This window comes from Lysinibacillus sp. NPDC095746, from assembly GCF_044763535.1.
Classification (GTDB): Bacteria; Bacillota; Bacilli; order Bacillales_A; family Planococcaceae; genus Lysinibacillus.
The window spans coordinates 19,949-77,619 of sequence record NZ_JBIWGL010000022.1 but is presented as its reverse complement, the minus strand read 5'-3'; the positions used below and the strand labels follow the sequence as shown (position 1 = coordinate 77,619).

At 37.1% G+C, this 57,671-nt stretch carries 48 protein-coding genes (1 of these 48 cut by a window edge); 41 read left to right on the top strand and 7 right to left on the bottom strand.

The annotated features are described in order from the left end of the window. From ACIQ7N_RS16640 to ACIQ7N_RS16610, 7 genes are all read left to right on the top strand, one after another. On the top strand, nucleotides 1-654 hold the 3' portion of the coding sequence (locus ACIQ7N_RS16640; RefSeq protein ID WP_402934046.1) for an aldehyde dehydrogenase. The gene continues 735 nt to the left of window position 1, outside the view; only the last 654 of its 1,389 coding nucleotides appear in the window; its start codon lies off the left edge, out of view; the stop codon is at nucleotides 652-654. 439 nt (nucleotides 655-1,093) lie between these two features. Then, complete coding sequence (locus ACIQ7N_RS16635) at nucleotides 1,094-2,560, top strand: UDP-N-acetylmuramoyl-L-alanyl-D-glutamate--2,6-diaminopimelate ligase (RefSeq protein ID WP_132357831.1); 1,467 nt, start codon at nucleotides 1,094-1,096, stop codon at nucleotides 2,558-2,560. 325 nt (nucleotides 2,561-2,885) lie between these two features. Continuing rightward, on the top strand, nucleotides 2,886-4,463 hold the full coding sequence (locus ACIQ7N_RS16630) for a peptide chain release factor 3 (protein WP_132357829.1): 1,578 nt from the start codon (nucleotides 2,886-2,888) through the stop codon (nucleotides 4,461-4,463). A gap of 332 nt (nucleotides 4,464-4,795) precedes the next feature. Next, nucleotides 4,796-7,849: an efflux RND transporter permease subunit gene (locus tag ACIQ7N_RS16625; protein ID WP_402934042.1), complete on the top strand. Its 3,054-nt coding sequence runs from the start codon at nucleotides 4,796-4,798 to the stop codon at nucleotides 7,847-7,849. Between the two features lie 17 nt (nucleotides 7,850-7,866). Then, on the top strand, nucleotides 7,867-8,952 hold the full coding sequence (locus ACIQ7N_RS16620) for an SDR family oxidoreductase (RefSeq protein WP_248718006.1): 1,086 nt from the start codon (nucleotides 7,867-7,869) through the stop codon (nucleotides 8,950-8,952). A 624-nt stretch (nucleotides 8,953-9,576) separates the two neighbouring features. After that, the gene (locus tag ACIQ7N_RS16615) at nucleotides 9,577-10,338 is read left to right on the top strand and encodes a TerC family protein (protein ID WP_248718007.1); all 762 of its coding nucleotides are present in this window, start codon (nucleotides 9,577-9,579) and stop codon (nucleotides 10,336-10,338) included. Between the two features lie 107 nt (nucleotides 10,339-10,445). Beyond that, nucleotides 10,446-11,801 carry a TrkH family potassium uptake protein gene (locus ACIQ7N_RS16610; RefSeq protein WP_248718008.1) on the top strand — a complete coding sequence of 452 codons (1,356 nt, stop codon included), beginning with the start codon at nucleotides 10,446-10,448 and terminating at the stop codon, nucleotides 11,799-11,801. A 452-nt stretch (nucleotides 11,802-12,253) separates the two neighbouring features. Here the strand turns inward: ACIQ7N_RS16610 and ACIQ7N_RS16605 are convergent, their stop codons facing one another. After that, the gene (locus ACIQ7N_RS16605) at nucleotides 12,254-13,993 is read right to left on the bottom strand and encodes a B12-binding domain-containing radical SAM protein (RefSeq protein ID WP_402934037.1); all 1,740 of its coding nucleotides are present in this window, start codon (nucleotides 13,991-13,993) and stop codon (nucleotides 12,254-12,256) included. 210 nt (nucleotides 13,994-14,203) lie between these two features. Between ACIQ7N_RS16605 and ACIQ7N_RS16600 the strand changes: the two genes are divergently transcribed. Continuing rightward, a complete protein-coding gene (locus ACIQ7N_RS16600; RefSeq protein WP_402934072.1) occupies nucleotides 14,204-15,670 on the top strand; it encodes a PAS domain-containing sensor histidine kinase in 1,467 nt (488 codons plus the stop codon). Between the two features lie 122 nt (nucleotides 15,671-15,792). Beyond that, nucleotides 15,793-16,239 carry a MarR family winged helix-turn-helix transcriptional regulator gene (locus ACIQ7N_RS16595; RefSeq protein WP_132357807.1) on the top strand — a complete coding sequence of 149 codons (447 nt, stop codon included), beginning with the start codon at nucleotides 15,793-15,795 and terminating at the stop codon, nucleotides 16,237-16,239. A 375-nt stretch (nucleotides 16,240-16,614) separates the two neighbouring features. On the opposite strand, the gene ACIQ7N_RS16590 is transcribed toward ACIQ7N_RS16595, so the two are convergent. The 3 genes from ACIQ7N_RS16590 to ACIQ7N_RS16580 form a co-directional block, all read right to left on the bottom strand. Continuing rightward, the gene (locus ACIQ7N_RS16590; protein ID WP_402934035.1) at nucleotides 16,615-17,310 is read right to left on the bottom strand and encodes a hypothetical protein; all 696 of its coding nucleotides are present in this window, start codon (nucleotides 17,308-17,310) and stop codon (nucleotides 16,615-16,617) included. A 64-nt stretch (nucleotides 17,311-17,374) separates the two neighbouring features. Beyond that, nucleotides 17,375-17,989 carry a CPBP family intramembrane glutamic endopeptidase gene (locus ACIQ7N_RS16585; protein WP_132357803.1) on the bottom strand — a complete coding sequence of 205 codons (615 nt, stop codon included), beginning with the start codon at nucleotides 17,987-17,989 and terminating at the stop codon, nucleotides 17,375-17,377. Nucleotides 17,990-18,070: 81 nt separating this feature from the next. Continuing rightward, a complete protein-coding gene (locus ACIQ7N_RS16580; RefSeq protein ID WP_132357801.1) occupies nucleotides 18,071-18,259 on the bottom strand; it encodes a YkvS family protein in 189 nt (62 codons plus the stop codon). A 123-nt stretch (nucleotides 18,260-18,382) separates the two neighbouring features. On the opposite strand from ACIQ7N_RS16580, the gene ACIQ7N_RS16575 reads away from it, so the two are divergent. The 3 genes from ACIQ7N_RS16575 (at nucleotide 18,383) to ACIQ7N_RS16565 (ending at nucleotide 20,035) form a co-directional block, all read left to right on the top strand. Next, nucleotides 18,383-18,571 carry a hypothetical protein gene (locus ACIQ7N_RS16575; RefSeq protein WP_100544207.1) on the top strand — a complete coding sequence of 63 codons (189 nt, stop codon included), beginning with the start codon at nucleotides 18,383-18,385 and terminating at the stop codon, nucleotides 18,569-18,571. A 92-nt stretch (nucleotides 18,572-18,663) separates the two neighbouring features. Then, on the top strand, nucleotides 18,664-18,840 hold the full coding sequence (locus tag ACIQ7N_RS16570) for an aspartyl-phosphate phosphatase Spo0E family protein (protein WP_132357797.1): 177 nt from the start codon (nucleotides 18,664-18,666) through the stop codon (nucleotides 18,838-18,840). Between the two features lie 328 nt (nucleotides 18,841-19,168). Continuing rightward, a complete protein-coding gene (locus ACIQ7N_RS16565) occupies nucleotides 19,169-20,035 on the top strand; it encodes an NAD(P)-dependent oxidoreductase (protein ID WP_402934030.1) in 867 nt (288 codons plus the stop codon). Between the two features lie 138 nt (nucleotides 20,036-20,173). Here the strand turns inward: ACIQ7N_RS16565 and ACIQ7N_RS16560 are convergent, their stop codons facing one another. Further along, nucleotides 20,174-20,566, bottom strand: a complete 393-nt coding sequence (locus tag ACIQ7N_RS16560; protein WP_132357793.1) for a DoxX family protein — start codon at nucleotides 20,564-20,566, stop codon at nucleotides 20,174-20,176. Nucleotides 20,567-20,727: 161 nt separating this feature from the next. On the opposite strand from ACIQ7N_RS16560, the gene ACIQ7N_RS16555 reads away from it, so the two are divergent. From ACIQ7N_RS16555 to ACIQ7N_RS16530, 6 genes are all read left to right on the top strand, one after another. Further along, entirely contained in the window at nucleotides 20,728-21,045 is a 318-nt protein-coding gene (locus ACIQ7N_RS16555) for a winged helix-turn-helix transcriptional regulator (RefSeq protein ID WP_132357791.1), read from the top strand. A 220-nt stretch (nucleotides 21,046-21,265) separates the two neighbouring features. Beyond that, nucleotides 21,266-22,591, top strand: a complete 1,326-nt coding sequence (locus ACIQ7N_RS16550) for an MFS transporter (RefSeq protein ID WP_402934026.1) — start codon at nucleotides 21,266-21,268, stop codon at nucleotides 22,589-22,591. A gap of 180 nt (nucleotides 22,592-22,771) precedes the next feature. Next, a complete protein-coding gene (locus tag ACIQ7N_RS16545) occupies nucleotides 22,772-23,674 on the top strand; it encodes a chemotaxis protein (protein WP_402934023.1) in 903 nt (300 codons plus the stop codon). 280 nt (nucleotides 23,675-23,954) lie between these two features. Next, nucleotides 23,955-25,508: a Ppx/GppA phosphatase family protein gene (locus ACIQ7N_RS16540; protein WP_402934021.1), complete on the top strand. Its 1,554-nt coding sequence runs from the start codon at nucleotides 23,955-23,957 to the stop codon at nucleotides 25,506-25,508. After that, nucleotides 25,498-27,654 carry an RNA degradosome polyphosphate kinase gene (locus ACIQ7N_RS16535; RefSeq protein ID WP_402934018.1) on the top strand — a complete coding sequence of 719 codons (2,157 nt, stop codon included), beginning with the start codon at nucleotides 25,498-25,500 and terminating at the stop codon, nucleotides 27,652-27,654. The genes ACIQ7N_RS16540 and ACIQ7N_RS16535 overlap by 11 nt, the downstream gene beginning before the upstream one ends. A gap of 29 nt (nucleotides 27,655-27,683) precedes the next feature. Beyond that, complete coding sequence (locus tag ACIQ7N_RS16530) at nucleotides 27,684-29,687, top strand: putative bifunctional diguanylate cyclase/phosphodiesterase (RefSeq protein ID WP_402934015.1); 2,004 nt, start codon at nucleotides 27,684-27,686, stop codon at nucleotides 29,685-29,687. Nucleotides 29,688-29,929: 242 nt separating this feature from the next. Here ACIQ7N_RS16530 and ACIQ7N_RS16525 read toward each other — a convergent pair whose 3' ends face one another. Continuing rightward, nucleotides 29,930-30,544 (bottom strand): TetR/AcrR family transcriptional regulator, encoded by a 615-nt coding sequence (locus ACIQ7N_RS16525; RefSeq protein ID WP_402934013.1) that lies wholly within the window; start codon nucleotides 30,542-30,544, stop codon nucleotides 29,930-29,932. 238 nt (nucleotides 30,545-30,782) lie between these two features. Between ACIQ7N_RS16525 and ACIQ7N_RS16520 the strand changes: the two genes are divergently transcribed. The 23 genes from ACIQ7N_RS16520 to ACIQ7N_RS16410 all read left to right on the top strand — a co-directional run bounded on the left by ACIQ7N_RS16520 (nucleotide 30,783) and on the right by ACIQ7N_RS16410 (nucleotide 56,679). After that, a complete protein-coding gene (locus ACIQ7N_RS16520) occupies nucleotides 30,783-31,706 on the top strand; it encodes an NAD(P)-dependent oxidoreductase (RefSeq protein ID WP_402934010.1) in 924 nt (307 codons plus the stop codon). A gap of 15 nt (nucleotides 31,707-31,721) precedes the next feature. Beyond that, nucleotides 31,722-33,242 carry a CoA-acylating methylmalonate-semialdehyde dehydrogenase gene (locus ACIQ7N_RS16515; protein ID WP_402934007.1) on the top strand — a complete coding sequence of 507 codons (1,521 nt, stop codon included), beginning with the start codon at nucleotides 31,722-31,724 and terminating at the stop codon, nucleotides 33,240-33,242. Between the two features lie 64 nt (nucleotides 33,243-33,306). After that, nucleotides 33,307-34,623 (top strand): GntP family permease, encoded by a 1,317-nt coding sequence (locus tag ACIQ7N_RS16510; protein WP_402934004.1) that lies wholly within the window; start codon nucleotides 33,307-33,309, stop codon nucleotides 34,621-34,623. Between the two features lie 11 nt (nucleotides 34,624-34,634). After that, a complete protein-coding gene (locus tag ACIQ7N_RS16505; RefSeq protein ID WP_402934001.1) occupies nucleotides 34,635-35,396 on the top strand; it encodes a 3-hydroxybutyrate dehydrogenase in 762 nt (253 codons plus the stop codon). A 16-nt stretch (nucleotides 35,397-35,412) separates the two neighbouring features. Next, nucleotides 35,413-36,597 (top strand): iron-containing alcohol dehydrogenase, encoded by a 1,185-nt coding sequence (locus tag ACIQ7N_RS16500; protein ID WP_402933998.1) that lies wholly within the window; start codon nucleotides 35,413-35,415, stop codon nucleotides 36,595-36,597. Between the two features lie 477 nt (nucleotides 36,598-37,074). After that, the gene (fadH, locus tag ACIQ7N_RS16495) at nucleotides 37,075-37,842 is read left to right on the top strand and encodes a 2,4-dienoyl-CoA reductase (protein WP_402933995.1); all 768 of its coding nucleotides are present in this window, start codon (nucleotides 37,075-37,077) and stop codon (nucleotides 37,840-37,842) included. A 135-nt stretch (nucleotides 37,843-37,977) separates the two neighbouring features. Then, nucleotides 37,978-38,217: a short-chain dehydrogenase gene (locus ACIQ7N_RS16490; protein WP_132357765.1), complete on the top strand. Its 240-nt coding sequence runs from the start codon at nucleotides 37,978-37,980 to the stop codon at nucleotides 38,215-38,217. 246 nt (nucleotides 38,218-38,463) lie between these two features. Further along, nucleotides 38,464-38,904 carry a cyclic-di-AMP-binding protein CbpB gene (gene cbpB, locus ACIQ7N_RS16485; RefSeq protein WP_100543286.1) on the top strand — a complete coding sequence of 147 codons (441 nt, stop codon included), beginning with the start codon at nucleotides 38,464-38,466 and terminating at the stop codon, nucleotides 38,902-38,904. Between the two features lie 68 nt (nucleotides 38,905-38,972). Next, nucleotides 38,973-39,866, top strand: coding sequence for a transcriptional regulator CcpC (locus ACIQ7N_RS16480; RefSeq protein ID WP_132357897.1), 894 nt, complete (start codon nucleotides 38,973-38,975; stop codon nucleotides 39,864-39,866). A 102-nt stretch (nucleotides 39,867-39,968) separates the two neighbouring features. Then, nucleotides 39,969-40,160: a DinB/UmuC family translesion DNA polymerase gene (locus ACIQ7N_RS16475; protein ID WP_323653085.1), complete on the top strand. Its 192-nt coding sequence runs from the start codon at nucleotides 39,969-39,971 to the stop codon at nucleotides 40,158-40,160. A gap of 328 nt (nucleotides 40,161-40,488) precedes the next feature. Further along, entirely contained in the window at nucleotides 40,489-40,710 is a 222-nt protein-coding gene (locus ACIQ7N_RS16470; protein WP_402933992.1) for a YolD-like family protein, read from the top strand. 510 nt (nucleotides 40,711-41,220) lie between these two features. Next, a complete protein-coding gene (locus tag ACIQ7N_RS16465) occupies nucleotides 41,221-42,102 on the top strand; it encodes a S8 family serine peptidase (protein ID WP_402933990.1) in 882 nt (293 codons plus the stop codon). Between the two features lie 12 nt (nucleotides 42,103-42,114). Continuing rightward, the gene (locus ACIQ7N_RS16460; RefSeq protein WP_402934069.1) at nucleotides 42,115-42,891 is read left to right on the top strand and encodes an SAR2788 family putative toxin; all 777 of its coding nucleotides are present in this window, start codon (nucleotides 42,115-42,117) and stop codon (nucleotides 42,889-42,891) included. Between the two features lie 148 nt (nucleotides 42,892-43,039). Beyond that, nucleotides 43,040-43,813: a DUF7683 domain-containing protein gene (locus tag ACIQ7N_RS16455; protein WP_400939072.1), complete on the top strand. Its 774-nt coding sequence runs from the start codon at nucleotides 43,040-43,042 to the stop codon at nucleotides 43,811-43,813. Between the two features lie 519 nt (nucleotides 43,814-44,332). Next, nucleotides 44,333-44,758, top strand: a complete 426-nt coding sequence (locus tag ACIQ7N_RS16450) for a hypothetical protein (protein ID WP_402933987.1) — start codon at nucleotides 44,333-44,335, stop codon at nucleotides 44,756-44,758. Nucleotides 44,759-44,860: 102 nt separating this feature from the next. Then, nucleotides 44,861-47,248, top strand: a complete 2,388-nt coding sequence (locus ACIQ7N_RS16445) for a DUF7408 domain-containing protein (RefSeq protein WP_402933984.1) — start codon at nucleotides 44,861-44,863, stop codon at nucleotides 47,246-47,248. Then, nucleotides 47,248-48,183: an ABC transporter ATP-binding protein gene (locus ACIQ7N_RS16440; RefSeq protein ID WP_132357761.1), complete on the top strand. Its 936-nt coding sequence runs from the start codon at nucleotides 47,248-47,250 to the stop codon at nucleotides 48,181-48,183. Before ACIQ7N_RS16445 ends, ACIQ7N_RS16440 begins: the two co-directional genes overlap by 1 nt. Further along, nucleotides 48,180-49,025: an ABC transporter permease gene (locus ACIQ7N_RS16435; RefSeq protein ID WP_132357759.1), complete on the top strand. Its 846-nt coding sequence runs from the start codon at nucleotides 48,180-48,182 to the stop codon at nucleotides 49,023-49,025. The genes ACIQ7N_RS16440 and ACIQ7N_RS16435 overlap by 4 nt, the downstream gene beginning before the upstream one ends. Nucleotides 49,026-49,037: 12 nt before the next feature. Continuing rightward, nucleotides 49,038-50,462: a hypothetical protein gene (locus ACIQ7N_RS16430; RefSeq protein ID WP_402933980.1), complete on the top strand. Its 1,425-nt coding sequence runs from the start codon at nucleotides 49,038-49,040 to the stop codon at nucleotides 50,460-50,462. Between the two features lie 11 nt (nucleotides 50,463-50,473). After that, nucleotides 50,474-51,469, top strand: coding sequence for an AAA family ATPase (locus ACIQ7N_RS16425; RefSeq protein ID WP_402933977.1), 996 nt, complete (start codon nucleotides 50,474-50,476; stop codon nucleotides 51,467-51,469). After that, nucleotides 51,466-52,341: a DUF58 domain-containing protein gene (locus ACIQ7N_RS16420; RefSeq protein ID WP_402933974.1), complete on the top strand. Its 876-nt coding sequence runs from the start codon at nucleotides 51,466-51,468 to the stop codon at nucleotides 52,339-52,341. The genes ACIQ7N_RS16425 and ACIQ7N_RS16420 overlap by 4 nt, the downstream gene beginning before the upstream one ends. A gap of 11 nt (nucleotides 52,342-52,352) precedes the next feature. After that, complete coding sequence (locus ACIQ7N_RS16415) at nucleotides 52,353-54,098, top strand: vWA domain-containing protein (protein ID WP_402933971.1); 1,746 nt, start codon at nucleotides 52,353-52,355, stop codon at nucleotides 54,096-54,098. Beyond that, nucleotides 54,082-56,679, top strand: coding sequence for a VWA domain-containing protein (locus ACIQ7N_RS16410; protein WP_402933968.1), 2,598 nt, complete (start codon nucleotides 54,082-54,084; stop codon nucleotides 56,677-56,679). Before ACIQ7N_RS16415 ends, ACIQ7N_RS16410 begins: the two co-directional genes overlap by 17 nt. Before the next feature lie 175 nt (nucleotides 56,680-56,854). On the opposite strand, the gene thiW is transcribed toward ACIQ7N_RS16410, so the two are convergent. Then, the gene (gene thiW, locus ACIQ7N_RS16405; RefSeq protein WP_402933965.1) at nucleotides 56,855-57,364 is read right to left on the bottom strand and encodes an energy coupling factor transporter S component ThiW; all 510 of its coding nucleotides are present in this window, start codon (nucleotides 57,362-57,364) and stop codon (nucleotides 56,855-56,857) included. Nucleotides 57,365-57,671: the final 307 nt, after the last annotated feature.

The following is a 57,671-nucleotide window of genomic DNA, read 5'->3' as shown; positions in this document are numbered from 1 at the left end:
CAAACCTGTGTGGCACCAGATTATGTTCTTGTCCATAAAGATGTCTATGACAAATTTATGAAAATATTGAAAGCAACGATTCGTTCCTTCTATGGTAAAAATGCATTAAAAAGCCCTGACTACGGTCGTATTGTGAATTTAAGACAATTTGATCGCTTACAGCAAATTATCGTGGAAGAACGTGATGCAATTACATTTGGTGGTAGAACAGATCGTGATGATTTGTATATTGAGCCTACAATTATTGGATATGTGAAATGGTCAAGTCCTTCGATGCAGGATGAACTATTTGGTCCGATTTTACCTGTGATGATGTATGATGATTTACCGCTGGCTATTCACCAGATTCGTCAGTTACCTAAGCCTTTAGCAGCTTATTTTTTCTCAGAGCATGAAAAAGCTACCCAGTACTTTTTAGAGGAATTACCATTTGGTGGAGGCTGTATTAATGATACGATTACACATGTAGGAAATTTACATTTGCCATTTGGCGGTGTCGGACCATCAGGGGTCAAAGCATATCACGGGAAGGCAAGCTTTGAAAACTTTACCCATCCAAAATCTATTTTAAAAAAATCATCGAAGTTAGAGACGAATGTTCTCTTTCCCCCATATAAACAAAAGGTTAAGCTTGTGCGAACTATCATGAAATAGTAAAAGGAGGTGTCGGACACTGACACCTCACTTTTTTGGACCCCCGAGAAATAGAGGAACTCAGTTTTAGAACCCTACATCCTGTGGCAATTTATTTGTGCGAAAGCGAAGACAGCAACAAATGTTTTCTGTGCGAAAGCGAAGCGACAGCAACAAATTTTGTCGAGGCATAATTGATTAGCTCTCCAACGTATATTTCCCATTTCGGTTGTCGATAAATGCCGTTTTTTGATATGTTAGGTAAGATACGGTGAAATATTAAAAATATATTAAAATGATAGCGTTTTCATTTTAAAAACGTTCTTACAGGCATTTTATTTATCGGTGAATAAGTAGTAAAATAAGTTCATTAGAATGTGGGGGTATTCATCTTGTCATTTTTTGTCGAATAAACAATAAATGATGAAATGAATGTAGAGATTGATTGGAGGACTATGAAATGTATGCAGAGGAATTGTTGAATGCATTACCTTTGAAAAAAATAATTGGAGTGCTACCTGACCAAGTAAGTGATATTGTCATTGATTCACGAAGTGTACAACCAAATAGTATGTTTGTTTGTATAAAAGGTTATACAGTAGATGGTCATGACTATGCACAGAAAGCTGTTGAAGGTGGCGCAACAATTGTTGTAACAGAACGAAAATTACCATTAGCAGAAAATATTGCACAAGTCATTGTAAAAGATACGGATCGTGCAGTTGGCTTGTTAGCTGCAAAGTTTTTTGACTATCCGTCGAAAGATATGACAATGATTGGCGTAACTGGAACAAACGGAAAAACATCAGTAACGGGTATTATTCAAAATATAATGCATGGTATGGGTGAGAAATCGGCATTATCAGGAACAATCGGCTTTAATTTAAATGGTATTTTATATGAATCTGCAAATACTACGAGCGATGCATTATCGACTCAACAAATGATATTCCGTGCAAAAATGGAAGGCTGCAGATTAATGACGATGGAGGTATCTTCACACGGTTTAGCACTTGGACGTCTAGCTGGGGTAGAATATGATATAGCTATTTTTACAAATCTTACACATGATCATCTTGATTTCCATGGTACGATGGAGGAATATGGCCATGCGAAGGGCTTAATGTTCTCTCAACTTGGACAAGACTTAGAAAAGAATAAATTTGTAGTGTTAAATGCCGATGATGCTTGGTCAGAGCGCTATGCAGCGATGACACCATTTCCTGTATGGACATATGGTTTGAAAAATGAAACAGCTGATTTCCGAGCTATTAACTGTGAGTATCATGATTTCATGACATCTTTTGACGTTGAAATGCCAGAGGGAATATACCATGTAAAAATGCATTTGCTCGGGGAATTTAATATCTACAATGTGCTTGCCGCTATGGTAGCTTTTTATGGCCGTGGATATTCAATGGAAACAATCATTGAGCAAATTGAGCAATTGCCACCAGTGAAGGGCCGCATGGAGAAAGTTTGTTCAGATTTACCAGTGCAGATTTTTGTTGATTATGCACATACACCTGATGCCATTGAAAAGGCAATTTCTTCAGCTGAACCATATAAAAAAGGGAAGCTTATTTTCCTAGTTGGTACAGGTGGCAATCGTGATAAATCAAAACGTCCAGCAATGGCAGAAAAAGCATCAGCCGCTGATTACGTTATTTTAACGACAGATGACCCACGCTATGAGGACTATGATAGTATTACAGGTGATCTTGCTAAAGGGATGCTTCATGAAAATTATGCATGTATCGGAGACCGTGCTGAAGCGGTGCGTCATGCGATTGAGGTTGCTGAACCAGGAGATATGATTATTTTTGCTGGTAAAGGCCATGAAGATTATCAAATTATTGAGAACACGAAATATCCGCATAGTGATGCAGATATTGCAATAGAAGCTGGCCACTTAAAATTTGTATAATATATGATCTCCAATGAGGATGTTAGAGCGTACTTGATAGGGTGAACGGGAAAGCATGCAAAGATGCGGGAAGTTCACCATACTTAGAGAACCCTTTTAGTTCGTACTAAAGGGTTTTCTTTTTGGGTACTTTTGGTGAATGTCATAATGTTAGCAAACGAGTAAGTAGATGAAAAGAAAGGGTAATCATCGAAAATGTTTGAGGAAACTATACATTGTCCCTCGCCAAAAAAAACCTCTTTTTTGGGGAAATCATGTAAAATGGTTGTAAGTAAGGCAAGTCTTCTTTTATTATTATTAAGTATGAAAAAAGGAGAATAACGAGATGAATTCAAATTTAGAAAAAGATATATTATCGCGTCGAACTTTTGCCATTATCAGTCACCCTGATGCTGGGAAAACGACGATTACAGAAAAGCTTTTACTATTTGGTGGTGCGATTCGTGATGCCGGTACAGTAAAAGGAAAGAAAACAGGTAAGTTTGCAACATCTGACTGGATGGAAATTGAAAAACAACGTGGGATTTCTGTAACTTCTTCAGTAATGCAATTCGATTATAACGGCTCACGTGTTAATATTTTAGATACTCCGGGTCACCAAGATTTCTCGGAGGATACGTATCGTACTTTAATGGCAGTGGATAGTGCTGTCATGGTCGTAGATGCTGCAAAAGGTATTGAAGCACAAACTTTAAAGCTATTCAAAGTTTGTAAAATGCGAGGTATTCCAATTTTTACTTTTATCAATAAACTAGACCGTCAAGGGAAAGAGCCACTTGAGCTGATTGAAGAGCTTGAGGAGGTACTTGGCATTAATGCTTACCCAATGAACTGGCCAATCGGTATGGGTAAAGAGTTTTTAGGTATTTATGATCGTTATAATAAACGTATCGAGCAATTCCGTACTGAGGAAGAAGAACGTTTTTTACCAATTGATGATAATGGGGAACTTGCAGTTGAGCATCCTATGAAGGTGACTTCTTATTATTCACAAGCAATGGATGACATCATGTTGCTTGATGAAGCGGGGAATGAGTATTCTGAAGAAAAAATTCGTCGTGGTGAATTGACACCTGTTTTCTTTGGTTCTGCTTTAACAAATTTTGGTGTGCAAACATTCCTTGAAACATATTTACAATTTGCGCCAACACCACAGCCTCGAATTACTGAAGATGAACAATTTATTGATCCGGTTGATCATGAGGAGTTTTCGGGCTTCATTTTCAAAATTCAAGCAAACATGAATCCTGCACACCGTGACCGTATTGCCTTTGTGCGTATCGTATCGGGTAAATTTGAACGTGGCATGAACATGACTTTATCTCGTACAGGTAAATCATTCAAAGTGACACAATCTACACAATTCCTTGCTGACGACCGCGAAACAGTTGATGAAGCAGTTGCTGGTGATATTATCGGTTTATATGACACAGGCACTTATCAGATTGGTGACACAGTTGTAGGTGGTAAAAAGACATTCCAATTTGAAAAACTGCCACAGTTCACGCCAGAGCTATTTGTTCGTGTCACTGCGAAAAATGTTATGAAATCTAAGCAATTCCATAAAGGGATTTTACAATTAGTGCAAGAAGGCGCTATTCAATATTATAAAACGTTGCATACGGAAGAAGTTATTCTTGGAGCAGTTGGTCAATTACAATTTGAAGTTTTTGAGCATCGTATGAAAAACGAATATAATGTTGAAGTGAAGATGGAGCCAATTGGTTCGAAAATTGCAAGATGGATTGAAAACGAAGAGGATGTTAAAGAATCGATGTCTTCAGGTCGTTCAATGCTTGTAAAAGACCGTTTTGATAATCTTGTTTTCCTATTTGAAAATGAGTTTGCTATGCGTTGGTTCGCTGATAAAAACGAAGACATTAAACTGTATAGCCTTTTATAATGAAAAACACGAATCGACATGTTGCGATTCGTGTTTTTTTACAAGGAAAATGAGAGCTTTATGTAGAATATATATACAGTATTAGGAAATATAAAGTTCTGTATCATAACGTGTGGTTGATTTCCGTTCCGACTGAACGCTTGGTAGGTGCCGCTACGCTTTGGAGTCTTCAATCAACTTAAATAGGGAATACGTTATAACAAATTACATCTCCTAATTTTCGCGTTGTGCTATATATTAAACCTATAATACAAGGAGAGGTTACCAAATTTATAAAATATTCTCCTGTTCGGGTATTATAGAAAGGAAGAGATTAAAAGGAGCTTGTAATAATGAACATTAGTAATTTTTCGATTAAAAGGCCTGTTTTTACAATAGTTACGATGTTGTTAGTCATTATATTAGGTGGCGTTTCATTATTGAAAATACCTATTACGCTTATTCCAGAATTACGTCCACCTATAGGCATCGTTGTTACCAATTATCCTGGTGCAAGTCCAACAGAGGTTAATGAGAAAATAACGAAGCCCTTAGAAACAACACTCGCCACCTTACCAGGGATAAAAAAACTACAGTCTACCTCGCAAGAAGGGTCCAATTTAATTATACTCGAGTTTGATTGGTCAACTAATATTGATGATGCTCAGCTCGATATTTTACAACGCATCGATATGACCCCTTTACCGAATGATGCAGAGAAACCTAACTTTTTAAAGTTTGATCCATCACAATTTCCTATAATACAACTTTCACTACGTGCGGAAAATGACAATATAGATGTACGTTTATTGGCGGAAGCCTTAGAAAAAGAACTCCGTCGAACAGAAGGTGTCGCAAGCGTCAATATTTCTGGTAAGCTGGTGGAAGAAGTTCAAATAACTTTAGATGAATCGAAGCTAGTTGAAAAAGGATTAACGCAAGCAGATATTATTCAAATTATTCAATCGAACAATGTTTCTCTTCCTGGTGAGCCGGTGTTAACGGCAGACGGAAAGATGTTAACGACACGTATTTTAAGCACTATAAATTCGCCTGAAAGCATTGCGGATTTAATCATTTCAGTAAATCCACTAGATGGTAAAGCATTAACAGTAGGAGAAATAGCGACTGTTGATCGTGTGGAACAAAAATCCATAACTACAACACGTGCAAATGAGCATGCTGCGGTATTAATGTCCGTATTACAGGAATCAGGTGCTAATACAGCAGAGGTTTCAAAAGCTTTTAAAGAAGCTTTAAATGAATTATTAACAAAGAAGCAATATCAAGGAATCGTTGCAGACGTACTAGTGGACCAAGGGAACTACGTGGATTTAGCCATTAGTAATATCGGATCTTCTTTACTTCTAGGTGGATTATTTGCAATGTTCGTATTATTTGTCTTTTTACGTAGTGTGAAAAGCCCTATTATCATTGGCATTGCGATACCATATTCAGTGATTGTTACATTCGTTTTAATGTTTTTTGCAAATTTTTCGCTCAATATTATGACGTTAGGGGCGTTAGCACTTGGCATCGGTATGTTGGTTGACAATGCTATCGTTGTTATTGAAAACATTGAACGACACTTAGGACTTGGCAAGGATCCGAAAACAGCAGCGAAGGAAGGGACAAAGGAAGTGGCACTTGCGATTACTGCTTCCACTCTCACAACGATTGCAGTATTCATTCCTGTAATGTTTATTGAAGGTTTAATAGGACAAATTTTCACAGAATTTGCATTAACTATTTCCTTTAGCTTAATTGCTTCTTTAGTCGTTGCGTTAACAGTTGTTCCAATGCTTGCAAGTCGTCTTTTAAAAATGAAATCTACGAATATTTACGAAAAACGTAATGAGTCATTTTTTTACAAGCGCTACAAAACATCAATTATTTGGGTATTGCGTCACCGTATGCTTGTACTAATATCAGCAGTTGTCTGTTTTGGACTTGCGTTGTTTGGGCTTATGAAAATTGGTACTGAGTTTTTACCGCCAACGGATGAAGGGTTTGCCTCCATTAGTGTAAATCTAGAAAAAGGGGTAGCAGTATCAGAAACAGAAAAAGTTGTAGCGAAAATAGAAGAACGCCTAAAACGGGAGAAAGATGTTGACGTATATGTTAGCCTAATCGGTGGTACGCAACAGGCACAGGCACGGGGACAAACAAGTGCAAACCAAGCAGAACTATATGTAAAGCTTGTTCCTCTAGCAGAAAGGAATCGTTCAATTTTTCAATTTGTAGAAGAGGTTGAGCGAGATTTGCATAAAGAGCTAGGTGAGCAAGTTGAAATTAACTTTAATGTCTCAACGACAACAGGATCGTCACCAAATACATTAACGTTTAGGTTAACAGACTCTGATGAGCAAAGACTTCAAAGCTCTGTTGATAAATTACAGCAGGAGCTATTAAAGGTAAAAGCCATCACAAAAGTATCTACGGATTTAGATATTACTGTAAAAGAAATTCAAGTCGAAGTAGACCGAGAAAAGGCGAAGGACTACGGATTTGTCCCCGCACAAATTGCTCAAACGGTCAATCAAATGACGAAGGGTCAGCTAACAACGCAAATAATGGCAGAGGATGGTGCTGTATTGCCTGTTTATACAGGCTTTGGACAAGTGTTTAATGATAGTATCGAGTCACTAAAATCGATGCAGCTTCGTTCACCTGCAGGTTTATTTGTAAAGCTAGGGGACATTGCTACAGTTTCTGTCCAAGAAGGACCAGTATCGATAAGACGTTCTGATCAGGCGGCAGCGGTTGCATTTTTTGTTGAGTATAAAACGAAGGAGTCGCTCGGAGGCATCTCAGCCAAAGTGGACAAAGTATTAGAAAAAGCAAAATTACCAACTGAAACTCAAGTTGTCTTTAGTGGAGATCGTGAGCTTTACGATAGTGCGATTAATGATATGCTTTTAGCCGTGGCATTAGCAATAGTCCTTGTATATATCGTAATGGCTGCTCAATTTGAATCATTCAAATATCCATTCGTTATTATGTTCACAGTACCATTAATGATTATTGGCGTTGCCATTGCAATGTTTGCTACGAACACGTTAGTTGGTGTGACATCTGTTATAGGCATCTTAGTACTAGTTGGAATTGTCGTGAATAACGGGATTGTACTTGTCGATTACATTAATCAACAAAAAGCTAGGGGAATGGAGACGTATGATGCGATTTTACTGGCAACACAAGATCGACTTCGACCAATTTTAATGACTGCACTAACAACAATCTTAGGATTGCTACCACTTGCTCTTGGTATTGGTGAAGGAACAGAGATGAATCAACCAATGGGGATTGTAGTAATCGGAGGACTTGTGACATCAACTTTGTTGACATTATATATTGTACCGATTATTTATAGCTTAATGGATAAAGAAACGAGGAAGATGCGGTAAGTTCAGGGGGGATGAAAATGGGGGTTCATTTTTTTACAGGTTTTCCAGGTTTTATTTCAAGTCAATTAATACGTGCGTTATTTCGAAAAAAACAATCACAGGAAGTCATCGCTATTGTTTTAGCTGGTGAATTTGTTAAAGCAAATTTAGAAAGAGAAAAAATAGTAGCGGAGTTTCCAAACTGTTCTATTCGCATTGTAGAGGGAGATATTACATTACCGAATCTCGGTCTTGAAAATCAAGCCGTACAGGACATTGTACCTCAAATTGAGGTGCTCTGGCATCTAGCTGCTATTTATGATTTAGCGGTACCACGCGATCTAGCATGGAAGGTAAATGTGCATGGTACGACAATGGTCAATGATTTTGTTCGAACACTGCCGAACTTAAGACGCTATATGTATTTTAGTACAGCGTATGTAGCTGGAACACGTGAAGGTGTTTTGCGTGAAAATGAACTAATTCGCCCGCCCGCATTTAAGAATTATTATGAAGAAACAAAATATGAAGCTGAGCATCGAGTAGAAGATTTGAAATCAGAAATACCACTGACAATTATTCGACCTGGTATAGTACGTGGACATTCTGAAACAGGTGAAACGATTAAATTCGATGGGCCTTATTTCTTTTTAAATATGGTAGATAAGTTAAAGTACCTTCCTTTTATCCCGTATATTGGGCGATCAACTTCAACAATAAATGTGGTACCAGTGGATTACATTATAAATGCTTCGACTTATCTCGTTGATGAAAAATGTGCTGAAGGGAAAACTTTGCATCTAACAGACCCGAATCCTCATCCTGTGCAGGAAGTGTATCGTACGATGGTAAAATTATTAACGAATCATTATCCTAAAGGGCGGTTACCGTTAATACTAGCAAGAACATCTTTACAAATACCACTTATTCGAAAATATCTAGGCGTTGAGCAAGAAACTCTAGACTACTTAGCTTGGAATGCTAAGTTCGATACATCTGAAGCAGTTACCATTTTGAAAAAGGGTAGTATTGCATGTCCCGATTTTATACTGACAATGCCTAGAATGATTGATTTTTATATAGCGCATAAAGACGATAAACGCTATCGAATTCAAATAAAGTGAAGCGTCAATTAGTGGACGTGATAGAAATCGATGGTTACATTGACTTCAGCAGGTGTCCAAACACCCGCTGAAAGAAGTTAAAGCCGCCGGCGGATGTCACAAAATCATCGCATCCATGCGATAACAGCTAACTGATCTACATCAGTGTTGCTGACGCTGCGCTTTCGCACAAAAAACATCTGTTGCTGACGCTACGTTAGCACTGCGCTTTCGCACAAAAAACATCCGCAGGCCTAAGCACTAAGCCTTTTTCGGATGCAATTATGCCGAGGTATTATTGATCTTGCGGTAGACATAGAGTTATTGTAGATTAAAAATGGGGTAGATAATTTTGCCACTCATATATGATAGTGCTATAATAAGTTTTCAGAAGAAAAAACCTTCGACGTTTTGTCAAAGGGGAGTAGCTAACAGGTATGAGCGAAGTATCTGGATTCACATTCGTCATGACGTGGTTTTTACCATCGGGTGTGATAAGCGAATAATTCTATACTAGCAGTATTCAACGACTAGTATTTATTTGCTAAGCGAGACCTTTGCCTTTTATAGGGGCAGAGGTCTTTTCTTTTGTACTCGTATAGTAATGATTATTTGGGTATACAGAGCTTTAGAGGAGGCACATGAATGGAATCAATTTTATTACAATACGGCTGGGTACTTATTGTACTTGTAGTATTAGAAGGGTTATTAGCAGCAGATAATGCAGTTGTAATGGCTGTGATGGTGAAACACTTACCAAGAGAACAACAAAAAAAGGCATTATTTTATGGATTATTTGGCGCATTAATTTTTCGATTTTCAGCACTTTTTGTCATTACAGTATTAGTGAATTATTGGCAAATTCAAGCGTTGGGAGCAGCTTATTTACTATTCATGTCTGCCAAAAATATATATGATTTACGTCATAAAGGGGATTCAAACGAAGAATCTAACGATGAAGTAGGGAAAAAGGGCGCTGGTTTTTGGATGACAGTGCTTAAGGTTGAGGCAGCGGATATTGCATTTGCTATTGATTCTATGCTTGCTGCAGTTGCCATTGCTGTAACTTTACCACATGTAGGGAACTTTGATATAGGTGGCATCAATGGTGGACAATTTATGGTCATGTTACTTGGAGGGTTTATCGGAGTTATAATGATGCGATTTGCGGCACAATGGTTTGTGAAAATATTAAATGACTTCCCCTCACTTGAGACCGCTGCGTTTTTAATTGTAGGTTGGGTAGGCGTGAAGCTTGTTGTGTTGACTTTGTCACATGAGAAGGTGGGCATATTACCTGCAGAGTTCCCGCATTCTACAGTGTGGGAGTTAACTTTCTGGATTGTATTAGTGGCCATCGCATTAGTAGGTTATTTAGTAGGAGTTCGTCATAAAAAACAAGTCTAATGATCTTTAAGAGGAATAGTCGTATCTATTCCTCTTTCTTTTTTGATGTATTTTTTCTATACTAATATCTATCGAGTTTGGCATCATATAAGGAAGGGGTTGTCAAAGTGCCCTGGAAAAGATCAAAGAATAGGCTTGTTACACCTTTTCAGGTACTTGTCTCTTATTATTTTATAGCTATAGCTATTTCCTTCCTGTTACTACTGCTTCCAGGCGTTCATCAAGAAGGTGTTAAAGTTTCATTATTAGACAGCTTGTTTACTGCAGTAAGTGCAGTTAGTGTAACAGGTTTAACAACATTCAATATATCTGAAAGCTATACCACATTCGGGCTCGTGATGGTTCTTGTTATTTTACAGCTTGGTGCAATTGGCATTATGTCACTTGGTACCTTTGTATGGTTACTTGTTGGGAAAAAAATCGGAATGCGTGAGCGTCAATTGATTATGATCGATCATAATCAATACAATTTGTCAGGGGTTGTTCAATTAATTCGGGAAATATTGAAAATCTTAATTGGCATTGAAGTGATGGGTGCGTTCATTTTAACTTTGCACTTTACTAACTACTTTGACACTTTTGAAGAAGCCTTGATTCATGGTGTCTTTGCCTCCATTTCAGCTACTACAAATGGTGGCTTTGATATTACGGGTATGAGCTTACTTCCGTTTCATAACGATTACTTTGTTCAATTGATAACTATGGTGTTAATTGTGCTTGGTGCGATAGGCTTCCCAGTATTGATTGAAGTGAAAACTTTTTTATTAAATCGCCATGCAAATTTCCGCTTTAGTTTATTTACAAAAATAACTACCTCCACATATGCAATTTTATTTGTAGTAGGGGCTGTCGTTATTTTATTGCTTGAATCATTCCATTCCTTTAAGGGAATGTCTTGGCATGAGGCTCTGTTTTCTGCAATGTTTCATTCTGTTTCAACACGATCAGCTGGACTTACGACGTATGATGTCACAACCTTTAGTGAAGCGACAGATATTTTTATGAGCTTTTTAATGTTTATTGGTTCTTCGCCAAGTTCAGTTGGTGGAGGAATACGTACAACAACTTTTGCCATGGCCATTTTATTCCTAATTACCTTTTCGCGAGGAAGAGAGGATATTCAAGTATTCGGACGTGAAATACATTTAATTGATGTATTCCGCTCGTTTGTTGTTATTTTATTGGCATTCTTTATGGTATTAGTTGCGACAATTATTTTACTCATTACTGAGCCACACGCATCACTCATTCAAATAATCTTTGAAATTACATCAGCGTTCGGAACGTGTGGGATGTCTTTAGGAATCACTTCCGACCTATCGGTAGTTGGCAAAATTATCATTATGATTTTAATGTTTGTTGGTCGTGTCGGTTTAATTTCCTTCCTGTACACTTTAGGTGGTGGAGGTAGAGGAAAAAAATCTAATTATCACTATCCTAAAGAACGGGTAATTATTGGGTAAATTACTAGGAGAAAAAAAAAGAGCTAATTCCGCTCTTTTTTTTTCTTTCCGATTAACCCAAAAGTTTATTGTGAAAACTGAGACATTTAGAGATTACATCAGTAGAAAATCTATGCATAAAAGATGTCTAAGATTGTTTAATAGATGAAAAAACGGACATTGCCACAAAATTGTCGAAAAATTTTAAATTGTTTTTCCTGGTTATTACGATTAATTAATAGGTAATTTTTACAATATCAGGGTGTTAGCGGGTTGAGAATTTCGTACTAAACTTTTTTAGGATAATTGTACTGCGCATAGAATATTTGTTGATTGTCTTAAGGTTATGGTAATTACTTACAACGACACAAATGAATTGGTCATTTTAGGTTACTGGAAAATTTGAAAATGCTCGCTTAAATAGATGAAAAAAACGCTAGTCCTAAACTTTATTAAAGGACTAGCGTTTCTTATTATATAGAGTGGATTGTTGCAAAGTATGGTGCTTGACCGTGACGGAAGTAGGTTAATAAATAGCCATTTTTTTGTACAATTTTGCCATTCGAGAAATTTTGGTAATCTACATGGTGCGGAATAATAAGGGTATGTTTAAACAACTCTTTTTCAGATAGATTGAAGCTGGCGAATTCCTCACCTGCAATTGCAGGGTTTTCACGTAAGGCCGTATAAAGTGCTTTCTGTTGTTTCTCTGTAGGGCGCTCCTTCCACCATAATTTACGTGGCTGGAACTGCTGTGCCATTAAATAATCTAGTTGCATTAGGCTTTGAATGATCGTTAAATTAGCACCCTCTACAGTTTCTAAAAACATTAATAAACGACGGAATAAATCCTCAAGCTGATGACCGATACGAGACCAACCTTTTGTTTCCCAATAAGTACCGAAGTTTTGGAAGAAATCAAATGGTGTTTCAAATACTTCAGTTACTAAGTATTCAATTGTATGATCCATACGATGATCGTTCCAATATTTCTCAAGTACATCCTCTGCATGTTTAATGCGTACTATATCATCAAACGTTAAGACATTGTTGGAGAAAATCTCGTAAGGAGATTGGTCCACATACGTATAGCCGAATTTTTCAGCCTCTAGACGAAGGCCAGTACCGCGCAGCAGTTTAAGGAATCCAAGCTGTAATTCTTCTGGTCGCATTGCGAAAACATCATTAAAGGTTTGACGGAAGCTTGCATAATCCTCCTCCGGTAAACCAGCGATTAAATCTAAATGCTGATCAATCTTTCCACCTTCTTTGACCATCGTCACTGTCCGTGTTAGCTTTTCAAAGTTTTGACGGCGCTTTACAAGAGTATTTGTTAAATCATTCGTTGATTGAACACCAATTTCAAAACGGAAAAGACCTTTAGGGGCGTTATCATTTAAAAACTGGATAACTTCAGGACGCATAATATCTGCCGTAATTTCAAATTGGAATACAACTCCTGGCTTATGTTCATCGATTAAAAATTGGAACATTTCCATGGCATAGCTGCGGCTTATATTAAATGTACGGTCGACAAATTTAATAGTACGTGCACCATTGTCCATCAAGAATCGAATATCTTCTTTTATTTTTTCTCGGTTGAAATAACGAACACCTACTTCAATAGAAGATAAACAAAATTGACAGCTAAATGGACAGCCTCGACTTGTTTCAATATATTGAATTCGTTTGCTTAGATGAGGGAGGTCCTCTTCAAAACGAAATGGACTTGGTAACTCACGTAAATCTATTTTGGGTGCTTGTGCGTGAATTCGTACTTTACCATCCTCTAAGTAGCAAATCCCTGGAACATCGTCTAATGCAATTTCTCCATGCAAATAGCGTAGTAACTGTTTAAAGGAGGTTTCTCCTTCACCCATAACAATGAAATCAACCTCTTCAATTCTACGTAACCAATGGTGGGAATCATAAGAAACCTCAGGTCCACCGAGCAAAATTTTAACATTTGGACAGACAGTTTTTAACATTTTGATGACGTGAATAGTTTCTTCAATATTCCAAATATAGCAACTAAATCCTACAATATCAGGTTTTTTTTGGAATAAATCTGATACAATATTAAAAGCAGGATCTTTAATTGTATATTCTGCAATAATTGGATTAAATTCTGGTAAAGCTGCACCTTTTAAATAACGCAATGCTAAATTTGTGTGAATATACTTTGCGTTTAAAGTAGTTAAAATAGTATTCATGCAATAATCTTCCTTTCAATTTCTAATTGTAACAGTCAAGTAGCTGTCATACAATATAATCCTTTTTACCTATTTATTTTGTGAACAGTTCGTGAAATAATTTTTATACTTAAATTTACTAAATTTTGTAATAATAGATTCGTGCAGTCATAAAGTATAGTAAAGGCTCAAAATTCGATTAAGAGGTTTTTTACTCTTTTGAAAGGTTCGGTGAGAAAGTTGAAGCAAAATGATATTAATCAATGTTTTGGAAATCTTATGACAAGTACTTCGTCACCAACACTTATTCTTAATAAAGCAGGGAAAATTTTAAACGTGAATGAGACGGCTATTAAACTTTTTAATCTCAATTCAACGTATATTGGCTATTTAACTATGGACGAGCCATCTAATTTAAAATGGGCGAAATTCGTTAAACAATTAGAAAATGATTTAAGATCAGAAGAAATCTTCAATATTCAAACAAATGGTAATGAGTATGAAATGATGTCCTTCAAATGTTTTTATGATCCAAACACAGAGGAAATTGTTGCGCAAATTTCAACGTTAAATAATGACATAGCTCATGAATTATATGTTAGTCAAGAGCAGGAGAGATCACAATCTCTCAATGCTTATGATCACTTACCGTATGCTGTTATTATAAGTGACGCTAGCGGGATAATTCTTGGGCTAAATAAGTATGCTGAAATGTTTTTAAGAACCGAAAAATCGCTGCTACTTCATAAGGCACATCAGCACATATTCGATGCATTTACATTGAAGAAGGGTCAAATTACAACATACCTTTCTAAACTGATGGGCGAAAAGCATGCAAGTATTCATGTAGTTGATGAAACTATAGTTACTAGCCCTTGCTATTATGAAATTTCGAGTATCTTTGATGAATATAACAATATTATTGTCACAGTCATTAATGATGAAACAGAAAAGAAACAACTTCAACATAAAGTTGAACATCAACAAGCTTTAAATGTTGTCGGTCAAATGGCTGCAAGTATCGCCCATGAAATTCGTAATCCATTAACTTCTTTGAAGGGCTTTACCGAATTGCTAAAACTAAATGCAGATGAAGAGTCACGCATGTATTTATCTGTCATCGATAGTGAGCTTCAACGGATGGAACAAATTTTATCCGAGCTTTTAGTATTGTCCAAGCCAACATGCATGAAAGTGGAATTATTAGAGCTAGATCACATTGTAAAGCAAGTGATTGAGTTTATGCTTCCAGATGCGCTTATGAAAAATGTTATGATTCAATACATTTCTCCTTCTACACAAGTATACATTGGTGGTAATGAGAATCGTTTAAAGCAAGTATTCATGAATCTTATTAAAAATGCGATGGAATCCATGAATAATGGTGGAACGATTACCGTAGAAATGAATGTTATTGACTGTGCGAATGTAGAATTACTGATTAAAGACGAAGGTGTCGGTATGGACAGTGCTACCCTTCAAAACTTATTCCAACCTTTTTACACGACAAAATCAACAGGGACAGGACTAGGTCTCGCATTCGTGAAAAAGGTGATTGAAGAGCATGAAGGTGTAATAGGTGTGAATAGTGAATTACAGAAGGGTACATGCTTCCACCTACAATTCCCGATATACACATTTAATCAGATGGATACAATGGATGTTTCCACGAAAGATTCTGCTTATTTAGTAACATAAAAAGCGTCTGAGTGGTAAATTAAACTACTGTGAAAAACTTAAAATCAAATATTGCTTTTGACAATGCTTTTCTAATGTCGCTATAATGGCATGTATAAAACGCGAATTGAGAGGAAAAGGATATGACGTCAGAAGATATAAAGCAATCTTTAAAATTATATATAGTATTATCACGTGCACATAAAGCGATTAATGAGATGACCCATCAATTTTTTCAAGACAATGGATTAAATCCTACTGAATTTGCTGTATTAGAGCTTCTTTATCATAAAGGAAGACAGCCATTACAGCAAATTGGCAATAAAATTTTGCTAGCTAGTGGGTCTATTACGTATGTCATTGACAAACTTGAAAAAAGAGGGTATTTATTGCGTGTCTCATGTCCATCAGATCGCCGTGTTACCTATGCAGAAATAACGGACAAAGGTGAAGCATTTATGGGAGAACTATTTCCAAAGCATGAACAGCATTTACATGAATTGATGAGTGCATTATCTGTTGAAGAAAAAGACCAAGCTATCACCTTATTAAAAAAATTAGGCCTGTCTATTAAAGACTTATCTTATTAAAAAGAGTTGTCTCAATGAGTTTGAGGCAACTTTTTTGTTGTTTTGGAGTTAAATTGTACTCCAACAAACCCCTCTTACATCATTTGCATCATAGATAAGGCGGGAGCGAGCACAGGCGAAGGACTAAGTATCCTGAGTGCTTTAAAGCCCACGTGATCGTTCCTAACGCCTGCAGGAATGAAAATCAGCCTCACAATAAAATAAAGGCTCTATTAAAGTAGAACGTTAATAGTTGGAACCTGGTTGAGCTTCTTGCTATAATTTCTAAACTAAACATAGCAGCATTAGTCGACAACAAGTTTTTGAAAATATAACACAACCAACATAAAAAAGACTATAGAGCAAACAAGTTTGTCTATAGTCTTATTTGAATTATTATTTTTTAGCAATAGTTGCTGCCATTTTAAGCATAGCATCTGTTAAATCTAATTCGTCGTTATCGTGAATTATTAGTTTTGTAATTAAACCATCTTTTTCAAAAACAACGCCGATTACTTTTTCTTTATCTTCTTCAAAACGTACAACATAACCCTCAATGTTTTTAACATCTTTAAATGCAGCTAAATCCTCAGAAGATAAAGATGATGGTTCACCAACAGCATTCATATAATCTTGCATAGATGTTTTTGCATCTTCATATTTTGTTTGTGACGCATCAATAGATTCGATACGCATAAATACTTCAGGATTGTCTTTAGAAACTAACATGTCTTTACCTGGTTCTTCTTGGGTAAGTGTAAATCCAGGTAGTTGGTGCATTTTATAGTCTTGATCAGCACTATTAGATTCCGTTGCTTTTTCAGTCTTGTCTACACCTTTTTGTACATATTTAACTTCTTGTTCTTTTTTAGTTGTATTGTCTTTATTGTCCTTATTTGTTTCATTTGATGTAGGCGTTTCTTGCGATTCATCTACAGTTGTATCCTTAGATGATGGTTGTTGCTGTTCAGTCGGTGTATTTGATGGCTCATTTTTTTGAGCATCAGAATCCTTTGTTTCAGAAGTATTACATCCTACAACTAAAACAGCTGTTAGTAATAATGCCGGTACAGAAAATAATTTTTTTTGCATGAAAAGCCCTCCCTTTCTTAATTAAACGCTAGTAAAGATAAAATGTTTCCAAATTTTAATGTTATCATGTTAAAGGTAACACTAAAAATAATAGTAGTACAAAAACTACATGGGTTACAATAACAAGTGGCATACTTTTACGCCATTCATATAAAAAGCCCCAAATAAGGCCTGTTACAAGTGCAGCGATCATACCAAGCATAAAGCCGCTTAATGCAATAGAGATTGCACATAATATCGCAGTTACAATAACAGCAAAAGTAGGACGCATAAAACGTTTCAGCTGTTGTTGAACATAGCCACGCCAAAAGATCTCTTCACCAATTGCAACAATGAATACGAGTAAAATATAGTGCCAAATATTTTGTGGTCCATAGTTTGTTAAAAATTTTTGTACTGACTGTACTAATGAATCATTAATGTATGGTGCAAGCCAATAGCCAAAGCGTATAATACCGTATGTTATTGTACCGTACCCAATACCGAAAAGTAAAAATTTCCAGGTAGGTAACTGATCTTCAATTTTACCTGCCAAAATGGCAATGGCGATACATACAAGTAAAGTAAATGCATATAGGTACCAAAATACAGCTTGGTTAGCAAAGGTATATGCAAGCATGCCATAAACGAATAATAAAGAAAGGAGCAATATTATTGTTTGTTTCGAATTTGTAAGCATTATTCGACCTCCATGCTTTTAATATTATCAAAAAAAAAGCCCCTTATCATCTATAAAGACAAATAGGGACTATTCAGACTATTAAGCCTCGTTTGTATATAAAATTTTGTAACGTTTATGGTTGACGACCGTTTTTTCTTCAATTTCAAGAGAATCGAAATTCGCCATGTATGTTAAATCAACGATCACCGAATTTTCATTTACTTTTTCTACTATACCTTGTAAGCCATCTTTAAACTCGATAATATTTCCAACTTCAGCTATTTTCACAGACAGTCAGCTCCTTCATCGACTAATAATATACAGTTTGCATGAAAAAATGGAAAACGTAAAGCTTTTTTTGAATAATTCATAATTTATTACACAAAATATTGAGAAGTGAGGAAAAGAAAAATGGAAAAATACGAAAATATGCTTAAACAATTACAAAATGGGGAATTAAAAAGTATAGAAATAGAAAAGGAACAATTTTATGAGTTTCGAGAAGTACTTGTAAAACATCCTTTATTTAAACATTTTAGAGGTGAAGCCAAACAAAATGGACGCGTAATCTATACTTATCAAGAAGTTGCAAGAAGCTAAATTGTCGAACATTGTCGTAAGTTAATGCTGTAAGAAATGAAATATAAATGTATAATAATGGTATGATTATTTGTGTGTGGAGGGTTGTATGAATGGTCAATCTACTCTTGAAACAAATGGAGCAAACTCGTGAGATGATGATTCGCTCAGGTGTAGAGAACGGATTACAAAATGCAAAAACCATTCAACTGAGTCGCAGATTAGATCAGTTAATGAATACTTATTATAGACAGACAGCATTTGAAGAAGAAGAAGATCAAGAAGATTGAAAGAATGTTCCCGTATTTAGAATATAAACTTTTTAAATAATATGTTTAAAAAGTATTTTTTTGGAGAATACTTATTTTGAACACAGCAACATTCTCATTTCCCCCTTTAGAGCAGTGATACCCCATCACTTGCTCTCTTTTTTTATGTTATTTTATGCGAAATTGATTTAACTTCTTTCGGCGGTTGTCCAGCAAAAGGCATTTAGTACAAGATAGTAAAAGGAGTTTGAATTATCGCACTTATTAGACTACACTAAAAAGATGAAAATAAGTGCTAATGATTGGTTACGTAGAATCGATAGCCTGGATAACAAAGGAGTATGTACATATGGGAAAAAAGAGTATTGCATTTATCGGCACTGGTGTTATGGGTGCTAGTATTGTAAAGCATTTATTAAAAGATGGTCATGAGGTGACAGTTTACACACGCACAAAGGAGAAAACGGAGCCGCTTTTAGCGCTAGGTGCAAAATGGGCAAGTACTCCAGCAGAGGCATTTAAAAATAAGGAAATTGCCTTTACAATGGTTGGATACCCTGCAGATGTAGAGGAAGTTTATTTTGGAGAAAACGGTTTATTTCAAACAGCTGAATCCGGCAATATTGTTATTGATATGACCACTTCCGAGCCAACATTGGCAAAGAAAATTTTTGAGCATGCCCAGAAGCTTGGAGTGGAAGCGCTAGATGCACCTGTTTCTGGAGGAGATATTGGAGCTCAAAATGGGACATTATCAATTATGGTTGGAGGTAGCCAAGCTACATTTAATAAAGTTTTATCAGTCATGAAACATTTTGGTGATAATATTGTTTATCAAGGTGAAGCTGGTGCAGGACAGCATGCTAAAATGTGTAATCAAATAGTTATTGCTTCAGGAATGATAGGTGTGTGTGAGTCACTTGCTTACGGTTTAAAGGCTGGGCTTGATTTACCAACAGTATTGCAATCCATTTCGTCTGGTGCAGCAGGCTCTTGGTCATTAAGTAATTTAGCACCCCGTATGATCAAAGAAGATTACGCACCAGGTTTTTATATAAAGCATTTTGTAAAGGATATGAAAATTGCTTTAGACGAATCTAAAAAAATGGGGATTACATTATCAGGTCTAGCACTTGCTTATGATATGTATGAAAAGCTAGTGGAAGCAGGCTATGGTGAAAGCGGTACACAGGCTCTTTTAAAGGCGTATCAATAAAATACTGACTATAAAGAACGAAGAATTTTAAATTTTAGAAAACCCGAAGTATCATCTTATGAAAGGATGGATCTTCGGGTTTTTCATTTGATAAAGAGGCAGCTCACTAACACACAGAAAATAGTAAACTACGAAACATTACTCTTTATGAAAAAGTTTTGCGTCTAAAGAAAAACTAGATGCTCCTGCAAGTGCGAAGTATAAAGCAATTGCAGCTAAAGCTAAATCAAATTCATATCCAGCTAAGCCGTTTTCACCGATGAAGCCAACACTAAGCTTCGCCGTAAAAATGGCAACAATCATAGTCACTGTCAATAAAGCGCCAAAAAGTCTTGTACCTAAACCTAGAATAATTGCAACGCCACCGACTAGTTCTATAATGGCAACAATATAAGCCATAAAGCCTGGAATACCAATGGCATCAAAATAATCAGCTGTAAAGCCGATACCACCTTGAAATTTTTGATATCCGTGAGCGGCAAAAATAAAGCCAAGCACCACACGTAAAATAGTTGAACCAATATTTTGCATAGTTTAATTAACTCCTTTTGTGTTTTTTTGCTTACGTTTCGTAACTTAGTTTATTTTTAAAAACAACTTTTGTCAAGTAACTTAATTTTATTTTTGAAACTGATTTTCGGAAAAATGATATACTCTTATATATGAACGAAGTACTTAGGAGGCAGGTAAAATTGGATCAAAAAAAAATTTGCCCACGATTTGAAAGGGCGCTAAAAATATTAAATCATAGCTGGAATACCCTGCTTATTTATCAGTTATTAGAAGGTTCTCAACGGTATTCAACCATTAAAAAACAAATGGGTATTAGCAGCCGCGTGTTAACGGAAAGATTAAAAGAACTAGAGATAGAGAACATTGTGAAACGCACTGTTATTCCATCGACACCAGTGGTGATTGAATACGAGCTAACAGAAAAAGGACATGCACTTGCGCCGGTCCTAAAAGCAATTGAAAAATGGTCGTCTACGTGGGTAGATATAGAAAAATAGTAAAAAGGATATCCAAGCGAGGGGGCTTGGATATTTTTTTATTTTGAAGATGTAATCTTTTGTATTTCACAGAGAAGGCTAAGATTCGTTTACTTTAGAGTGTTAGGTAATTAAAAATAATTGTATATTGTAAATAGTGTAAATTTTCTTTAAACAAAAGGTATTTTTTATTACATGAGGGAATTTATTTAATATTATAGAGAATGGGGAGGGGGTTTTTATGAAGCGGAATTCAGTAGTAAATGCACAGCATCGGAGCCAGTTAGCTCTTTATTTATCACTGCCAATTTTATCGTGGGCATTTTATGATTTTGCGAATACAATATTTTCTTCAAATATTAATACTATATTTTTTCCTTTTTATATGGATGAAATTTTAGGGACCAATGAGGTAATGCAGCAGGTGGCAAGCACGTTTATTTCTTATGCGAATGCCATTGCTAGCTTTTTCCTCGTCGTTTTTTCACCACTTTTTGGTGTATGGATAGATAATACGGGCTATAAAAAGAGATTTATCGTGTGGTTTGCGTCTATCTCAATCTTTGCCACCTTTATGATGGGGGTTTTTGCGAATCTACAGACGTCAACAAATTATTCAGGTGTGCCACTTAGTTTATTTTTAGTTGTAGTTAGCTTTATCATCGCAAAATTTTTCTTTAATTCAAGTCTAGTGTTCTATGATTCAATGATGAGTGATTTAGGGACAAAAGAAGAAATGCCCCTTATTTCTGGCTATGGGGTAGCGATTGGATATCTTGGTACAATTCTTGGGTTACTTGTTTATTTGTATGTAGGAAATAGTGGATTCCATCGAGCATTTATTCCAACTGCAATTTTATATTTGTTATTTTCTTTGCCATTATTTTTTATTAATAAGGATACACCAATTTCAAGGTCTCAGCGCAAGCCTATTAAATTTCTAGATGGCTATAAGGAAATTGTTCAAACCTTTAAAGACATGAAGCAATATAAAACTATTTTCACCTTTATGATTGCTTATTTCTTTTTAAATGATGCCATTGCAACAACCATCGCAATGATGGCTGTATATGCAACAACGATTGTTGGCTTTACATCGGGTCAATTTATCGTGCTTTACTTAGTGTCTACGGTTTCAACTATTATAGGCTCTTTTACATTTGGTTATATAACAAAAGCAATAGGAGCCAAACGTGCAATTACCGTGGTGGCGCTATTAATGATTGTCGCTTTAACATTTGCTGTCTTTGCGACAGAGCAATGGATGTTCTGGCTTGCAGGTAGTATGTTTGGCGTATCGCTAGGATCCATGTGGGTAACATCTAGAACATATATTATTGAATTGTCTCCAGAAGACAAACGGGGTCAGTTTTTTGGCTTATTTGCATTTTCGGGTAAAGTATCGTCCATTATTGGGCCGGCAGTCTATGGAACGGTCACATTATGGATGAAAGATTACGGAACGCTAGCAAGTCGTGTTGCATTATCGACATTAATTGTAATGACGATAATTGGCCTATTGATACATCTGAAAGTTAATGGCTCAAAAGTTGGGGATGGCATTTGAAAAAACGTATGCACGCCTAGTTAAGCGCCCTGTTGGAGTGGAAATCAACCCAATGTTATGAAAGCAACCCATGTTCACAATAAAATTGGAAAAAGCAAGTAGGAGAAATGTATTGCCTATGATACAATTGAATTATAATTTAAATTAAATTGTAGTTGAGGAGAAAGGAGCGGGGTTGCTTTGGAACATAAAGGTATATTGTTAGAAAGTGGCACTAATGAGCTAGAAATTGTTGAATTTGAAGTAGCGAACAATAAATTTGGTATTAACGTTATTAAAGTAAAGGAAATCATTCAACCGATTCCAGTAACATTTATTCCACACGCGCACCCGCATGTAGAAGGGATAATTCAATTACGAGGTGAGGTTTTACCAGTAGTTGATATGCTCCGAGTATTAGGGATTCAAAAGGCAGAGCGTAGTCCTCAGCAAAAATATATTGTAGCTGAGTTTAATAAACAGCGCGTAGTATTCCATGTAGATAATGTAACGCAGATCCACCGTATTTCATGGGATCAAATCGAGAAACCTTCTGATATGTATCAAGGAGGAACATCACAAGTAATTGGTGTTATTAAGCAAAATGAACAGATGATTTTATTACTAGATTTCGAAAGAATTATGGTGGATATAAATCCGGATTCTGGTATTAGTGTAGAATCCGTTAAAAAGCTCGGTAAACGTGAGCGTTCTGAAAAACGAATTTTAATTGCTGAAGATTCACCGCTACTACGTAAGCTCTTATTCGATACTATGAATGAGGCAGGTTATGCGAATATTGAATTCTTTGAAAATGGACGTGATGCTTATGAATATCTCGAAACTATCGTCAAAGGTGGTAACGAAGTAGCCGAGCATATTCAATTAGTTGTGACAGACATTGAAATGCCACAAATGGATGGGCATCATTTAACACGTAAAATAAAAGAGCATCCAGACCTCCAAAAGCTTCCAGTTATTATTTTCTCAAGCTTAATTACGGATGATCTTCGTCATAAAGGTGACCAAGTAGGTGCAGAGGATCAAATTAGTAAGCCTGAAATTGCGGAGCTTATTTTACGTATAGATCAACTTATCTTATAAAAATAAGTTTTTCTCAGGGTTTAACAATAAAGATTAAGGTACTTCACAATAATAATAATGGGTATCCTGAAAGTATATTCATAATTTTAAGAAGTCGGATGCCTTTTAGGCTCCGGCTTTTTTGTATAGATAAATGATGCTAGGAACAAAATAATAAAGGCTAACTTGTCTATAAAACTTTGACGTGAGTATCCTGACACTGGCAAGCAAAGAGCCCACAGGTTTGTATCTATAGACCGAAGAGGCTAAAAATGAATGTATGCGTTAAGGAAGTGATTATTTGAATGATTTAAAAACGGCTATCATCGATATTGGCTCTAACACTATCCGATTAGTATTGTATCAATACGATAAAGAAGAGGGGCTTCGTGAGATTGGAAATATTAAAACAGTTGCACGTTTACGTACATATTTACAGCCCTCTGGTGAAATGTCTGAAGAAGGTATACAAGTATTAACAGAAACATTATTGACTTATAAAGCAATGCTCGATGATTTTGAGGTGACTGATGTTAAAGCTGCTGCAACAGCTGCAATACGTCAGGCAACAAATAGAGCAAAAATTATTACCATCATGAAAGAACGAACAGGCATTCAAATAGAGCTATTATCTGAAGAGGAAGAGGCCTATTATGGCTTTGTTGCTGTAGCGCATTCAATAGGCACGAAGTCTGCTGTAACGATTGATATTGGTGGTGGTAGTACAGAAATAACGCTTTTTGAAAATAAAGAACTACAGAAATCTTATAGTTTTCCTTTTGGTACAGTTTCTTTAAAGCAACGTTTTGTAAAGGGCGACATTATGAATGGTAGTGAAAAAAAGGAACTCATTGCATTTGTGAAAGAACAGTTCAAATCACTTCCATGGATTCAGGATATCGGTTTACCGATTATCGCCATTGGTGGAAGCGCTCGAAATGTTGCTCAAATTCATCAGCAAAAACATGCATATCCAATAGCAAGTGTACATGGCTACGAAATGACTAAGGAAAATTTAGTTGAGCTCAGTATGTTTTTAGGTAGTTTAAGTTTTAATGAATTGAAGCAGTTAGATGGGCTTTCGGCAGATCGTGCGGACATTATCGCTCTTGCACTAGAGGTTTTCAATGTGTTAATGGAGGTTGTCGGCAGTAAGCTGTTCCAAATAACAAAGAAAGGTTTGCGAGAAGGACTCATTATACAGCGTATTTTGCAAACAGATAAAAGTGCGTTTGATAAATACAATGTGTTTGAGGGAAACGCTAAAAGATTGGCTCGTCAGTATGGTCGAACTGAAGCAGAAGTGGACTATTTGACGCGATTAACGGATCAATTGTACCGTGAATGCTGTCGCTTCGGTTATTTACAACATAATCCAAAAGATTTGCAATTATTGGCGAAAGCGGCGAAGGTTTTTAATATAGGGGAGTATATTGAGTTAAGTTCGGCGAGTCAGCATACCTTTTATTTAATTGCGAACCAATCGATCGATGGGCTAAATCATAAAGAGCGTGTGAAATTAGCGCTTTTAGCCTCGTATAAAAATAAAGATTATTTTCAGCTATTCGCAGCTCCTTTTACAGAATGGATGAGTCGTGAGGAGTATCGTAAAATACGAGACTTTGGCGCACTTTTAAAATTTGTCTATGCGTTAAATGTATCTAAAAGAAAGATAGTACGTTCCATTAAGATGCAAACAAAAGAGGATTATGTTCAGCTTAACATCTATGTGAAACATAATGCGGCTGCTGAAAAATATCAAGCAAATCGACATAAAAAACATCTAGAACGCGCACTAAAAATACCTATAAAAATAAACTTTATTGAAGAAGGGTTGAACAATTATGACAACTGAAGTTACGAATAATGAGTTAGGTGAAGGAAATTTAACAGAAGCACAAGGTCGTTTACTAGAGGAAATCGCTAAGCCGCAATACTATAATAATCGTGAATTAAGCTGGTTAGCCTTCAACGAACGAGTTTTAGAGGAAGCAGAGGATAGCAACAATCCTCTGTTAGAACGGTTGAAATTTTTGGCGATATTTAGCTCGAATCTAGACGAATTTTTTATGGTGCGTGTTGCGGGTCTACAGGATCAGGTACGTGCAGGTTTCCATAAGCCTGAAAATAAGTCAGGCTTAACACCAAAAGAACAATTAGCAAAAATTGCAGAACGAACTCAGGCATTAGTGCGCCGACAAACTGAAGTATATAGACATTTAATATATGATTTATTACCACAACATAATGTACATATTGCAGACATGAAAGACTTAAATAACACACAGAAAGCATTCGTCAATGAAATGTTTGCAGAAACCATCTTCCCTGTTTTAACACCCGTAGCTGTAGATGCTTATCGTCCCTTCCCGACTTTACTTGGTAAAACTTTAAACTTACTTGTTCTATTAGAGCAAAATGAAGCCGACTCAGAAAATCGTGAAAAGATAGCGATCGTACAAGTTCCATCCGTCTTAGATCGTTATATTAAAGTACCATCAGCAGATGGAGAGACAGTTATTGTCTTATTAGAAGACGTGATTGTAGCGCATATCGAGAAGCTCTTTTATGGTTACAGTGTCAAATCTGCACAGGCTTTCCGTTTGACACGAAATGCCGATTTAACGATTCATGAGGAAGGAGCAAGAGATTTACTTGTAGAAATTGAAAAAGAGTTGAAAAAACGTAAATGGGGTGTAGGAAGCCGTCTAGAAGTTCGTGAGGGAGAGATGAGCGAGGAAGTTCTTACATACTTACTAGAAGAATTTGAAATTGAAGAAACAGATGTTTTTCATATCAATGGACCACTAGATTTAACATTTATGTTCTCGTTTGTAAAAGGCATATCGGTTGGTCGGGAACATTTAGAATATGAAAGCTTTATTCCACAGCCACCATTAGATTTGCAATCGGATGAAAATATTTTTGAAAAAGCTCTGCAACAAGATATATTTTTCCATCACCCATATGAGTCATTTGCGCCAATTGTAGATTTTATCTCAGAAGCGGCCGTTAATCCGAACGTTTTAGCGATTAAACAAACATTGTATCGTGTTAGTGGGAACTCACCTATTATACAAGCATTAAAGTTCGCTGCGGAAAATGGTAAACAGGTAACAGTGTTAGTTGAATTGAAGGCACGTTTTGATGAAGAAAATAATGTGCATTGGGCAAAGCAACTTGAGCAAGCTGGCTGCCTGGTCATTTACGGTATGAATAACTTAAAAACACACTCGAAAATAACGCTTGTTGTAAGTCGTCGAAACGGAAAAATTGAACGTTTTGTACATCTTGGGACAGGAAATTATAATGATGCAACTGCAAAAATTTATACAGATATGGGTATAATAACAACAGATAAGGAATTTGGCATTGATGCTACTAACTTCTTTAATTATTTAAGCGGTTATACAGAAAAGCCAACTTTTAATCATTTAGTCGTGGCGCCATTTGATATTCGAGATGAATTTATCCGATTAATGGATGAAGAAATTGCTTGTCATAAAAAGCATGGGAATGGTTTTATTCGAGCTAAAATGAATTCACTAACGGACAAAGATTTAATGATGAAGCTGTATGAGGCGTCTATTGCAGGTGTGAAAGTAGAGCTTATCATTCGTGGTATTTGTTGCATTCGACCAGGCATCCCTGGAATTAGTGAAAACATAACAGTAACGAGTATTGTTGGTCGTTTCCTTGAGCATTCTCGTATTTATTGGTTCCATCATAATGGGGAAAATAAAGTATACTTATCTTCTGCGGATATGATGACTCGTAATATGATTAAACGCGTGGAAATTTTATTCCCTGTATATGCAAGCGAAGCAAAAGCTCGTATCATTAACATCATGAATACACAACTTGAGGATACAGCAAAAGCTCGGATTCAAGACTCCAATGGGAAATATCATTATAAAGAGTTTGACCGTGGTGAAGATCCAATTAATAGTCAGGAAATTTTCCTAAAGGATGCACTAAAACCTACGCTAGACGAAGAATAAAGCAAACACGCTACTTAGTGAGGGATATAATGAAAAAATATAAAGAGAGTGTAGCGCAATTTGCAGACTATCATCAATTCATACAGCTCAACCCATTTGATGCAATCGTATGTTTGAAAAAAGTTGATACAAAAGCGTTTGAAGTCGTAAATTTTAACGAAAAGCTACCGTCATTTATTAAGCTACAAGATGTGAAAGCCACCAACGCAGAACAATTTTTTACGGAGCAATGTTGGCTACAATTATCAAAAATATTACAACAAGAATTTAATAAAGACCAAAGTCTAAAGGAACGTACGGAGCACACAGTAAAAACATTTGTTGTTCGTGTACAGCCCTTAGAAAAATCAGTGATAGCCGTTATTCTACGGGAGAAACAGAATGAGGTAGAACCGTATTTGCAATTTGTGGAACAGCATGTAAGTCCGGTATTAACAACTGATTTACAAGGTCGCATTATTCACCAAAACGTTGTTGCCACTTCTCTATTGTCAAAAGAACATCAAAGCTTGATAGGGCAAAATATTTTTTCATTATTAGAGAGTAAGTATATCAACGAATTTAAATTATTATTTGCAAAAACTATTGAGGGCTCAGCATTTGGTATGCCCCAATGTATGTTTAAAGGTCAATTGCTAAGTAAAGAACCATTTTATTTAAGAACGCATCCAACGTACTTTAATGGTGAAATTTTAGGAGTGCACTTATTTGTGAAAGAGGCCACTTCATTTATGAATGATCATGAGGCCTTTTATTACCTAGCATTAATGGATGAATTAACGGGTATTTGGAATCGCAAGGCTTTTAAGGAACATTGGCTTCAGCATTTAAATGGTAAAAAGCATAATAAGCAAGCGGCTATTATTTTAGTGGATATTGATCGCTTTAAAAAGTTTAATGAATCCCTTGGTGAAAGTAAGGGTGATGAACTGATGCGAATGTTTAGCCATAGACTTCGTGAGCTTTGTTATTCCAAATGCTCGCTTTATCGTTATAATAGCGATGAATTTATTTTTGTGTTAAAAGATGCAACCGTCAACAAAATTGAACTTACGGCTAATGCTATTTTAGACACATTAAAGCAACCATTTATGATTGATGGGCAGGAATACTTTATTAGCGTGTCAATTGGTATTTCACTCAGTCCAGCAGATGGCAAGGATTTAGAAACACTTGTACGTAAAGCAGATAAAGCATTGTTTTCTGTAAAAGAGCATGGACGTTCACATTACCGTTACTATCGTGAAGATATGACAACTATTTTTCCAAATGAAGCGCTAATGGAGGCCCATTTACGCCGTGCTATCGAATTTAATGAGCTAAGTATCCATTTACAGCCACAAATGGATTTAATGAATAACAGCATCAATAGTTTTGAGGCATTATTACGATGGAATAATCGAAAATTTGGCTTTGTGTCTCCTGCACAGTTTATCCCTATTGCGGAGGCATCCGGCTTAATAATTGAAATCGGTGATTGGATTATTGACGAGGTATGTCGCTATCAAAAAGAGTGGCAGATGAAGGGCTATCGACCAGTGCGAATTGCCATCAATATTTCACCAAAGCAATTTAGGAAAGAGAACTTTGCTCGGAAAATTAAAACGGCCTTGAAAAAGTATAATGTGCCACCTGAATTATTAGAGGTGGAAATTACCGAAAGCTCCATGACAAATGTTCATGAAACATTTTCAATTTTAACTGAATTGAAGCAATTAGGTGTTTATGTTTCGGTTGATGATTTTGGGACAGGCTATTCATCTTTAAGCTATTTAAAGCGTTATCCGATAGATATCATAAAAATTGATCAATCATTTATAGCTGATATTACGAAAGATGATAAAAATGAGGCAATTATTAAGGCCATTATTTCAATGTCTCATAACTTGGGATTAGAGGTCATTGCTGAAGGGATCGAGGAGCCATCACAGGTTGATTTCCTAAAACGTCATTGTTGCCAAAAAGGCCAAGGCTTTTTATATAACAAGCCATTACCTGTAGAAACGATTGTTAATAAATATTTTGTCAGCTAATGTCAACAAGTCAAGTAGCACTTCATCGTGAATTGGATGAAGTGCTACTTTTTTAGCGTTTGACCTTGCCGTTCAACCCGAGCAAAAAAGGGTCAACCCTGATCAAATCTCCTAGCTATCCGATCGAATAGTGGCTTTACCCGAGCAGTTTTTTTGGCAACTTGAACGAACAGAGCTACAGTCGGATTAGAAAATGACTTCATCCGAGTGCAATAAGCATCCGCATTAGCAAACACTATTAGCTATTTATTTTCTACTTTCAATCCATCTAACACAATAGCTGTAAATTGCACCATTTCTGCTGATAAATCGAAGTCTTCATTATGGATTAACCAATCATAAACATTGGCACGCATACAACGCTGAATAATTGCTTGAATTTGACTAACTTCTAAATCTTGCCGAAACTCGCCAAGTTGAATACCTTCTTCGATATACGTGTTCATAATTTGGAAAATCATTCTTTGTGGATTAATTAAATAATGATCTTGTTCCACTTGATTCGTCATCGCAGCAGTATACACTGTTCGTAATAAATCTTTGCCAACAACATTTGTTAAATACTTCATTTGTTCTTTATACAGCAATAAAATTTTTTCACTTGGCGGCAATGTACGATCAATATTTTTTTCCACAGAGCCATAAAAACTATCTAGCTCTTTAAACTTTTCTAAAATAACATCGTACTTGGATGGAAAATGTGTGTAAAATGTACCTTTTGATACATTACATGCTTTAGTAATTTGCTCAACAGATACATGCTCGAATCCATGTTTATTAAATAAATCTAATGAGACTTTGAGTAATTTTTCACGTGTTTCTAATGCCTTTAATTGTCGACTAGTTAATGAATTCATCTTTCGATTCTACCTCCATTTTTAAGGCTCATCACCAAATGTTGTGGATGACAGTTGTTAAAGACTGGCAACTCCTTAACATATTTTCAATGAAAATATTCTGAAAATATAAATTTTTTAATTGACGAGATGGATTTATTTTGATTATGATTTAATTGACCGCGGTCAATGACTGTGGTCAATCAATAAATCTCGTTATTAATGTTACGATAAAAGTGTAGAGTTTGGCTAGTGTTCATTGAATTTTCAAGTTAGGGGGAGGTCAACAATGACGGAGAAATTAGGTTTTATCGGCTTAGGCAATATGGGGTTACCGATGTCAGTCAATTTATTAAAGGCTGGCTATAAGGTATATGGCTTTGATACGAATTCACAAGCAGTGGGGCAATTTAAAAAAGAAGGTGGAGTTGGGCTTCCAACAGCAAAGGAGGTTGCTGAGCAAAGTGATATTATTATGACGAGCTTGCCGACACCACAAGTAGTGGAACAAGTATATAAAGCTGAACAGGGTATAATGCACCATGCTAAGAAAGGAAGTTTATTAATAGACTTTAGTACGGTAAATCCCGAATTGAATGATTCCTTACATAAGGAAGCACAATCATTAGGATTACGTTATCTTGGGGCACCTGTTAGTGGGGGTGTTATAGGGGCTATTCATGCAACACTTACGATAATGGTTGGTGGTGAAGAAGAAAATTATCAAGCTGGCTCTGGAATATTCCGAATAGTAGGAAAAAACATTTTCCATTTAGGTACATCCCCAAGTGTAGGTACACGTATTAAATTACTCAATAATTTAATGATTGGATTCTATACAGAAGCAGTCGCTGAAACAATCGTGCTTGGTGAAAAGATGGGTATTCATGCAGATACGCTGTATGAAGTATTAAGTAATAGTTATGGTCAAAGCCGTATTTATGAACGTAATTATTTAGAATACATGAAAAATGACAACTATCAGCCAGGCTTTTCTACAAATCTATTATTAAAAGATTTGAAGCTAGCGCAAGATATGGCAGAAGAAGCAGGGGTACCACTTCGAATTGGAGAAAAATTAGTGGATCTTTATCGTGATATTTCTCAGCAGGGCTATGGAGAACATGATATGTCTGCAACTTATTTAAGTTTAAAAGAACAATGTAAAATTGAACAAATTTAAAGGGGGACTAGAAGTATGACGACAGCACAAGAGGTTAAAACTTTAACGCACTTTATTGGTGGAGAACTAGTAGAAGGGAAAAGCGGACGCTTCGGTTCAGTATTTAATCCAACGACGGGTGAGGTCATTGCCAAGGTGCCACTTGCTACGGTAGAAGAAACTCGAGAGGCAATCGATAAGGCACAGGCAGCATTTCCACAATGGAGAGATACGTCAGTAGCTAAACGTGCCGACATTGTATTAAAGTTCCGTAATCTTATAACTGACAATATGGAGGAGCTTTTACAAATTATTTGTACAGAAAGCGGTAAAACAATCGAGGATGCGAAAGGTGAAATTACACGCGGAATAGAGTCTGTTGACTTAGCTATCAATGCACCTCATTTCATGAAGGGAGAGTACTCCGTTAATGTTGGTGGTGACATTAATGCCTACTCTGCAAAATATCCATTAGGGGTTGTAGCAGCTATTTCGCCATTTAACTTCCCAATCATGGTGCCTTTAGCGCAAACAAGTATGGCAATTGCTGTCGGTAATGCAGTTATTTTAAAAGCTTCCGAACGTGTTCCTATGACTGCACTATTTGTTAGCGAGCTTTGGAAAAAGGCTGGGTTACCAGATGGTATTTGGACGGTAGTAAATGGAGATAAAGATGCAGTAAATGAACTATTAGAAAACCCGGGTGTGGAAGCAATTTCATTTGTAGGGTCGACACCAGTTGCCAAATATATTTATGAAACGGGCTCGAAATACGGTAAACGTGTCACAGCACTTGGTGGAGGAAAAAACAATATGGTTGTTATGCCTGATGCAGATCTGGAACAGGTAGCAAATGCGTTTATTGGAGCAGCTTATGGAGCAGCCTCTCAACGTTGTATGGCTATTTCTACGATTATGCCTGTTGGAAAGGATACTGCAGATCGTCTTGTTGCAATATTAAAGGAGAAAATTGCTAATTTGAAGGTAGGCTCCTATACAAATCCTGAAACAGACTTTGGCCCTGTCATTTCACAGCAATCAAAGGAAGCGATTATTGCTGCGATCAATCGAGGAGAGTCTGAAGGGGCAACAGTTGTCTGTGATGGTCGTGAACTTGATATTGTCAAAGATTCAAAAGGATTCTTTGTAGGGCCAACATTGTTAGATAACGTAAAACCAGGTATGGAAATTTATGAACAAGAAATATTTGGTCCAGCGCGAAATGTTGTACGTGTTGATTCGCTGGACGAAGCAATCCAACTTATTAATAAGCATGAGCTTGGAAATGGGGTAACCATTTTTACGAATGACGGTTTAGCAGCTCGTAAATTTACAACAGAAATCGATGTTGGAATGGTGGGTGTGAATGTACCAATTCCAATCCCGGTAGGCTACCATAACTTTGCTGGATTTAAAGGCTCCCGTTTTGGAGAGGGGCATATGTTTGGTCCAGATCAAGCACGCTTCTTCACAAAAACAAAAACAATATCAGAGCGTTGGATGACAGGGCATGCTTCGACAGCATCTACATTTGCATTCCCAAGTAATAACGACTAATACCAAATGAAGAGCTGTATTCACGTGCAGCTCTTTTTTTCTAAAAGAATAAGAGGGGGATGGGATGTTAGAATACATTGGACTTTTTGGTAGTTTAGCGTTACTTGTGTATTTAACGATGAGAGGCGTAAATTTACTGATTTCAGCACCATTGACTGCATTGCTAGCGGCCATAACGAATGGTCTAGCATTTTTTCCACAAACAGCAGATGAGAATCAAGCGAACTTCTTAACAAGTTATATGGATGGGTTCACTGGATTCGTCGGCTCATGGTATTTAATGTTTATGGCAGGAGCCATTTTCGGAAAGGTAATGGAAGATACGGGAGCAGCGGATAGTGTTTCTAAATGGATTGTAGAAAAAATTGGAGTGAAATATGCAGCCTATGCAGTAGTACTTGCCGCAGCTGTACTAACGTATGGTGGTGTCTCGGTGTTTATCGTAGCCTTTTCCGTATATCCAATGGCTATTAGTTTATTCAAGGAAGCTAATTTTCCACGGCGCTTTATTCCTGCTGCATTAGGGTTAGGCTCTGTAACGTTTACGATGACCTCAGCAGGTTCACCAGAAATTCAAAACTGGATTCCTATTCGATACCTTCATACAACGCCATATGCTGGATGGGAAGTAAGTATAGTTGTTGCAATTTTTATGGCAATTGGTGGATCAGTGTGGCTAAATTGGATGATTAAACGTGCAGTAAAAAGCGGAGAAGTATTTATTGAACGATCTAATGATCCAGTAGTTGATGAATCTCGTAACCTTCCGAGTCCAATTCTAAGTCTTGTGCCTCTATTAGTAGTTTTAGGTATTTCCTTTGTGTTCCATGATTCTCTTGGAACTTCAGCTTTAATTGTAGCATTAACGGGTGGATGTATAACGGCTTATTTAGTGAGCTATAAATATTCAAAATCTGTCGGAGCAACACTAGCAGCTGGTGCTATGGGTGCCGTTGTAGCGATTGCTAATACAGCAGCAGTGGTTGGTTTTGGTGGTGTAGTAAAAGCTACTCCTTCATTTTTGGCAACAGTTGACGTCATGACAAATATTCCTGGAAGTCCATTAATTGGTGGTGCATTAGCCATTGCTGTAATAGCAGGATTAACAGGTTCGGCTTCGGGCGGACAAACAATTGCCATGCCTTTACTTGCTCCGCACTATACTGATATGGGAGTAGATACGGAGGCATTACATCGTACAATTGCTATTGCATCGGGATCTCTCGATTCATTACCTCATGGTGGTTATGTAGTCACAACTATCAATTCTGTATGTAATGAAAAGCATAAAGATGCTTATATGCCTTTTGGTGCCTTAACCGTCATTATACCTATAATAGGTACAATTCTGGCTATTATATTATTCTCACTAGGAATGTAGGGGGGCTAAGCGTGAAGGGAAAAACAGTTTTTATTACAGGAGCAGCCCGTGGTATCGGGTTATCCATGGCACTAGCGTTTGCTGAGCAGGGAGCGAATGTCGTGATAACAGATATTCATGAACAGCTTTTAGCGGAGGCAATTAATCACTATCCGCAATTAACAGCATACACATGTGATGTTACGAATGAACAGGCAATATGTGATGCGATTGACTTTACTGTTAAAAAGTTTAAGACAATCGATATTTTAATTAACAACGCTGGGTTTCAGCATGTTTCTCTTATAGAGGACTTCGCGACAGAAATCTTCGAATCCATGCAAAAAGTGATGCTTGTTGCACCTTTTATAGCCATGAAATATGTCTTACCACATATGAAGAAAAATAAGTTTGGACGCATTATTAATATGGCATCCATTAATGGCGTTATTGGGTTTGCAGGTAAAGCAGGCTACAATGCTGCCAAACATGGGCTAGTTGGTTTAACGAAAGTGGCGGCACTAGAGGTTGCAACTGAAGGGATAACCGTGAATGCGATTTGTCCAGGGTATGTCGAAACAGAATTAGTACGTAATCAGTTTACGGATTTGGCAAAAACAAGGGGAATTCAAGTAGAAGAAGTGCTTGAGCAGGTGCTTTATCCACTCGTTCCTCAAAAACGTTTACTAGATGTATCGGAAGTTACGGGGCTAGCACTTTATTTGGCAAGTGATATCGCGAAGGGTATAACAGGTCAAGCAATACTTTTGGATGGCGGTTATACAGCACAATAGCTTAGGGGGATTAGATATGATTCAAACAAAAACAATCTATACGGTTCATTCGCCAGGAACGATCGTTTATGGACGCGATTCTTTTGAAGAAGTAGGCGATTATGCAAAAAAATTGGGGACTAAGGCTCTTATCATTAGTGATCCAATAATGGATAGTTTAGGCTTTGTTCATCAATGTAGTGCTTTGTTAAGAGCTAGTGGTTTAGAAGCGATTTCATATTTAGGCGTAACAACGGAACCAGTAGATACGTATGTAGCGGAGGGGCTTCATAAATTACAATCCGAGGGCTGCGATATTATTATTTCCGTCGGTGGTGGGAGCTGTATCGATACAGGAAAAGCAATCGCAGTAGTTGCAACGAATGGTGGCTACATTGGTGATTATATGAAAATGGCAAAAATAGCTGAGCAAGCACCAATCCCACATATTGCGATACCAACAACGGCTGGTACTGGTTCGGAAGCCACGGATGCAACAGTTATTACGAATACGAAAAATGACGTGAAGATGATGATAAAGCAACCTGCATTTATGCCAACCATCGCCATTGTAGATCCGATTTTAACGGTTACCTCTCCACCCGCTATCACAGCAGCGACTGGTATCGATGCATTAAGTCATGCTATTGAAAGTTATTTATCTCGTTTAGCACATCCTTATTCGAATGTACTGGCACTATCGGCCATGGAGTTAATCGTTAATAATATTTTAAAAGTTTATGAGCAAGGTAACGATATTGAAGCGAGGGAAGCGATGTCGCTAGGCTCAATGCAAGCAGGTCTTTCGTTTTCAAATGCCTCTGTTGCTTTAGTACATGGCATGTCTCGTCCAATTGGAGCGTTATTCCATGTGCCCCACGGTATTTCAAATGCCATGCTTTTACCAGCAGTATTAGAATTTTCAAAGGATGCTTGTGTCGATCGACTAGCGGATTTAGGTAAATTTTTTAATAGAGATAATGAGCATTTATCTCAAGAGGAGCTTGCCGATTTAGCCATTGTTTCGATAAAGGGAATGTGCAAGAAGATGGATATAGGGAATTTAAAACAGTGGGGAATTGAAGAACAAGCCTTTTACGCTGCTATTCCAAAAATGACAGCTGATGCAATTGCTAGCGGTAGCCCTGGAAATAATCCTAAGGTTCCGACACAGGAAGAGCTAATAGAGCTTTATAAAATAGCCTTTCATTATGAGTTTTAGAATTTCGAACAGAAACTGTCTAAAATAGGGTTACAAATCATATTTAATTTGTAACTCTTTTTTTATTGATTATGTTAAAAAATTTGAACAGAGTGAGGGGGAATGGAGGCTAGAAAATCGCCTTTTCTAACCACAGATAGCTTACTAGAATGTCCCCATGAGCCATATTCAAACCCTATTAACATTTATAATTCTTTCACTGAGGATCAAGAGAGCATTTGGTCAATGTTAAAGAATATCAAAAAAATGGTGTCAGAGATAGCACCACTAACGTTTTTGGAAAGTTAATATTGTAAAGGAAGCCACTAGAGCAAGTAATCAAGAAGCGAAAAAAGCGCGTCAGTAAAATACGCTCACAACTTAAGAATCTCTGCTAACAGGACTGCCCCAATTGTTTTACAGAAATAATATGACATATACGAGAAAATATAGTAATATTTATATGAATCACCATTCATTTTTTAAGGGGGAAATCGTATGTTACAGGGGAAAACAATTATTATAACGGGTGGATCAAATGGTATGGGGCTTTATATGGCAAAGAAATTTGTGGCTGAAGGGGCAAATGTTGTCATTACAGGTCGTAACGAGGAGCGATTAGCAGAGGCGAAAGCCTTTATATTAGAGGCCGGAAAAACGATTGAAACGTTCCAAATGGATGTTCGAGTACCTGAGCATGCAGAGGCAATGCTAGCATTTGCTGTTGAAAAGTTTGGACAAGTTGATGGGCTTGTGAATAATGCAGCTGGTAATTTTATAGTGCATGCAGAGGATTTATCACCAAATGGTTGGAAGACTGTTATTGATATTGTTTTAAATGGGACATTCTTTTGTTCTTCGGCAGTCGGTAAGTACTGGATTCAAAATAATATGAAGGGATCTATTCTTAATATGGTTGCAACATACGCATGGAACGCAGGTGCTGGTGTTATTCATTCAGCAGCAGCTAAAGCAGGTGTATTGTCATTAACTCGAACATTAGCTGTTGAATGGGGGAAACAATATGGCATTCGAGTAAATGCAATTGCTCCTGGTCCAATTGAGCGTACAGGTGGTGCGGAAAGGCTATGGGAATCAGAGGCTGCAGCTGCTCGTACGTTAGACTCTGTTCCATTAGGCCGGATAGGTACTCCTGAAGAAATTGCAGATTTAGCTACATTTATAATGTCTAATAAAGCAAGCTATATGAACGGTGAATGTGTGACACTTGATGGCGGGCAATGGCTTAATCAGTATCCATTCTAACTTGTTTAGCATTTTTTTCTGTAGCGGAAGCGAAGTGACAGCTGTTATTTTGTAGAGGCTAATTGATAACAAAAACTTTGCATAATGGAGAGCCGGGTTGACGCATACTAAGGGTAAAGAAAGGAGTTTTGCCGAATGGGTATGTGGTTAATACCGGCTCTTATTGCCATTACGATTATTTCTGCCATTTCACTTGTGTCGACGCTGAAAATTGCTAAAATGACGTCTAAACGGAAATCAGAAAACGATACACCGATTTCTGAAACCGTTGAAGAGTATGCGACGATGCTCAACCCAGTTGTTTGGGTATACATCATTTTTTTACTCTTTTTAGGAATAATGATTTTTTATTACTGGAGTAAGGCTGGATATTAAGTAAATAATATCTTCATTCAGTTTATATTCATAAATAAGGCTGAATGAAGATATATCTCCATCGCCCTCAAATACCCTCGTATATATGCACTTTCGATACTTAGTTTTGTTCAAAATGCTAAAATAATTCGTTGCTTTATCAAAACTCTTCTCGACCTTGTCGTGGTCATAAAAGGAATAGTTATGATATGATAAAAGGGAAGCATCCTGTTCTGCAAAGCGAGGACAGAAAAGGAGAAGAAGTTCATGATTTCAACTAACAGCAAAGACTTATTAGCAATGCCAATTAGTGATTTTATTATTTCATCTGAAAAGGTTGCGCATGTACAAAGTGGAAATAGTGCGGAACATGCACTCTTAGTACTTACACGTACAGGGTATTCATCGATACCTGTTTTAGATTTGAAATATCGACTTCAAGGTTTACTAAGTATGAAAATGATTACTGAATCCATTCTTGGACTAGAACATATTGAATATGAAAAGCTACCCGATATTAAAGTGGATACAATCATGGAGAAGGATATCGCTGTATTAAAGTTGACGGATACTTTTCAGCGAGCGCTCGACTTAGTTATTAATCACGCCTTTTTATGTGTTGTGGACGAAGAAGGAACATTTGCGGGAATTTTAACGAGACGTGTTATATTAAAGCAATTGAAAAAATATATTTATCAAAAAGAGTAGTAGTTTAAGAGGGGACTCAGATGAAAATCATGAGGCCCTCTTTGCTTGTATCGGAGGTTTACTGATTGATGGCAACGGAGGCTGAAATTTTAAAAGTACTAGCAGAGGAACGTAATATGCGTAAAGCAGCAGAACGGTTATTTTTATCTCAACCAGCACTTTCACAACGGTTGCAGACTATTGAAAAGGACTGGGGTGCGCAGTTATTTATTCGTTCGCAAAAAGGACTTACGGCGACACCTGCTGGAGAGCTTATTATTGCCTATGCAACTGAAATGCTCAGCAAAAAAGAAGAGATATTTGAAACAATCCAATCGCTAACGACGAAAGTAAACGGGACATTGAAAATCGCCTGTGCATCGATTGTCGGCCAAAACTGGCTTCCGATAATATTAAAGGATTTTGTATCGAAATATCCTGATGCAAAAATCTCTCTTATGACTGGCTGGAGCTCTGAAATAGTAAAAGCGCTTTATGAAGGTGAGGCTCATATAGGGATTGTGCGTGGGCAGGTTGATTGGAAGGGGGAAAAAATTCACCTATTTCGTGACACCCTTTATTTAGTAGATCAAGAGCTAAAAACTATAGAAGATGTCTTGACGACAGACCGACCTTTTATACAATATAAAAGTGATTCCAATTACTATCAGGAAATACAACAATGGTGGCAACAGCATTTCGCTTCAAATCCACGAAAACAAATTTTAGTTGATCAGATTGAAATTTGTAAGCAAATGGCATTGAACGGCATTGGTTATGCTATTTTACCTTCCATTACGTTAAATGATCATGATGGTATTAATAAAATAGCGTTAACGAATAACGAAAAAGAATTTGGTATAACGCGTGATACTTGGTTAATTGGCTATGAATCTTCATTTGAATTACGGCAAGTAGAGGCTTTTGTAGAAGTAGTGCAAGACCATGCGCGATGTTTGTTTGATTATACGAAAAAAAAATAATATATCAAGGCAGTCTCAAGCGATTCACTTGGGGCTGCTTTTTTGTGCACCCGGTATGTGCAACGACCACTACAGGTTTGGCGGTAGAAACTGTTAGTGAAGATGCGTGATTATCATACGCGTACGGAGATTTTAGTGGTGTTATTAGAAATGTGTGAGGATATTGCGAAAAGAGCGCGTTTAGGTGGTTATGTAGGAAGTACGATATCACTTGGTTTGTCTTATAGTCACGCTGCGATGACAAAAAGCTTTCATCAATCAAAAACAATTGTAGAACCCACAAAGAAACAATGAAAATTTATGCTGTGTGTATGGAATTACTTGATATTCATTTTGTGGGTGAACCAGCCCGGCAGCTTTCTGTACATATCTCAAATTAAGAACTTGTGTGTAGTATTCAGCTTGACCTCTTTGATACTCGGAAATAACAACGACAAATACTCGGACATACGATGGATTCCATTCGGGAGCTTTTTAGGGCAACTTCTTTACTTCGAGAGGTCTCTTTTACAGAAAGTGAATCCGCCATTCAACGTAATTTACTTGTCGGTGGACATATTGGTTAAGGGAATGACAACTATGATTAAAGATCGAGGTACTATAAATTGGACTACGATGAAAAATGCTTCGTGATTGGAAGAAGGAAGAAGGTTGTTTCTTGCCTAAAGAAAAGACCAGGTGGGAGCTAGAGGAGCTGCAACAAACGATTCAACAAGCTGCACGTACAAAAAATGCTCTACATCTCACATTATGGCAAAATACGTCTTGGCATAATGAAACAGAAATTATTACAGCAATAGATACGGCAAAACGTGAACTGCTATTTGAAACAAAACAACAATAAAACGAATCCCACTCTCTTCCATCTATGGTTGCAAAGCTAATGGATGAGTACGATGATTAATCGTAAGGATCGTTATTATGTTAATGAATTTATAGTAAGTAAATACAAACTAGAATTTTATACATGTTGTAGCTGGTAATTTAACCGAAAAACGCTGTGAGATCAACGATGTATAAAATTTTGCATATACAATACATAGTGATTCAACCGAAAAGGTAGTCACGACAAGGGTTTGGACCTGGTTGTGACTGCCTGATTCTGATGTTATGTAAAGTCAAAGTGTATGGAAATGTATAAGGTTCACTCGCGAATGGATAATATTGATATTATATATTACTCAAGTTATTTACTTATGAATTTACAAATTTATGTTATTGTGGTTAATATAAGTGTTACAACCAAATTTAAACTCTATTGGTAGAACTTCGATTAAAAAATTATGTTAAAGGTAATTAGATACATTTGGGAAAATTGCTGAAAATTGGGCTAGTCAAGTGGTTAGGAGGTTTTATGGGAATTAGATGCTTTTATATTATCTTATTGACAATATTTCTCATGGGATGCAGTGAAAATGAAGATAAATTAGATTCTGTATCATTTTCTTCTAATGAATGTGAACAAAACTGGGGTATTTGTACAGTTTATGACAAAGGAAAGTATAAGAATTCAGGAGATTCTACTGTTAAAATTGCAATTTTGGATAGTGGTATAAATAGTAATCTAGCAATTTTGAAGGGGAAAATTAAAGAAACTTATAATGCAATAAATAAGGATTCAGAGACTTTAGACGAATTGGGACATGGCACTATGATAGCTTCTATTATTGCAGCTGAAGAAAACCCACATAACGTTATTGGAGTTAACCCTAATGCTGAGTTATATGACGTACAAGTATTGAATAGTAAAGGAGGGGGGCAAATTGAGGACGTAATAGACGGAATACACTGGAGTATAGACAGAAAAGTAGATATCATAAATTTAAGTTTTGGATTTGAAAAAGACAATCCAAAGTTAAAGGAAGCAATTAGTTTAGCACTATCAAATGATATTCTGGTTGTTGCATCAGCTGGCAATACACTTGGCTTGTATACACATTATCCTGCAACGTATAAAGGTGTTTATTCTATATCTGCAATTGATAAAGATTTAAAAAGATATAAATTAGCAGCTAAAGGGAAGATTGATTATGTCGCCCCAGGTGTAGAGATTCCTGTATATAATCAAAAAGGAGAAACTATCATTCAAAGTGGTACGTCATTAGCTACTGCTTATGCAACAGGTGTTATATCTATATTAATGTCTAAAGAAGACTCTAATGTAGACTTGGGATTGACTTCTAAATCACTTGGGAAAAAGGATGATTTTGGATTAGGTTTATTATTAATTAAATAATTAGGAGGGATTATTTTGAAGAAGATTATCTATAGTATTGTTGTTGCTTTAATAATTTCATGTGTCTCCCCAAATTTATTGTTAGTACAAGCGAATGGGAATGAAAATTTAACGAGTTATGAAACTGATGAACAATCTATTAAAATAACTGAAACAGTTGAAGAAAATGTAACAATAATAACTACTACATTAAATACAGAAGATGTATACGTGCAAAGTGATTTGAGTATAGATTTTGAAACGAATGAAATTAGTCTTGATAATTTATACGATGATAACTCTGGTGAAGTTATACAAAATAAATACGAGGTTAACCTATTAACAATAGATGGTGAAGATTTTAGAGCAATTTTTATTGATAAAGAAACTGGTGAAGAGACTTATATTAATACGGCAGAAGTTCAAGCGTCGGTTGCTCCTTTAGTAGTTGTTTTAGCAACAGTAGCTAGATATGGCTTTACTCGTGCAGTTTCAAAACATGGATTAGCACGAGTAACACAAGCGCAAGTGAGCAATGCATCAAAAACTAAGTTAGCAACAGATGCAGCTGCGAAAGAATTAGCTACAGAACTAGGTTATGCAAAAACTGCTTATCGTACAAAGGCTGGTGCAGCTGTATTTAAAAGGTCAGCAAAAGATGCCGTTGACGGACCAGATTTTATTTCTAGAGATAGAACAAGTCATATTGGAGGAGTCTGGAAAGGTGCGAATAAAAAATGGGAGAACTTAAATTCGGATAAAAGTAGATCTGGAACATATGATGCTGTCTTAAAGAGAATAGGTGATTAAATTAAGATGAAAATAATTAGTGGTTAGACACTTTTATTTTCGAGTATTTAGTATTCTTTTTAGTGGTATCCCTCATTGTTTTCTATAATATTTTTTATATTCTTTATATGTTGATTCATAAAATAATATTACTAAAGAGGTGATATAAGTGGGTAATCATATAAAATATCAATGGAGGATAACGAAATATAATCCCAACTTTAGAAATAATGAAGGTCATTACACGAAAGAGTTGGAATGGACAAGTCCTTCACACATAGGGAAAAAAATATATGGTGAAACATTTACATTAGAAGAATATTTAAAAGTCGAAACGGCATATATTGATACTATTATTAAGTTTTTAGATGTCAATCATATAAAATCATTAAGAATTATTAACACTACTTATATTGATGTAGATATGGATTCTGCCTTGTATAACAAATTGTATGATAAAAAATTAGACAATCTTCACTTAAAGGATGATCAAGAAGTAACTATTGATCAAATTCGTCTAATTTCTAAAATGGTATTACGAGGTTTCATATATTGTCATTTCATATCTTCAAATTTTTTTGTGCATTTTGGAGACGAGTATTACATGTTTATTGGAACAAATAATTATCAAGAGGAACCATTGAAATTTGCTAAGAAAAATAATTTATTTGTTGAAGAAATGGTTTCTCCATTTTATATAAATGAGGAAAACGTCGTGAGAACGATTATTTGGACTCCAATTAATGAAGATATTGTAGCAGGCGAGGAAATTCTAACTGATATTCCAATAGAGGAATATAGAAAAATAATGAAGCTTTCGAATACTCATCCAGTAATCGGGGTATTTCCAATTACATCAAGTAATGAGGAGTTTTTCCGAAAAAAACTAAGTCATAATATTGATACTAATAAGTATCAATATTATCTAAGTGCAGGGGATTAATCTCACTGTGCATAATCGGTTTTGATTACCAGTAGATAAAACTGTATCCAACCTAACAGCTTGGATACAGTTTTTTGATTTTTATTCTAATACTCATATAGGGGTTCAACCGACAAAGTGCAGATATTATACGCTAAGAAATTATCAAAAACGAACGTTTAGGGGGTTCAGTCCCGAAAATGCGGATTTACAACGATAAGACTTTTGAAACAGCTTATTTGAGACACGGGCACCCCTTATTTGTCGCAAAATTGACTACGTCTCAATAGATTAAACCCTATCGATGCAAAGTTCAAGAATGTAACCTCTGTAAAAGAAGCCCTATTCAAGAGCTGCTTTTGTAATCTTATACAATCACTTGCCCACAAGTCTTATTGACTTTTTTTAATCACACCAGCAACCTCAAGAACCACATTTACAATCCCATCAACAATCGCCTCAAACTTCAAGTCATACAGCTTATTATCCGCACTATTATCAATAAAACCCACCCCCCAGCAATAACGCAGGGGCTCGTGTATGCTTCAACACATAAAAATCTGCTTCTTTTACGCTGCGATTACGAATCCAACACGTACTAAAGCACTCTGGATCTTCACAGGTTTGATCATCAGTAATTTAGATACGAGATTGCCCTTTACGACTTCGTTTAAAATCGGAAAATCAAAATTGCCACGCACACAAGAAATTCATTTAAACGATAGAATCGTTACCAATGGAAATTTATGGGGAGCTTTTAAAAAGGTAAAAGAAAATGGAGGAGCTCCGGGTGTGAACGGAATAACAGTTCACGAACTAAAATCTCACCTGCGGAAATATTTTGAGCCACTCAAAAAGCAACTAAAGGATGGCACATACAGACGCCCCGAAAGCGAAGCGTCAGGAACAAAGCGCCCAGTCGGAACGGAAATCAACCCCACACATTGGCAATTAGTTAATTCTTAAGAGTTTATGAATATTCATGAAGATGTCATAAGAAATGGAACAAAATGCAATTTAAATCGTATAATTATGTAGCCAACAATTTACATAAAAGGGGTTGAGTTTTTGAAAAAAACGAATATTACGGCATTTATACTGTTATTCATGCTTATTATTAGCTTTATTCTACCTGTAGAGCAGGCCAGTGCAGCGGCTACATTAGGCGTGGAGGCTAAGGCAGGGATTGCAGGTAAAGCAAAATACCAATCAGTTGTGCCAATTCGAATAACAGTAAAAAATAATGGTACAGATTTTTCTGGAGACATGGTCATCAATACTGCCAATTCCTATCAAGTTGCGTCTGCTAAAGTATTTCCAATAGATATAGCCGCGGGAGAAGAAAAAACATTTGATATATATCTAGAAGGTATCGATTCCTGGAATGCAGATGTGTTTGCATTTTATGAAGGAGGCATTGAAAAAGGAGAAAAGGTTGCATATAAAGGAACAAAACAGCTACAAGGTAACTTTTTAGATCCTTCATCAGTTTTTATTTATACATTAACGGATAAAAGCGATCGTTTATCAGCATTTTTGAGGTTATCCCAATTAGCTTCTCAAAATAATGTGGAAGTTTTCAATTTAAAGCAAATCAAGGACTATACACTGCCAGAGGATCCACAAGGATTTGCGATGGCGAATGTTGTGGTTATCGATGAAATTGCTATTGCTGATTTATCGCAAAAGCAACAAGAGTCTTTATTAAATTGGGTACAGAATGGTGGAACATTAATAGTAGGAGCTGCTGATCAGTTAACTGCAACAGCAGGTATTTTCAAAGATTATTTACCACTGGCATTATCCGAGCAAATGACATCTGTTTCTGCAAATAGCCTATCAAAATTATCAGGTGGAGGAACTTTTACACAGCCTATTTCTATATATGGGGCAACTGAAAATAAAGGAAGTATTCCTGTATTAACAGATAGCAATAAGATTTTAGCGTCTAAGAAAAAAGTTGGCAGTGGAGAAATTATTCAAACAACTTTTTCTTTAGGGGATCAACCACTTGCATCTATGGATGGCTACCCAGCATTAGTGGGAAAATTGATAAATATTCAAAAGATATCACAACAAGCTTCGATAGCAAATGGACAGTCACCACTGGATGAAATTTCATATGATCTGCGTAACATCAATGAATTATTCCCTTCGTTTGAAGTATCTGTTAGCTATATGCTAATAGTTATTATTTTATATATTTTAATAATTGGCCCTATTTTATATTTCATTTTAAAGAAAATAGACAAACGTGAGCATGCATGGTGGATCATTCCTGCGATATCAATTGTGTTTTCTATTGGTCTATTTATTTTTGGTGCAAAAGATCGAATTGGGCAACCGCAAATTCAACAATCTGCATTTTATAAAATAAATGAAGATAGTAGTGTAAATGGTTATTATGTAGAGTCCATTTTAACAAATCGTAGTGGTGATTTTGTTGTGAATGCAGATAAGAATACAAGTGCTGTCGCGCTACGAAATTCTATTAATTTCGTAGGGGGAAGAGAGGATTTACATGAATTATCTTATATTAAGGAAAATGCCAATGGTTCAACGTTAACACTACGTGATTTAAGCTATTGGTCTGTGCAATCGTTTGCAGGGAAGTCAACGGCACATAATCTTGGGAAGATGGATATCGATATTACGTTAAATAATGAAAAGCTAACTGGGACAATTATGAACAATTTCCCGTTTGCCCTAAAGGATGTTACGTTAATTTCTGGCATTAAAGAAATTAAACTTGGCGACATTGAAGCGAACGGTACACTTAAAGTCGACACAGAGCTAAAAGCAACGGTTCTACAAAAACCATCTAATTTTACTAATTACAATTTCAATAATTATCCAACGAAGAAGGAAGACGTGAATCCTTCACGTATTGAGGGTATGAAATCTATGGCATTACCGCTTGTAGAAGATGATAAAAAACCTGTCATTACAGCATGGGCAGACCAAGCAATTGCTGGGGTTGAGCTAGAAACAAGTGCCAATATGTCTCCGATTTCCTATTTTGTTCAGCCTTTTGAAGGAAAAGTTGAGTTATCAGGTCCATTTACGATGAAACGTAACAACTTTACGTATTCAGTAAACCAACTATCTCCTAATTCGTTTGCTGAAAAAGTAGATGAACAGTTAAATACTTGGCACTTATCTGATGGTTCCCATGAAGTATCCATCGCGATGCCAGATAAGTTTATGAATTCAGTTCAAACATTAAACGAATTGACAGTTTCAAATAAGGATATTGATCGCATGCAGCTATCAATTTGGAATAACGAAACGAAAAATTATGAGCCATTAGTAGATGCGAAGCAGGTGTTTACAGGTAACATAAAAAAATACTTCAATGAAAATGATGAATTGCTGATTGAAATTAAATTCGGACCAGATCAAACAGGTGAGGAAACAAAATTACCAGATGTAGAGCTGAAGGGAGAGGCGAAATAATGATTGAAATTCGTGATTTAACGAAAAGGTACGGCTCCTTTACAGCACTAGATCATTTGAATCTATCTTTGGAGGAAGGGGTTGTCTTTGGTTTTGTAGGTGCCAATGGGGCAGGTAAATCGACTACATTCTCGATTTTAGCAACGTTGCTATCTCCAACTTCAGGTGATGCCATTATTAATGGTAAAAGCGTTATTAAGGAACCAAAGGAAGTTCGAAAACAAATTGGTTATATGCCGGATTTCTTTGGCGTCTATGATCAACTAAAAGTAGACGAATACTTAGATTTTTACGGTGCCAGCTACGGCATTGGGGCAGCTGAACGAAAAGTACTTATTCCACAGCTACTAGAGCTCGTGAATTTAACGAATAAACGTCATGAATATGTTGATTTACTGTCACGTGGGATGAAGCAGCGTCTTTGTTTAGCGCGTGCCCTTATCCATGATCCAAAAGTATTAATTTTAGATGAACCTGCTTCAGGCTTGGATCCACGTGCTCGAGTAGAAATGCGAGATATTTTACGGAATTTAAAAGCTATGGGAAAAACGATTTTAATCTCCTCACATATTTTGCCTGAACTTGCAGAAATGTGTGATGAAATCGGTGTAATTGATAATGGTAAGCTTATCGCTCATGGCAATGTAGCTTCCATTCAAGCACAGCTGCAGGGGGAGAAGCGTATCGTAGTAAAAGTAACGGAGCGTTTAAACGAGGTACGTGCGTTTTTGGAGGAGGATCCACTGATCTCCTCTATAGATGTAATGGATAATCGCTTAGAGATAGCCTTTAATTACCGAGGAACAGATGACGATCAGGTTGCACTATTGAAAAAGGCAATACTTGCGAATTTACCTATTTATGCATTAAGCGAAGAGGAAAAAGATTTAGAGGATGTCTTTATGGCGATTACGAAGGGAGCGGACAATCAATGATGGAGCGATTTTATAATCCGGTATTCGTAAAAGAATTGAAGTTACGCTTCCGTTCTTTTAAAAGCTTTTCAGGTTTAATGTTTTATTTAGCGGTTATTTGTATTTTTATCGTAGGATTTTTGCTTATAACGACTGGGTTTACAGGCAAGGGATTCTTCAGACCAGACACAAGCTTTATGATGTTCGCAGTGTTAACAATATTACAGATGGCTCTTGTTCTTTTCATTACACCGAGCTTAACTGCTGGTGCAATTAGTAGCGAAAGGGAAAAGCAAACTTTAAATATTTTACTAACAACGACACAAAGCTCTACTCAAATCATCATTGGAAAATTACTATCCTCGGTAGCATTTTTAGTATTAATGCTTATCGCAGGGTTACCATTGTATAGTTTAGTATTTTTATTTGGAGGCGTATCACCGTCTCAATTAATCTCGATATTTTTATTTTATTTATTAACAGTTGTAGCCATTGGTAGTATTGGTGTTATGTTTTCAACCATTACAAAGCGGACAATTGTTGCGATGATTTCTACGTACGGTTCGATCATTTTTTTAGGTGGTATTACAGCGTTTTTCTTCTTCTTATCGATGGCCTTCCACCAAATGGGGAATACCACAGGTACTGGTACTTCTTATATGGCTTACTTCTGGGCTGCTATTAACCCAGGTGCATTAATGCTTACACTTACTTCATCATCCATGGGCGATGCTTTAGTGCAAGTTTCGGGCGTGAAATTACCTGTATGGATTAGTTATTTAATAGCTTATTCGTTGATCATTGTTGTTTGTTTAACAATTGCGATTAGAAAATTACGTGCCAATATGAAAAGTAATCGATAAGGAGGTAACCTTATGGAGCGTCGTAAGCAATTACGAAAATATATTCAACGTGCAAAGACGAGTTTAACAGTAGAAAGAAGCATTCCAATTGCACAGTACGGCTTGTTTTTGGCATTGCTTTCGAGTGCTGCCCTATTCCTTGTTTCACGGCTCTTTGTTTGGCCGTATTATCGCCAAACAGCTCTTGCTATCTTTATCGTTGTCATACTAGCAACAGTGCTGTTTACGTGGTGGAAGCGTATAAAAGAAAAGGAAGCATTGCATACATTGGATGATTATTTTTCTCACAATGAGCTTGTGACAGCCTTATCGTTCGAGGACGATAAGGACCCACTCGTTCAATCTCTACTAACGAAAGCAATCGAGAACGTTGAAAAAGCGTTTGCTGATTTTAAAGCTCGAAAAAAAAATTTGATTCGTCCAAAAGCATTGATTGGTTTATTTGGAACCGCTGTCGTACTGGGCATTCTTTATATGTTCCCAGCAGCGTCACAAATTGAAGCAATTGAGGTGGAAAAAGAAAAAGCTGTCATTGAAGACGTAAAGAAGGAAGTTGCTAAATTAGAGAAAAAAGCAGAAACAAAAGAAGTGAAAGAGCAATTAAAAGAATTGCAAAATACGTTAAAAAAGACAGAAACAGCGGAAGAGGCATTACGGGAAGTCGTGAAAAAGCAAAAGGAGCTTGCTTTAAAGGAGCAACAATTAAAGGATAAGCAAACAGCTAGTAAGGAGGGGGCTTCTGACGACAAAGGTTTATCAAAGGAAGAAGTGGAGCAATTGAAGGAGCTCGCCCAAATGCAGCAGGAACTAACGCAAAATGCAAATGCTACTCAGACAGCTATGAGCAAGCTTGGGAAACCTGCAAGCAATACGCTACAAAATGCTATAGCAGGTGCCAATAGTGCTAACAACAATCAGCAAAACAATAATAATCCAAATCAAAATTCATCAGGGAATTCACAGCCGAACAATCAGCAAGGTAAAACAGGACAACAAGGCCAAACTAATTCTCAAAATGGATCCCAACAGACTAATAGTAAAGGTCAGAAGCAAGGATCGAATCAAAGCAATCAACAAGGTCAGGGACAAGGTCAGGGTCAAGGACAAGGGAACGGACAAGGTCAAGGTCAGGGACAAGGTCAAGGCAATCGTTCAGGTCAAGGTGCAGGCACAGGACAAGGCGGCCGCGATTTATTAACGACACCAAGAATTGGTGGCTCTAGTCAGACTTCAGTTGATGGTGGTGCATTAGGTGAGGGATCACATGTTTCAGAACAACAAGGAAATGGCCCGATTACTAAAGGGTCTATCCGTCCGTATGAGGAAGTTATAGGTTCCTATAAAGATAGCTATTTAGAAAGCTCAGAGCGTTTACAATTACCGAAGGATTTACAAAATGTCGTGCAATCATATTTCACGTCAATTGAGTCTAAGTAGGAGGAAAAGGTATGGCATTTACAGAGCAACAATATGTTGAAATGAGTACGAAATTACAACAAGTGAAGGAAGAAATTCATCGCTTTATCGTTGGCCAAGAGGAAGCCATTGATTATACATTATACGCAGTCCTTGCTGACGGACATGCACTATTAGAGGGTCTACCGGGTTTAGGGAAAACGATGTTAATTCGTACAATTTCTGAAGTACTAGATTTATCATTTTCACGAATTCAATTTACACCAGATTTAATGCCAGCAGATATTACAGGGACAAGCATGATTGAGCGCACAGTCGATGGCAAGCAGCAGTTTACGTTCCAGCCTGGTCCGATTTTTAGCCAAATGGTATTAGCGGATGAGATTAACCGAGCAACACCAAAAACACAAAGTGCACTGCTTGAAGCAATGGGCGAAAAAACTGTAACAATTTTAGGAGATACAAAGAAGATGGCAAGACCATTCTTCGTTTTAGCAACACAAAACCCGATTGAGATGGAGGGAACATACCCGTTACCAGAAGCACAAATGGACCGTTTCCTATGTAAAATTCTTGTGTCGTATCCTGAGAAAAGTGAGCTAATGGAAATTATGAAGCGTACAACAGGCGCTAGGGAAATTGGTTTACAAAAGATCATGGATACAGAAGCACTGGTTAAAGCGCAGCAAATGGTTAAGGAAGTACTCGTTGCTGATGAAATGCTCGAATTTGCGACGGACCTTGTTGTGGCTACACATCCTGAGAGAGTGGATGCCATTGATGAGGTCAAGCAATATGCCATGTATGGTAGCGGTCCTCGAGGTTTACAAAGTTTAATTAAATTAGCAAAGGCAAGAGCGCTTATGAATAGGCGTTTCCACGTGTCTTTGGCGGATATTAAATCTGTAGCTAAGCCAGTGCTACGCCATCGAATGCTGTTGAATTATGAAGGGGAGGCTTCAGGTAAAACAGCAGACGATGTGATTGATGTCATTTTAGAAAAAGTACAGCAAGGTGTTAGCAGGTGACACAAAAATTATTATTGCCCGATGATTGGTTAGCGAAAATCAGTCGCTTCCAAGTGGCAACGGCCTCCAAATTACGTGGGCAGCACAAGGGCTCGCACCGTTCGCAACGCTTTGGGGCATCGCTCGATTTTTCAGATTTTCGTGAATACCATTTAGGTGATGATGTACGCCAGGTGGATTGGAACGTCTTTGCGAGAACTGATAAATACTTCATTAAACGGTTTTTAGATGAACAAGAAATGCGCGTACACATTTTGCTAGATACAACTAAATCTATGGGCGATCAAGCAAAATGGACTTTTGCCCGGCAAATTGTTGCCTCACTTGGTCTAATGGTGCTCGGTCGTGATGATCGATTATCTTTTTCTTTTCTGCAGGATGAAGTGAGGCCACCGTTTCGTCGTAAAGGTGCCATGTATCGTCGCGCCTTTTTACAGGTGATCACAGAGATTGAGCAAGCAACCTATACAAATAGCTTCGCACAGGGAGCTTTCAAAGCATTGCCTAAAGATAGTACCGTACTATTTATTGTGACAGACGGACTTGAGCCAATCGATGAATGGGCGCAACTTTTAAAAAGGCTACCGCGTTTTGCAGGGGATGTCCGTATTTTGCAAATAGTTACGCAAGAAGAAATAGCACCGGAGTATACGGGCGACGTACGCTTACTAGATCGTGAAACGGGTAGAGATGTAAATGTTACGATGTCTTCTAAAGTTTTGGACACATATAGGGCAAGACGTTTATTACATGAAGAGGAATTTGAAGCAATTTGTCGGCGCTTTGGTGTTCGACAATTACAGCTTAAAGTAGAGGATGGATTGCAGCATGCCATCTTCCAACAATTATTAAAAGCACATTGGATTAGGTGAGGTGAGCCGTATTGGGCTTTAGTCAAATACTTTTTAGCTGGACGGCCATCATCCCGGTCATTGTCCTTCTATATTATTTCTTTCGAAAAAAATATACCGATCAAACTGTATCCTCCACACTTTTCTGGTCGGAAATTATGCAAGAAACCCGTGTGTCACCATACTTAAAACACTTACAAAAAAACGCACTGCTTTATTTGCAACTACTTGCGCTTCTTTTACTCGTACTAGCATTAATGAATCCATATGTTAAAAAGTCAACAATTGTTGGTGCGCAGACGATTTTCATAGTAGACACGTCTGCAACGATGTTAGCTGGGAAAGAGCAGTCAACATTTGATACACATAAAAAAGAAATGCTGTCATTAGTTAATGAACTTGACGGAAGACCTGTGACACTCATTACAACAGGCAATACGCCAAAAGCTATATTACAGCAGGAAACAAAGAGTAAAGATATTGAAAAAGCTATTCAAGAGTTACAAGTAACATATGAGGCAGCACAAATGAATAAAGCTTTAGATGTGGCACAGGCTTTTGTCGGTAACACACCAACATCTATTTATGTCTTTACAGATGCGCTCGATAAAAAGCAATTACCGATGGAAAAAGATACGGTGAAATGGATCGTAAAAGGATCCGCAAAAGATTTAACAAATATCGCAATGACACGTTTTGCTGCTACTACAGATGGACAATCTGCTATGGCACTTGTACAGTTACAAAATGATACGGACCAAGAGCAAAACGTAACACTTTCGATAGAAAATATTAAAGGTAAGGAAATAGTAGCGGAGAGTGTTGTATTACCTCCAAATGAAGCTATAACAAAAACATTCAAAGACCTTCCATTAGAAGATACTATGACTGCCAAGATAGATGCTAAGGACGATTATGCTGTTGATAATTCACAGCCTGTATTGCTACAAACAGCAACTTCAAAAGTAGTTGTCGATCAAAGTATGCATCAGCTCATTCAAAAAGGTTTGCAAACGATTAATAGTAGCGTGAAAATTGTTCCATCTTCACAAGTGGCTGACAATTTGGATGCCACTGTTGTGACAAATCAGACGGCGCTACTCGAAAAGATGGACAAGCCAATTGTATTATTTGGACGGGATGATGTTGAGAAGGTTGAAGCTACTGGGGAAATCAGTACAACAAGTGATGCACTGTTTGCGTTTAGTGAGCTAAAAGATATTTACGTCAGTACTGTATATCCTGGATTCGACAACTATAAAACGATTGCATCAGTTGGAGACCAGCCATTTATTCAGCGTTCACCTGAAGGAGATATTGTTGTATTAGCTGATATTGCAGATACAGATTGGCCGTTGCATCCTTCATTCCCATTATTTTTATGGAGTGCTGAACAGGAGCTTTCAGCATCGATTGGTTCACTTGGTATTTTCACACCAAATGAGCAACGTGCAGTTGCTTTAACGCAAGGTGATTGGAGTGTCTATTCGCAGGAAGATGAGTTTTTATCGTCCATTACGAATGGTCTATTAACAGCACCAATGAAGCCAGGAATTTATACAGCTCGCTCAAAGGATGAAGAAAAGCGCTTCATCGTACAGCTTCAAGCACAAGAGCGTGTGATTGAAAAGGGGACAAGCTATACACTTGGAGAGCTTCCGGACAATGGTAAGGAAGAAATATCGAAAACATCGTTCGTACCTTGGCTTATCCTTATCATCTTAGTATTATTTGTTTTAGAGTGGGAGGTGCAACGACGTCGTGGATTTACGAATTGATATGCCATTAGCATTGTTGCTTTTACTTCCATTGCTTATGTATTTTGGATGGACCTATTGGCGTGAACGTCAGCGACTAAAAAAAAGCCATATCGTCGTACTAGGTATTCGTATTGTGGCTATATGCTGTTTGGTTTTTGCACTTGCAGGGCCCTATATTTTATTGCCCGTAAAGGAAGAACAAGTATTATTTTTAGCTGACCGTTCTGCTTCAATGAATGGTACAGATGATGAGATGTCCAATTTTATAGTGGAAAGTTTACAGTCGAAAAAAGATGAACAGCTTGCAGGGATTTATTCTTTTTCATCGACATTACAAACGGAAGCCATTTTATCGAAGTCTTTAAAGGAAGCGCCTAAGTTTACAAACATAAAAGCAACAGATCAAACAAATATTGAACAGAGTCTACAGCTCGCTTCAGGTATTGTAGATCCGAAAAAAGCAACACGACTTGTGCTCTTAACGGATGGCAATGAAACAAAAGGAGATGCCTTAGAATTTGCATCGAAGTTTAAAGGGTCAAATATTAGTGTTGATGTAATGCCGTTTAACCAACCTGTTGCGAAGGATGTATCCATGAAAAGCTTTGTTACACCACAAGTTGCTTATGTAGGTGAGCAGCAGCAGTTAGTCGCTGAAATAAATGCAACTGTAGCAGAAAAAGGTGAGCTATTACTATACGAAAACGATAAGCTTATTCACCGTGAAGCAGTGGAGCTTACAGAAGGTTCAAATGTCTTTACGTTTAAACATTCAGCAACGGCTGAAGGACTTGTAAAATATGAGGCACTCGTGCAGGTTGAACAGGATGCAATTTTTGAAAATAATAAATTAACAAGCGTCACGATGGTGCAAAGTGAGCCACATTTACTAATTGTTAATGGCTATGATACGGCATCACCAATTGCAGCAGCGCTTGGTAAACAATCAATCGCCTATGATGTTGTAAATGCTAACAGTCTACCAAATGAACTCTCTAGTTATTTACAATACAATGCCATCATTTTTGATAATGTGCCAGGGCATTTAGTAGGCGAGGCAAAAATGAATGTCATTGAGCAAGCAGTGAAAAATTTCGGTGTCGGTTTTACAATGGTCGGTGGCGAAAATAGCTTTGGTTTAGGCGGTTATTTTAAAACACCAATCGAAACTTTACTACCTGTTGAAATGGAGATTAAAGGTAAGGAGCAATTGCCATCATTAGGACTAGTTATCGTCCTTGACCGCTCGGGAAGTATGTCTGGTGCAAAGCTAGAGCTTGCAAAAGAAGCGGCTGCTCGTTCAGTTGAAATGCTACGAGATGAGGATACGCTCGGGTTTATAGCCTTCGATGATCGACCTTGGGAAATTATTGAGACAGGACCACTTGGCAATAAGGAAGAAGCGGTGGATACGATATTATCTGTAACGCCAGGGGGAGGTACCGAAATATATGGATCACTTGCAAAAGCTTATGAAAATCTAGCTGATTTAAAGCTACAGCGTAAGCATATTATTCTATTAACTGATGGACAGTCTCAGCCAGGTAACTATGAGAACTTAATTGCACAAGGGAAAGACAATGGCATAACCCTATCAACGGTTGCAATTGGTCAGGATGCTGATGCCAATTTACTTGAAGCACTTAGTGAGATGGGCAGTGGGCGTTTCTACGATGTTATTGATGAGCAGACGATCCCCTCCATTTTATCTCGTGAAACTGCCATGATTTCACGCACATATATTGAGGATAACCCATTCTATCCAACTATATTTAATGTGGCTGGCTGGAATACGTTATTTGCAAATGGTGTACCTAAGATGAATGCTTATATTGGTACAACAGCAAAGCAGGGAGCTACTGTTATTGCAGAAAGTGAGAAAGAGGATCCAGTACTAGCAGAGTGGCAATATGGCCTTGGCAAAACATTTGCCTTTACTGCTGATTCGACAGGAAAATGGACAGGGGACTGGACAAGATGGCAAAATTGGGGCACTTTTTGGCAAACGCTTATTTCAAAAATGCTACCAAGCTATAATGATGTTGCCTATGATGTACGTCTAGAAGCAGACGGCTCATTTGTCATCACTGATCCAACAAATGAAGCGGCGTTCTTAGATATTGTTGCTGTCAATGAAGCAGGTGAAGAACTTGATACACAACTTGAAACTATTTCAGCATCACAAGTTCGAGCAGTCGTACAAGCAGAACCAGGACTCATCTTCTTCCGCATTGCCGATAAAGAACAGACCATTTACCAGGCAGGCTTAAGTGTACCTTATAGTGCAGAGTATGAATTACGCCCAGTGAATGATAAGTTAATCGAAGCACTAACCAAGCAAACAGGCGGCTCTGTTTTAAAAGAACCGAGCGATGTATTCCGTGAATTCACTAAAAAAGGTACGGAACGTCAAAATATTGCGACATGGCTTTTATTAGCAGGGATGTTGCTATTCTTTATTGATATTACCATCCGCCGCTTCGGTTGGCGCTTCTTAACTAAGCCGAAGAAAAAAGAGCAGCCTGTAGAGAGAACACAGATACAGGAAGATGACACAAATGTTGCCCAGCTATTAAAGGGCATGAAAAAACGATCTTAGTCATTTAAAACGATGGTTCATTGCTTTATAGTAATGAGCCATCGTTTTTTATCACCGAAAGTATATTTCCTAAATTGTTCCGATAAATAGATGAAACATTCCGATGAAATCTGAAATTGTTCCGATAAAACACAAGATTGTTCCGATAAATCATAAATTTATTCCGTTAAATTACTCATCTCACAATATTTTTATCTAAAAAGGATTTACGATTTATAGTATTCTTCCGCAAATTGCTAGCAACGACATTACCTAAGACAGCACCAATAGTACTTGAGGTTAAAAAGGCTGGCATGAAAAATAAAGCAGCAACGGATGTCCCCATTAATAAATGTGCGTAAGGTACTGCTAAAAGTGAGGCAATGATACCTGTCCCAAACATTTCACCGACACCTGCAAGCCATTGCTTGCCGCTGTATTTATAGGCAAGAGCTGCACATAGAGCGCCAATAACACTTCCAGGTATAGCTAGTAATGAGCCTGTGCCTGTTAAAATACGAATAATAGCTGTGACAAAGGCGACCATAACAGTAGGCACTGGTCCAAGAAAGATAGCACCGATAACATTAATGGCATGCTGGACAGGGTAGGCACGAGCAATTCCTGTTGGTATTGAAACGAAGGTAGAACCAGCTACGGCAATTGCTACTAATATGGCCATGATTGTTAATTTTCGAATTGACATAATTTCCACTCCTTTGAAATGTTAAATACCACCGCAAAAAGAGCTGAAGCAGCGGAATTTCGTGTTTTAGCAGCGTTTCTTGCTTGGTTAGCAGCGGAATTTCGTGTTTTAGCGGCGTTCTTCCTTTGGTTAGCGGCGCAATTCACACTTTTAGCGGCGAATTCCAACATAAGCTGGACAATTTGACTAAACTAAAGTCAGAGTTGAAGAAACATTGTATAGAATTTAACACAATATTAAGGACTTGACTCTTTATTATCAGCGATTCTGACTCTCTTATCAGCGATGTTTGATGCTTTATCAGCGA

Coding starts and splice junctions, on each gene's coding strand:
- ACIQ7N_RS16635 (WP_132357831.1), top strand. CDS start 1,094: ATGTATGCAGAGGAATTGTTGAATGCATTACCTTTGAAAAAAATAATT.
- ACIQ7N_RS16630 (WP_132357829.1), top strand. CDS start 2,886: ATGAATTCAAATTTAGAAAAAGATATATTATCGCGTCGAACTTTTGCC.
- ACIQ7N_RS16625 (WP_402934042.1), top strand. CDS start 4,796: ATGAACATTAGTAATTTTTCGATTAAAAGGCCTGTTTTTACAATAGTT.
- ACIQ7N_RS16620 (WP_248718006.1), top strand. CDS start 7,867: ATGGGGGTTCATTTTTTTACAGGTTTTCCAGGTTTTATTTCAAGTCAA.
- ACIQ7N_RS16615 (WP_248718007.1), top strand. CDS start 9,577: ATGGAATCAATTTTATTACAATACGGCTGGGTACTTATTGTACTTGTA.
- ACIQ7N_RS16605 (WP_402934037.1), bottom strand. CDS start 13,993: ATGAATACTATTTTAACTACTTTAAACGCAAAGTATATTCACACAAAT.
- ACIQ7N_RS16595 (WP_132357807.1), top strand. CDS start 15,793: ATGACGTCAGAAGATATAAAGCAATCTTTAAAATTATATATAGTATTA.
- ACIQ7N_RS16590 (WP_402934035.1), bottom strand. CDS start 17,310: ATGCAAAAAAAATTATTTTCTGTACCGGCATTATTACTAACAGCTGTT.
- ACIQ7N_RS16585 (WP_132357803.1), bottom strand. CDS start 17,989: ATGCTTACAAATTCGAAACAAACAATAATATTGCTCCTTTCTTTATTA.
- ACIQ7N_RS16575 (WP_100544207.1), top strand. CDS start 18,383: ATGGAAAAATACGAAAATATGCTTAAACAATTACAAAATGGGGAATTA.
- ACIQ7N_RS16570 (WP_132357797.1), top strand. CDS start 18,664: ATGGTCAATCTACTCTTGAAACAAATGGAGCAAACTCGTGAGATGATG.
- ACIQ7N_RS16565 (WP_402934030.1), top strand. CDS start 19,169: ATGGGAAAAAAGAGTATTGCATTTATCGGCACTGGTGTTATGGGTGCT.
- ACIQ7N_RS16560 (WP_132357793.1), bottom strand. CDS start 20,566: ATGCAAAATATTGGTTCAACTATTTTACGTGTGGTGCTTGGCTTTATT.
- ACIQ7N_RS16550 (WP_402934026.1), top strand. CDS start 21,266: ATGAAGCGGAATTCAGTAGTAAATGCACAGCATCGGAGCCAGTTAGCT.
- ACIQ7N_RS16535 (WP_402934018.1), top strand. CDS start 25,498: ATGACAACTGAAGTTACGAATAATGAGTTAGGTGAAGGAAATTTAACA.
- ACIQ7N_RS16530 (WP_402934015.1), top strand. CDS start 27,684: ATGAAAAAATATAAAGAGAGTGTAGCGCAATTTGCAGACTATCATCAA.
- ACIQ7N_RS16525 (WP_402934013.1), bottom strand. CDS start 30,544: ATGAATTCATTAACTAGTCGACAATTAAAGGCATTAGAAACACGTGAA.
- ACIQ7N_RS16515 (WP_402934007.1), top strand. CDS start 31,722: ATGACGACAGCACAAGAGGTTAAAACTTTAACGCACTTTATTGGTGGA.
- ACIQ7N_RS16510 (WP_402934004.1), top strand. CDS start 33,307: ATGTTAGAATACATTGGACTTTTTGGTAGTTTAGCGTTACTTGTGTAT.
- ACIQ7N_RS16500 (WP_402933998.1), top strand. CDS start 35,413: ATGATTCAAACAAAAACAATCTATACGGTTCATTCGCCAGGAACGATC.
- fadH (WP_402933995.1), top strand. CDS start 37,075: ATGTTACAGGGGAAAACAATTATTATAACGGGTGGATCAAATGGTATG.
- ACIQ7N_RS16490 (WP_132357765.1), top strand. CDS start 37,978: ATGGGTATGTGGTTAATACCGGCTCTTATTGCCATTACGATTATTTCT.
- cbpB (WP_100543286.1), top strand. CDS start 38,464: ATGATTTCAACTAACAGCAAAGACTTATTAGCAATGCCAATTAGTGAT.
- ACIQ7N_RS16480 (WP_132357897.1), top strand. CDS start 38,973: ATGGCAACGGAGGCTGAAATTTTAAAAGTACTAGCAGAGGAACGTAAT.
- ACIQ7N_RS16475 (WP_323653085.1), top strand. CDS start 39,969: ATGCGTGATTATCATACGCGTACGGAGATTTTAGTGGTGTTATTAGAA.
- ACIQ7N_RS16470 (WP_402933992.1), top strand. CDS start 40,489: ATGCTTCGTGATTGGAAGAAGGAAGAAGGTTGTTTCTTGCCTAAAGAA.
- ACIQ7N_RS16465 (WP_402933990.1), top strand. CDS start 41,221: ATGGGAATTAGATGCTTTTATATTATCTTATTGACAATATTTCTCATG.
- ACIQ7N_RS16450 (WP_402933987.1), top strand. CDS start 44,333: ATGCTTCAACACATAAAAATCTGCTTCTTTTACGCTGCGATTACGAAT.
- ACIQ7N_RS16440 (WP_132357761.1), top strand. CDS start 47,248: ATGATTGAAATTCGTGATTTAACGAAAAGGTACGGCTCCTTTACAGCA.
- ACIQ7N_RS16435 (WP_132357759.1), top strand. CDS start 48,180: ATGATGGAGCGATTTTATAATCCGGTATTCGTAAAAGAATTGAAGTTA.
- ACIQ7N_RS16430 (WP_402933980.1), top strand. CDS start 49,038: ATGGAGCGTCGTAAGCAATTACGAAAATATATTCAACGTGCAAAGACG.
- ACIQ7N_RS16425 (WP_402933977.1), top strand. CDS start 50,474: ATGGCATTTACAGAGCAACAATATGTTGAAATGAGTACGAAATTACAA.
- thiW (WP_402933965.1), bottom strand. CDS start 57,364: ATGTCAATTCGAAAATTAACAATCATGGCCATATTAGTAGCAATTGCC.